Raw genomic sequence first — 56025 nt, forward strand, 5'->3', positions numbered from 1 at the left:
GGCCGGGGGGCGGCGCGGACCCCCGCCCGGGCCGGTGCGTGTCCCCGGGGGGCCCCCCCCCCCCCCACGCCGCTTTCAGGGGGCGAGGGTGACGCGGGGGAGCGGGGCGGGCGGTTCCTGGGGCCGGACGGGAAGCGCCCAGGCGGTGAGGGCGAGGAGCAGGGCGAGGGGGAGCAGGGTGAGCGCGGCGGCCTGAAGCGCGCGGTGCTCAGGCCGGGTCGGGGAGGTCGAGTTCGGCCCAGACGGTCTTGCCGTTGGGATGGCGGGGGATGCTGCCCCACCGGTCGGCCAGCGCGCCGACGAGCGTGAGACCGCGTCCGGACTGGGAGTGGTCGGCGCAGGAGGCGGGCACGGCGGGGTGCCGGTCGCCCCGGCAGTCGGACACCTCGACGCGCAGCGTCGTGCCGCCCCGGGGCGTGCTGGCGAGGGTGAGGGCCAGCTCGAACAGGCGGCCCGGCACCCGCCCGTGGGTGCTCGCGTTGGTGGCCAGTTCGGCGACGACCAGCAGCGCGGAGTGGAAGGCGTCGGGGGCGGCGGAGTTGAGCCCCCAGGAAGTGAGCTGCTGTCTCGCGATCCGGCGGCCGATCGAGGCCCCTTTGGGAGAGGCGGTCAGCTGCGCGCAGTGGGTGCGGGTGGTCGCTGTGTCGAGGGGAATTTCGGACTTCATGTGACAAAGCCTGGTGGCTCGGAAGTACCCTGACCATGGATCGGGCGAGTACGGAGCGTGCTTGTCCGGGCGCGGAGTGTCGGGTTGTCGGTGGGCTCGGGATTAACCGATCGAAACGGCGGGGTGGTTGTCGTGGGTAGCGATGAGCGCGTGGTGTTCGAGGACGGCGAACTGCCGGAGGGCTCCGAAGGGGTCGCGGAGTTCTTCAGTGCGGTGGGGAAGCAGATCAAGATCTTTCGCGAACGAGCCGGTCTGACGCAGCGTGAGATGGCCGAAAGGATCGGCTACGGCGAGGACATGGTCGGGGCGGTCGAGCGCGGCCGACGCACCCCTAGAGTGGAGTATCTGACAGCGGCTGATGAACTCCTCGGAGCGGGAGGAGTGTTGAAGGCGGTTGCGGACGACGTCATGAAGGCGAAGATCAGGGTGAGCACAAGGCACCCTGCCTGGTCCAAGGCATTCACGGACGAGGAGGCCAAGGCCGTCGAGATCCACGACTACAGCGTGGTCGCAGTTCCTGGACTCCTGCAGACCGAGGCCCACGCTCATGCGCTGTACGAGATGCGGCGGCCCTGGCTGTCGCGGGAGCAGGTCGACGAGTGGGTTGCGGCGCGCATGGCTCGTCAGGTGATTCTCACCCGGTCGCCACTGCCGGTGATCAGCTGGGTGATCGACGAGGGGGTGCTGAGGCGCCCCCTGGGTGGTTGGGACGTGCACAGGGATCAGCTGCGGCACCTGGTCAAGATTGGGGAGACGTGGGGATTGGAACTCCAGGTGATTCCCCTCGACAGGACTGAGCATGCGGGGATGGGTGGGTCGTTCGCGTTGCTCACGCCGCCGGGGCGCGCACAGATTGCCTACGTCGAGGTGCAGCACATCAATAGGCTGATCACGAATCCGGAGGAAGTCCGTAGGATGGCAGCTCGGTACAGCAGCATCCGGGGACAGGCGCTCGACCCGCGACAGTCCCTGGCCCTGATCGAGCAGATTCTGGGAGAACGGTGATTATGGCCGAGCTGGTGTGGTTCAAGAGCAGCCACAGCACCAATGAGGGCGCCAACTGCGTAGAGGTTGCCTGGCAGAAGAGCAGCTACAGCGGCAATGAAGGCACTGCGTGCATCGAGGTCGCCTCACTCCCCGGCACCGTCCACGTTCGTGACTCCAAGGACAAGAGCGGGCCGCAGCTGGCCTTCGAGCCGGCCGCGTGGCAGGCGTTCGTCGAGTTCGCCGCTGCCTCCTCCCTCTGACACGCGCGCTCCGACATCCCACCCTCTGAATACCCGTCACAGCAGCCCGGCCGTCCGCCAATCGGCGGACGGCCGTCTTCTGTACGGGCGGCCTCCCCCTCTTGTACGGGCCCCGCTGGTAGCAACGGAGCCGACAGCCAGGGGGGAACGCAGAGACGAGGTAGCCCAGCGCCATGTCCCACCACCTCAGTGGTCCGAACCTCCGCTCTCCCCGGGGTGACGCCCGGCTCGACCTCACCGACCTGTTCGCGTTCCCGGCGGCCGACGCCTCGGGGCGGACCGTCCTGATCATGGACGTGAACCCGTACGCGCCGACCCAGGCCAACGCGTTCCACCCGCACGCCGTCTACCGGATCAACATCGACAGCGACGGGGACCACCAGGCGGACGTCGCCTACTCCTTCACCTTCTCCGACCCCGACGCGGGCGGTCAGACCGTCACCGTCCACCGCGCCACCGGCGAGGCCGCCCGCAAGCACGAGGCCACCGGGGACGTCCTCTTCGCCGACGTCCCGGTCGCCTTCGGTGACGCGCCCGACGTCGTCGAGGCGAACGGCTACAAGCTCTCCGTGGGCCTGCGCAGCGACCCCTTCTTCGCCGACCTCGAAGGGATCGTCAACAACTTCACCTGGACCGGCAAGGACGCGATGGCCGAGGCGAACGTCTTCGGCATCGCCCTGGAGGTGCCGGACGCCGAGCTGGGGCCCGATCCGACGATCGGCGTCTGGGCGCGGGTCAGCCTCCACCAGGACGGTCAGCTGATCTCGGTGGACCGGGGCGCCCACCCGTCCCTGACCGCCTACTTCAACGCCGAGGAGGTCAAGGACGCCTACAACACCGGCGAGCCGGCCGACGACTGGGCGAAGTACCGCGAGCCCTGGACGGCCGTCCTCCAGCACACCGGCGACTACACCACCGACGCCGCCACCGAGACGCTGAAGCTCGTGCTGCCGGACATCCTGCGCTACGACCGCTCCCGCCCGGCGATCTACCCCAACGGGCGGACGCTGGTCGACGACGTGACCTCCGCCCGGCTGGCCATGGTCTCCGGCGGCAAGGTCACCAGCGACCACATCCCCGCGCACGTCGACCTGCTCCCCGTCTTCCCCCACCTGGGCCACCCGCACCCGGTCGCCTGATCCTCCGGGGCTGCCCGCGCCCACCGGGCAGCCCCGCCACCCCGGCTCCGGACGCGTGTCACGGGGCCGGGCGGGCAGACGCCCCGGCAGACCGGGCGCGCACGGCGCCCGCGGCTGAAGGGGGCCGACGTGGCCGCAGGGGCGCACGGAAGGACGGCGGGCGGGAGACCGGCCGCCGGCGACACGGCGGACCGCGCACTGAGCGGTGCCGGGCGAGCGGGGTTCACGGCCCGGGGCGTCGTCTACGTCCTGGTCGGCTACCTGGCCCTGCGGATCGCCTTCGGCCGGGGCTCCGACGAGGCCGACCGCGAGGGCGCGCTGCGCACGGTGGCGGACGGGCCGTTGGGCCGGACGGTGCTCTGGCTGCTCGTCGCCGGCTTCGCGGGCATGGCGCTCTGGCGGGCCGGATCGGCGGTGGTCGGGCGCGGCAAGGACGGCAAGCCGGGCAAGCGGGCCCTGAACGCCGGCCGGGCGCTCTTCTACGGCGCGGTCTGCTGGGGAACCGCGGCGTTCGCGACGGGCAGGGGCGGACGGTCGAGCAGCGACGACGCCTCCAAGGACTGGACGGCCTCCGCCCTCGGCCTTCCCGCCGGGCGCTACCTGGTCGGCGCGGCGGGCCTGGTGCTCGCCGGTATCGGCGTCGGTATCGCCGTTCGAGCCCTGCGCCGCCGCTTCCTGGACCGACTGGACACGGCGGCGATGGGGCGCCGCACCCGGACGGCCGTCACCGCCTGCGGCGTCGCCGGCAACACCGCGCGCGGCCTCGTCTTCGGGGTCGCCGGCGCTTTCGTCGTCACCGCCGCCGTCCGCTACGACCCGCAGCAGGCCAAGGGCCTCGACGACACCCTTCGCAGCCTCGCCACCACCCCGGCCGGCCCCTGGTTGCTCGCCCCGACCGCCGCCGGCCTGCTGCTCTTCGGCGCCTTCTCCTTCGCCTCCGCACGCTGGCGGCGCCTCTCCTGACGGTGCGCAACGGTACGCACCACCCGCGCCGCCGGTGGGTGAGGGGGAGCCACCCCCTCACCCACCGTGCCGTTCACCAATGCGGCACCCGGTCGCCGTGGTCGGGCGGTGTGCCGCGATACTCCAGCATGAGCAGAATGGCGCAGGTCATCGTGCTGGCGACGTACGCGGACGAGGTGATGGAGCCGCTGACCCGGCCCGACGAGTCGCGCGCCTGGCGCGGCGAGTTCACCCCGCTGGACCTCTTCGTGGGTGGCTGGGTCATCGAGTTCGAGCGCATGCGGCCGCGCTCCGGACTACTGGAGCACCTCGCGTCGCTCCCGTGGCCCAACCCGGCGCAGGTCCAGGTGCTGATCCACGACGAGGAGGACGACTGCTTCGGTCTCTGGATGATCCACGACGGGACGCTGGTCGAGGTGCCGTTGCCGCGGACCCAGCGGTACCACGGCCCGGCGCCCGCGCCCCACGAGTTCCCGCCCAGCCCGGGATACCTCTGGCGGACGGACGTCGGCGGCGAGGTCCCGGCCGGGTTCTCGACCCGCCCGCAGGACCCGCGACCGGCCTGGTAGCGGGTCCTGCGGGCGGGTGCCGGTGCGGGCAGTGACCGCGGCACGGAACAGACTCGGTGCCGGTGACCCGATGAGGAGGAGGACCCTCTTGGAGATGTTCCGTTTCGACCGCGCGGAGAAGGTCGTCGACCGCTTCGACAGTGTGGGTGCCAGCGCGACCCCGGTCGCGGCCGGGGAAGGGGCCGTCCATCTGACCTGTCTGTCTGTCGAGCCCGGGGGGACCATCGGGGCCCATCCGGCCCCGGTGGCGCAGCTGTTCCTGGTGATCGCGGGCGAGGGCTGGGTGGCGGGCGCCGACGGGCTGCGGGTGTCCGTCTCGGCCGGTGACGGCGTCCGGTGGGAGCCGGGCGAGGTGCACACCTCCGGCTCGGCCACCGGCCTGACGGCCCTGGCCGTGGAGGGTCCGTCCCTGGTGCTCTCCGCACCCGGCCCGCGTGAGCCCGGCGCCGTGGCCTGACCCCGAGACGGACCCGGCGGCCACCGGGACCGGTGGCCGCCATGCGCCTGACCGGCTGCCGACCGGACCCGGTCGGCAGCCGGTCAGGCGCCGTCGTAGTAGCGGCGCTCCTCGACGACCGGGTCGACCGCGCGCGAGCCCACCAGACGGCGGCGTCGCAGCGCGCGGGCGTAGACGACCAGGCCGAGCAGACCGGCGACCATCAGGACGACTCCGACGACGTCGAGGTTGACCCCCGACAGGTGCCAGTCGACGGCGAAGGCGAGGATCGCGCCCAGGGCGAACAGGATGATGCAGCCGCCGATACCCATGGCGGTCTCCTTCCCGTGCTGGGGGGCGGCCGGACGCGGCCGCCCCGGGTGAGGTCGTCAGCCGAGCAGTCGGTCCAGGACGGTGCGGTAGTCGCGCATCGCCAGGCGCAGCTGTTCGGTGCGGACTCCCGGCTCCTGGTCCGGGGTGCGGCACTCCTCGCGCAGGTCCGTCAGTCGGCGGCGGACGGCCTCGGCGACCAGGTCGGCGGTGCGGCCCACCAGCTCGTCGGCGGTGGCGGCGGAGCCGGCGGGGTCGTCGACGAAGGCGATCTGGGCGCGTTCCCACTCCGTCCGGGCCTCCTGGACGGCCCGGGCGTCCAACCAGGGGCCGAGGCCGCCGGACGGTCGGCCGGGACCGGTCGGCGCGACGGCCTGCCCGGTCGGCGCGGTCGCCGTGGCCGGTGCGGCCGGTTCCTGCGGCGCGGGGGGCGTCAGGGGCGGCGCCGCCGGGGCGGCGGGGACGGCGGCCGGGGCGGGCGGTTCCGGCTCGCGGACCGCCGGGAACACCTGGAGCGCGGCACCGTCCGGTCGGTCCTCGGCCCGGCCGGACGCGGGTACGGGGGCGGACTCGTGGCCGGCGGCGTGCTTGGGGCCGCCGGACCGGGCGGGCCGTTGCTCCGGCGCGTCGGCGGCCCGGTCGTCCGGACGCGGACCGCTCGGACGCGGTCCGCCCAGGCGCGGTCCGGCGTGGCGCGGGTCGGCGCGGTGGACCCGGCCGTGACCGGTCCGATCGTCGCCGCTCGGGCCGTTTCCGCTGCGGTGCTGCTCGATTCGGGTCATGTCTCCTCCTCGGACTGACGTCGTGCGGATGCCGTTCGAACACCGGCTTCGGGAACACCGGCTTCGGGAACACCGGTCGGGCCGGTGCCGGCCGGTCAGTGCCGGACGGGTACGCCGGTCTGCTCGTCGTGGAGCAGTGCCACGACCAGGTCGCGGGCGGCGATGACGGATCGGCGCAGTTCCTCGCTGTCGGCCCCCGGGTCGTCCAGGGTCCGGCGGGCGTCGCGGTAGGCGGGCACCCGGGTGGCGTGGTCGACGGAGAGCAGCTCCGGACGGTCCTCGCCCGGGTAGCCCAGGTCGGTGAGCAGCGAGTCGAGCAGTCGGGCCGTGCGGACCGCGGACTGGCGTGGATCCTCGACGAACAGGGCCTGCAAGCCGCGCAGTTCGGCCAGGTACCGGTCCCGGTCGGCGGCCTCGACCGGGACGGTCTTCACCCGGCGGCGCAGCGCCACCCGGTCGGTCAGGTCGTGCTCGGCCGCGCGGACGTCGCCGTCGTGGGCGAGGACGGCGCGGTCGTACTCCGGCCCGAACCGCGCGCGCAGCCTGTGCGAGCGCAGCCGGGGAGCCAGGACGGCGAAGAGTGCGGCCGCCGCGACGACCGCGACGACGACGATCTGGAGAGCCATCTCCGCTCCTTTCGGGGGCGGTCCGCCGGTGCGGCCGCCGGGCCCTCGCCTTGCCCGTCCGGCGTCCGGCAAACCCGCGCGGCACCCGGCAGTTGTCCCGCCGTCGGCCGGTGACCCGGCCGGGCGCCCGGCGTGAGGGGGCTCGGCTACGGTGCCCGTGCAGGTGATCGCCTGTGCCCCGGCGGCGGCCCGAAAGGTCATCAACCCATGCGCGTGCTAGGGCGTGTTTGCAAAGTCGCGCCTGGTCCGACGCGACTTTGCAAACACGTCCTGGCGGAGTCGACCTCGGACGGGGTCGTGGAACGCCGCTTCGCCCTCGGCGAGGTCCCGGGCGTCCTCTGGTCGCCCGCCGCCGGCGGCGGCCGCCCGCTGGTGCTGCTGGGCCACGGGGGTGGCGGGCACAGCCGGGCGCCGGTCCTGGCGGCGCGCGCCCGCCGCCTGGTGACGGCGTACGGCTTCGCGGTCGCGGCCGTGGACGCGCCCGGGCACGGCGACCGGCCGCGCAGCGCGGGGGACGCGTGGTTCGCGGCGGAGATCGGGGCGCTGCTGGCGGCGGGCGAGCCGCTCAGCCAGGGGATCGCCGCGCACACGGCCGCCCTGGCGGCGCGGGCGGTGCCGGAGTGGCGGGCCGTCCTGGACGCGGTCCGCGCACTCGAACCGGTGGTCGCCGGGCACCCGGTGGGCTACTGGGGCCTGTCCCTGGGGACGGCGATCGGCCTGCCGCTCCTCGCGGCGGAACCGCGGATCGCCGCCGCCGTGCTGGGCCTGGCGGGCGACGACTCGCTGACCGCCCCGGCGGCCCGGGTGACAGTCCCGGTCCGGTTCCTGTTGCAGTGGGACGACCGACTGGTCCGCCGCGAGGCCGGTCTCGCGCTGTTCGACGCACTCGGCTCCCGGGAGAAGACGCTGCACGCCAACCCCGGCGGGCACGGGGGTGTGCCAGCGGCGGAGGGGGAGCAGGCGGAGCGGTTCCTCGCGGGCCACCTCCGCGCGCCCGGGCCGGCCTCCTGAGCCGGCCGGCCCCTCGTTCCCCGGGTGCCGGGCAGCGGAGGCGGTACGGGAGAGTGGGGGTGGAGCAGGACCGGACCGGACAGGACCGGAACCCACCGGAGCGGGAGAGGGATGACGATGGAACAGCAGCAGCCCGAGCGCGGGCTCGTCGTGGTGAGCGAGAACGGCGTCGGCCGGTACGGGCAGCGGGTCCGGGCCGGCCGTCACGAGCTGACGGCCGACGAGCCGGGGCCGGTCGGCGAGGACAGCGGGCCGAACCCCTACGACCTGCTGCTGGCCGCGCTCGGCAGCTGCACCTCGATGACGGTGCGGATGTACGCCGAGCGCAAGGGCTGGCCGCTGGAGAAGGTGACGGTCGCGCTGCGCCACGAGCGGGTGCACGCGAAGGACTGCGCGGAGTGCGAGAGCGGGCACGGGCTCGTCGACCGCATCACCCGGGAGATCCGGCTGGACGGCGCCCTCGACGGCGAGCAGCGGCGGCGCCTGCTGGAGATCGCCGAGAAGTGCCCGGTGCACCGGACGCTGACCGCCGGGGTCGTGGTCAGCACCACCGAGGTACCGCCAGAGGCCTGACCGGCCTGACCGGCCTGACCGGGCACCCCACCGGGGCCAGGGCACCCGCCGCCCGTCACGTCCGCCGGACGCCCGCCAGGTCGGCCTCGCCCCGGACCAGGGCCCCGGCCTGGTCCGGGGTCAGCGGCCGGGCGAAGAGGTAGCCCTGGCCGAGCGGGCACCCCATGGCGGCGAGCAGGTCGCGCTGTTCGGTGTTCTCGATGCCCTCGGCGATGACCTGGACGCCGAGCGTGTCCGCGATCCTGGTGATGCCCTCGACCAGCGCGTACTGCTGCTGCGACATCCCGAGCCCGTCGATGAAGGACTTGTCGATCTTCAGGATGGAGATCGGGAACTCCCGCAGGTAGGAGAGCGAGGAGTACCCGGTGCCGAAGTCGTCGATCGCGATGCCCAGGCCCAGCTCGGCCAGCGTGCGCATGTCGGTGTGCACGCGCTCGTCGCGGCGCATCAGGACCGATTCCGTGAGCTCCAGCACCAGCCCGTTGGGGTCGATGCCGGAGGCCCGGATCGCGCCCCGCACGACGTCGACGAAGCCGGCGTCCCGGAACTGCCGGGCCGACACGTTCACGTTGACCCGCAGCGGGGGCCGTCCGGCGGCGCGGCGGGCGTCGGCGCTCAGCCGTTGCCAGGCGGCGGCCTCGTGCGCGGCGCGTTCCAGGACCCAGGCGCCGAGCGGCACGATCTGGCCGCTCTCCTCCGCGAGCGCGATGAACTCGTCCGGGAGGACCATGCCGCGCCGGTCGTGCGGCCAGCGGACCAGTGCTTCGAAGGCGACCAGGTCGCCCGTCGCGAGGTCGACGATCGGCTGGTAGTACAGCTTGAACGCCGACTCGGCGATCGCGGAGTCCAGGTTCTCGTTCAGCTCGTGCCGCTCCACCAGTCCGGCCTGCAGGGCGGGCTGGTAGTGGCACCACTGGCGCTTGCCGGCCGACTTCGCCGAGTACAGCGCCAGGTCGGCGTGGGTGAGCAGCTCCGCCGCGTCCACACTGTCCTCCGTGGTCGCCACGCCGACGCTCGCCGTCACCCGGACGGCGCCCGCGCTCAGTTTGAACGGTTCGACGAACGCGGCCAGCACGCTGTCGGCGATCGCGCCGACGTCCGACGGCCGCACCGCGTCCTCCACCAGCACCGCGAACTCGTCGCCGCCGAGCCGGGCCGCCGTGTCGGAGGTGCGCAGCGCGGTGGAGACCCGCAGCGAGACGGCGACCAGCAGTTCGTCGCCGACCGCGTGGCCCTGGGTGTCGTTGACCACCTTGAAGTCGTCCAGGTCGATGAAGAGGACGCCGGTGACCGCGCCGCTGCGCTCGCCCCGGGAGAGCGCGTGGCCGACCCGGTCCTGGAAGAGCACCCGGTTGGCCAGGCCGGTGAGGGAGTCGTGGAAGGCCCGGTGGGTGAGCTCGCGCTCCATCTGCCGCTGCTCGGTGACGTCGCGCAGGGTGAGCACCAGGCCGCCGACGGTCGGATCCCCGCGCAGGTCGTTGCAGCGGACCTCGGCCTCGATGGGGGTCCGGTCCTGGCGCAGCAGGCGCCAGTGCTCGCGCTGCGGCTCGCGGCCGTCGCCGGAGCGTGTGCCGTCCGGGCCCCGCATCCGGGCCAGCGCGCTGCCGACGGCGCGGCTGTCCTCGGGCGGGACGAGGTCGGTGATCAGGATGCCGTCCAGGTCGGAGTAGCCGAGCACGCGCTCGGCGGAGGAGGACGCGTAGCGGACGCCGTCGTCGGAGTTGAGGATCAGGATGACGTCGCTGGCGCTCTGCACCAGGGTGCGGAAGTAGGCCTCGCTGTTGCGGCGGTTGATCTCCTGGCTCAGCATGACGCGTTCGACGGCCAGGGCGGCCTGGGCGGCCAGGATCTCCAGCGAACTCCAGAGGCTGGTCAGTTCCTGTTCGGTGCCGGTGACGATGAGGGCGCCGATCAGCGGGTCGCCGGAGGGGCGCTCGGCCAGGGTGAGCGGGCAGAGCAGCGCGGAGGGCATGCCGTCGAAGCGCACGGCGAGATCGGTTTCGATGTCCTCGACGGGGATTAACCGGGTCTCCCGGACGGCCGCCAGGGCCAGCACCTCGTCCGAGTCGGAGCCGTCGCGCAGGTGGTGCTGGGCGGGGCCGCGTTCGGCGTGCCGGATGTGCAGGACGCCGGCCTCGCTGACCGCGAGCAGGGCGACGTGCCCGGGCTCGGTGGGCATCAGGGTGGAGGCGGCGCTCTGCACGGCGTCGGCGACCTCCTCGACGCTGACGGCCGCGGTGAGCGAGGCGCCGGCCTCGCGCAGGGCCCGTTCGCGGGTGATGGCCTCCCGCCGGGCGCTCACCACGAGCGCGAGGCGGGCGAGCACCAGCAGGAAGAGCAGCGCGGAGAAGGCGCCGATCACTCCGGCGTTGTGGGTGTTGCCGTTGATCGACTCGACGATCAGGATCGTCGGCGCGACCAGGGAGGCGGCGGCGAGCAGGGCGAGCCGGCCGCGGCCGAGGTCCACCTGTTGACTGGGGACTGGTTTGGTGAGCTCGACCATCGAGGGGTGCAGGGCGGCCGCGCCCCAGGCGGTGTAGAAGGCCGCCCAGCCGAGGTCGACCGGGGTGCCGATGTGCCAGTTGCCGTGCAGCAGGATCAGCCCGTACAGGATGTCGGAGATCAGCAGGCCGATGGTCCCGACGGTCAGCAGTTGGAGGGCCCGGCTGCTGCCGCCGCGTGGCACCAGCAGGCGCAGCAGCAGGGCGAGGACCACCACGTCGCCCAGCGGGTAGGCGATCGACACGGCCTTCTGGAACCAGCTGAGGTCCGGGTTCCGGGCGTAGGGGAGGATCAGGTAGATCCACGCGAGCAGCGCCAGGCCCATGGTGAGGATGAGGGCGTCCAGCAGGCTGGCGCGGTCCTGATGGGCCGTCCGCCAGCGGATGAAGCCCAGGACGCCCGCCGCGTACAGCAGGTACTCGGCGAGGTAGAAGCCGTCGGCCACCGAGGGGAAGGGGCTGCCCAGGTGCAGGAACTGCATCTGGACCACCTGGACGACCTCGCCGGCGGTGAAGCTGAGGTTGGCGAGTGCGAGCAGGTACCAGAACAGCCGGTGTGCGGGGCGGTTGAGGTGCACACCGATCACGATGGCCGCGACGCCGCCGAGGCCGATGCCGGTCCACCAGATGATCCGCTGGGTCGGGTTGCTGTAGTAGATGCAGGTGAACAGCACCATCCACGACAGGTAACAGACCATCAGGCGTTGTCGCCGACGTGTCAAGGAGGCTACCTCCTCCGCGACATCACCGCGCAGGTCCGGCGGTGACTTCGGGTGGGGTGGGTCCTGCGGTGCGCAGGTCCGCTCGATCTGCTCGGGGTTCTGCTCGGAGTCGGCTCGGACCCCTGGGAGTGGGGTTCGGGAATCGGGAGTTGGGCTCGGGTCCGCCGCGGAGGCGTTGTACGGGACCTCCGGACGGGGGTGCCCGCGGCTTCCGGGCAGCGGCCTCGGGCGTCCGGCGGCTTGCGGCCGGACGTTCGAAATAGGCCTTGAGTGCGTATAGTCGGAAATGTCGCACCTCCCAGCATTCTGCCGCCAACGCACGAGGTCAAGCCGGTGGACGATGCAGTCGACAGCGCACAGGGCGCACGTTCGGATGTGAGTTCCGGACGTCACGCCGTGGTGCGGAACGAAGACGGTCAGTACGCGATCTGGCCCGGTGGCACCGTGCCGGGTGGCTGGCACACGGTGTTCGGGCCCGCCTCCCGCGAGGAGTGCCGGGCCCGTGTCGAGCGCGAGTGGCGCTGGGGCGGGCTCGGACTGCCCGGACCGGGCGGAGCCGGGCGCGGCCCGGCCCGGGCCGGGTTCTCGGACACCGTGCACGGGCTGTTCCGGGCCCGGGCCGCGCACGACCCGGACGCGATCGCGCTGCTCACCGAGGACGGCGAGCTCAGTTACCGCGAGCTCGACCGGCGCAGCGACCGGCTGGCCGGCGTGCTGCGGGCCCGGGGCATCGGGCCGGAGCGGGTGGTCCCGGTCTGCCTGGAACGCGGGGCGGACCTGGTGACGGCCTGGCTCGGCGTGCTCAAGGCCGGCGCGGCGTTCCTGCCGCTGGACCCGGCCCACCCGCAGCGGCGGCTCGCCCGGCTCGTGGAGGACTGCCGGGCCGAGGTGGTGGTCGCGGCGCACGGGCTGCGGTTCACCGGGGTCCCGGTGCTCGGGGTCGACGAACGGGCGGATCCGGACCCGACGCCGGAGCCGCCACCCGGCGCGGCTGCGGGTACGGGCGCGGACCCGGACCCGGGCGCGGACCCGGAGCCGGACCCGACGGCCGACGCCGCCGCGCCCGACGACCTCGCCTACCTGATCTACACCTCCGGCACCACCGGGACCCCCAAGGGCGTGCCGGTCACCCACCGTTCGCTGGTGTTCACGCTGGACCGGGTGATCCGCGCCTACGCGCTCACACCGCGTGACCGGGTGCTCCAGCTCGCCGCGCTGGGCTTCGACACCTCGCTGGAGCAGGTCTTCGCCACCCTGCTGAGCGGCGCGACGCTCGTCCTCGGCGGTTCGCGGACCTGGGCGCCGACCGAACTGGTGCACCGGATGCGCGAGCTCAAGCTGACCGTCGCCGACCTCACGCCCGCCTACTGGCACCACGTGCTCGCGCTGCTCCCCGAGGGCGGTCCGGCCCCCGAGGGCCTGCGGCTGATCGTGGTCGGCGGGGACACCGTGCACACCGACGACTGCCGGGACTGCCTGGCGCGGCTGCCCGGGGTCCGGCTGGTCAACGCCTACGGGGTGACCGAGGCGGCCGTCACGTCCACGCTCTGCGAGATCACCCCGGCGGTGCTGGGGCCGACGGGCGGGGTCGGGCTCGGCGCGGCCCCCGTCCCGATCGGCAAGCCGCTGCCGGGGGTGCGCCTGCACCTGCTGGACGCCCGCCTCAGCCCGGTCCGGCCCGGCGAGAAGGGCGAGATCTACCTGGGCGGCCCCGGCCTCGCCCGCGGCTACTGGCGGGCGCCCGGACTCACCGCGGAGGCCTTCCTGCCCGACCCCTACGCGCCCGTCCCCGGCGAGCGGATGTACCGCACCGGTGACGCCGGCCGCTGGCGGGCCGACGGCCAGTTGGAGATCCTCGGCCGCTTCGACGACCAGGTGAAGGTGCGCGGCTACCGGGTCGACCCGGCCGAGGTGGAGGCCGTGCTCGCCGCCCACCCGGACGTGCGGCAGGCCCGGGTCGCCGCCGACGGCAGCTCCGACGGCGCGCACGTGCTGACCGCCTACTACACGCTCGCCGGGCGGGAGGGCTCCGGTGCCCAGGCGCGGCGGGCCCAGATCCGGGAGTACCTCGCCGAGCGGCTGCCGGACTTCATGGTCCCGGCCGACTTCGTGCTCCTCGACAGCATGCCGCTCACCACCGCCGGCAAGATCGACCGGCGCGGGCTGCCGCGGACCGCGCCGCAGCTCCAGCGGCGCGCGCGGGGCGACGGCGACGGCAGCGTCGAGGCCCGGGGCGCCGAGACCCGGGCCGAGGTGGCCGACCGCGCCCGGCGCGGCACGGGCGTCCTGCTCGGCGGCAGCGGCAGCACGATCGAACTCGCCGTCGCCCACCTCTGGTCCGAGCTGCTCGGCGTCGAGGAGGTCGGCCCGACCGACGACTTCTTCGCCCTCGGCGGCAACTCGCTGCTCGCCATGGAGATGCTGGCCCGGGCCCGGATCATGTTCGGCATCGACGTCACCCGGATCCGCTCCCTCACCCGCTCCCTGCTGCGCGACGCCACCCTGCGGGCCTTCGCGACCGCCACCCAGGCCGCGCGCTCCGGCGGCAACGGCTTCGGCGAGGCGGCCGTCGACTGGCGGGCCGAGGCCGAACTCGGCACCCCCGTCCGGCAGTCCTGGCGTCCCGCGCCCTCGCGCGCCGAGCCGGCCGAGATCCTGCTCACCGGCGCCACCGGGTTCTGCGGCGCCCACCTGCTCGACGCCCTGCTGGACACCACCCGGGCGCGCGTCCACTGCCTGGTCCGGGCCCCCGACGAGGAGCACGCCCTGGAGCGGATCCGCGGCGCCCAGCAGCGGTACCTGGGGCAGGACGTACTGGACAGCCGGGTGGTCCCGCTGGTCGGGGACCTCGCCGAACCGCTGCTCGGGCTGTCCCAGCACCGCTTCCAGTCGCTCGCCGAGAGCCTGGACGCGATCCACCACCTCGGCGGACAGGTCAACTTCATCTACCCCTACCACCAGCTGCGCGGCCCCAACGTCGGCGGCACCCGGGAGATCGTCCGGCTGGCCGGGCACTCGCGGGGCATCCCGGTGCACTACCTCTCCACGCTCGCCGTGCTCGCCGGCTTCGGCCCGGCCGGCGTCGGCGAGGTGACCGAACGGACGCCGCTGGCCCACCCGGAGCGGCTCGCGGTCGGCTACGTGGAGAGCAAGTGGGTCGCCGAGCAACTGCTGCACAACGCGGCGGCGGCCGGCCTGCCGGTCACCGTGCTGCGGACGAACGACGTCACCGGGGACCTCGCCACCGGGGTGATGAACACCGGGACGGAGATCTGCGCGCTGATCAAGTACATGGCGGACAGCGGGAGTTGCCCGGACGTCCGGCTGCTGCTCGACTTCGTCCCGGCCGACCGGTTCAGCCGGGCCGTGGCGCACATCGCCCGCCACGCGCCCGCGATCGGCGAGGTCTACCACGTGACCTCGCCGCGCCCGGCCGTCCTCGCCGACCTCGCCGACCGGCTGCGGGCGCGCGGCCACCGGGTGGACCGGGTCCCGTACAAGGCCTGGGTGGAGGACCTGGTCCGGTTCGCCGCCGGGCACCCCACCCACCCGATGACCCCGTTCGTGCCGCTCTTCGTGGACCGCAGTCCGGGCACCGACCTGTCCATCAGCGAGATGTACTTCCGTCCGACGTTCCCGCTGTTCGACCGGGCCAACACCGAGCAGGCGCTGGTGGGCAGCGGGATCGACCTGCCGGCGGTGGACGACGCGTTACTCGACCGCTACCTGGAGCAGTTGACGGCGGAGGGCTTCCTGTCGGCCCCGGTCGGGGTGGTCCGCCGGTGAGCGGGCCGGGCACGGCCGGCGGAGGCGGCTCGGCGGGCGCGGTGTTCGAGCGGCTGGACGTGCGCCGGGCGCCGGGGGACGGCCCGGTGGCGTTCGGCGCGGAGCTCGGGGCGGACGTGCTGCTGGCGGCCTACCACCGCGGACTCTTCCCGATGCCCGCCGCCGACGACTACGCCAGCGCCTTCAACGAGGCCCGGTTCGAGGAGGCGGTGGCGGCGGGGGAGGTGGTGTTGCTGCCCGGCGCCGACGACGACCCGTACGCGCTCGCCTGGTGGTCGCCCGACCCCCGCGCGGTGATCGCCCCGGGCGGGGTGCGCGTCGGGAGCCGGCTCGCCCGCCGGCTGCGGAACGGCGCGCGGTGGCACACCAGTGCCGACCGGGCCTTCCCACAGGTCCTCGCGGCCTGCGCGGAGGGGCGCCGACCGGCCTGGCTCACCCCGGAGTTGCACGCCTCGCTGCTCGAACTGCGGGAGCGCGGGGCGGCCCACAGCGCCGAGGTCTGGGAGGGCGAGGAGCTGATCGGCGGGGTCTTCGGGGTCGGGGCCGGGCCGGTGCTCAGCCTCGACTCGATGTTCCACCGCCGCTCCGACGCCGGCCGGGTCGCCGTCGCCGACCTCGCCGCCCGCTTCGCCGCGGCCGGCGGACGCCTGCTGGACGCCCAGTGGGACACGCCCCACGTCCGCGCCCTCGGAGCCGGCCTCGTCCCGCGCGAACGCTACCTCGCCGAACTCGCGGCGCCGGCGGACATCGGCCCGCTCGCCACCGAGACGCTCCCGGCGGCCCGGCTGGGCTGAGCCGTGCCCCGCCGGCCGGCCCGTCCGCCGGTCATCGGGCCGGTCGTCAGGTCGGTCGTCAGGTCGGTCGTCCGGTGGTACCGCTCACGCGGTCGGACCGGCGTCGCCGGGCTGTTCCTGGTGTCGGGTCAGGAGCTCGGTCAACCGGGCCACCTCGCGGTCCACCACCACGTGCTTGTCGTCCACGAACGGCAGCAGGACCTTCCGGCCGCCCGCGAGGTGCGCGTAGGTGAGGAACCGCGGTGCGCCCCGGCCCAGGTGGGCGTTCGGGTTGGGCTGCTTGCGGATCGCCTCGATGTCGGCCCAGGCCAGCCGCCGGCGCCGGACCATCCCGCGGACCTTGATGCCCTCCGCGGTGACCACGGTCGCGGCCTGCGCGGCCGACAGGACCAGGAGCAGGCAGAGCCCCAGGATCACCAGGGTGCCGGCGCCCTTCGTCCCGGAGGAGAACTCCTTGTCGGCCCAGAGCGGGAGCAGGGCCCCGCCCGACAGCAGCAGGATGGTGAACGCGAAGCCCCCGATCCGCGTGCTCGCCACCCGGTACTCGTGCGGAAGTCCCAGACTCTCGGTACTCATGCAGCCCACCCCTGACGAAGGTCATCCCCGGTAATCGACCGGTTTCGCAGTGTAGGGGCGCGGGGCGTCCGCCGACAGGGGATCGGCCCGATCGGGCCGTCCGGCCCGGTCCGGCCCGGCGTTCGAACAGCGCGGCCCCGCACGGGAGTTCCGTGCGGGGCCGGTCGGGCTCGGTGGCCGGGCGTCAGTACGGCTGGACGAGGACGTGGGCGGCGCCGGGGATGCCCACCTTCAGCAGCTCGTCCTCCTCGGGGGTGGTCGGCGTGCCGGTCTCCTGCTTCAGGACCGCCCGCGAGAGGGCCTGCACCCACATCGCGCGCGGCCGGCGGCGCTCCTCCCAGGCGGCGAGCGCGGCGGCGACGTCGGTGGCCGGGTCCTCGACGGCGTCCAGGCTCTGGGCCAGCACCAGCGCGTCCTCGACCGCCATCGCCGCGCCCTGCGCCAGGTGCGGGGTGCTCGCGTGCGCGGCGTCGCCGGCCAGCACCACCCGGCCGACGTGCCACGGCTCCTCCACGCCGACCTGCGAGATCCGCGAGTAGACCACCGCGGCCGGGTCGGTGACCAGCGCCAGCGCCTCGGCGACCGGACCGCCGAAGCCGGCCAGCCGCTCGGCCAGCTGCTCGTGGGCGCGCTCCGGGTCCGGGCGGAAGTCCTCCGGCTCGGCGAACACCGAGCCCAGGTACATCAGCTCGTCGGTGATCGGGGTCAGCAGGGCCTTCGCCCGGAGGTTCCCGGTGGACATCACCACGCCCCGCACCTCGGGAGAGCGCGGCAGCGTCACCCGCCAGTTGGCGAAGCCGGTGTACTCCGGCGCGTACGCCTCGCCGTACAGGCGGCGGCGCAGCGGCGAGCCGATGCCGTCGAAGCCGACCACCAGGTCGTACCGGTCCTGGTGACCGTCGCTCAGCGTGACGTCCACGCCCGCGCCGTCGTCGCTCAGGTCGGCGATCGTGGTGCCGAAGCGGAGCGTGGCACCGGCCGCGGTGGCGGCGCCGCTCAGCACCTCGGCCAGGGCGGGGCGCGGTATGCCGTTGTTGGACGGGGCGTCGCCCATCCGCGGCTGCGGGATCTTGGCGAGAACGGCGCCGGACGGGTCGCAGATGGTCAGCACCTCCCACTCGAAGCCGGCGGCCAGGCAGGCGTCCAGCACGCCGATCTCGCGCATCACGTGCAGCGCGTTGGAGGGCTGGATGATGCCGACGCCGAGCGCCTCCAGGCCGTCGCGCAACTCGGCCACGTCGACCCGGTGGCCGCGCCGGGTGAGCGCGGTGGCCAGGGTCAGGCCGCCGATGCCGCCGCCGTGGATCAGTACGCGCAGGGGTGAGGTCATGACGGTGGTTCTCCCAAAGGGGTCGGAACGGTCGGGGCGGGGCGGGCCGGGTCAGCCGACGGGCGAGGCCCGGACGGCGGAGAGGTCCATCAGGTGGTCGACCAGGGCCAGCAGCAGGTCACGTCCGAAACCGCGCTCGCGGACGTCGCCGAGCAGCATCGGCACCTGCGGGTCGAGGTCGAGGGCGGCCCGGATCTCGTCCGGTGACCGGGTGTTGTGCCCGTGGAAGCAGTTGATCGCGACCACGAACGGGATGCCCCGGCTCTCGAAGAAGTCGATCGAGGCGAAGCTGGTGTCCAGCCGGCGGGTGTCGGCGATGACGATGCCGCCGAGCGCGCCGTTCACCAGGTCGTTCCACATGAACCAGAAGCGCTCCTGCCCGGGCGTGCCGAACAGGTAGACCACCAGGTCGGGGCTGACGGTGATCCGCCCGAAGTCCAGCGCGACGGTGGTGGTGTCCTTGCTGTCCACGCCGGACAGGTCGTCCACGCCCACGCTGGCGCGGGTCAGGTACTCCTCGGTGCGCAGCGGCGCGACCTCGCTGACCGAGCCGACCAGGGTGGTCTTGCCGACGCCGAAACCGCCCGCGATGAGGATCTTCACGGCGGAGGGCGCGGCGGTGCTGCCGGAGGCGGAGGAGGGGGGAAGGGGTGCGGTCGGTGCCATGGTTCAGAGTCTCCGGAGTCCTTCGCGAACGGCCGTGAGCAGGCCGAGGTCCACGCCCCCGCCGGCCCGGGCCACCGACAGCGGGGCCCGGGCCAGCAGCAGGCCCTGGGAGATCAGGTCGCCCAGGAGGATCTTGGTGACCGAGATCGGCAGGTTCAGGGCGGCCGCCACCTCGGCGACGGCGGCCGGCTGCCGACAGCGGTCCAGGATCATCCGGTGCTCGGGCTGGAGCCCGCGCGGGCCCGACCGGGAGGAGCCCCGGGCCAGGACGGCGCGGGCCTCGTCCGTGACGGTGGTCAGCACCGTGATCATGGTGAGGTCGTCGCGCTCGGGCGCGGTGCGGCCGCGGGTGATGGTGTACGGGCGCACCATCGTGCCGGAACCGTCGACCTCGTCCTCGTCGGGCACCTCGCTCCAGTGCGGCGTCACCGGGGCATCAACCCCGGTTCCTGGCCGCGAAGGCGTCGAAGTCGCTGCGCACCGGCGTGCTCAGCTTCTGGCCGACCTGCTGGACCAGCGTGTGCATGGCCACCGACATCACCTCGGCGTCCACCTCCTGGGAGGCGACGACGGCCAGGTGGGTGCCCTGCGCGGCGGCGATGATGAACAGCCAGACCTCGGAGAGCTCGACGATCACCTGGTGCACCGGCCCGCCGTCGAACAGCTGGCCGACGCCCCGGGCGAGGCTCTGCTGACCGGTGGCGACGGCGGCCAGCCGCTCGGCGTCGGCCCGCTCGATGGTGCGGGAGTGGCTGACGACCAGGCCGTCGTCGGAGAGCAGCACGGCGTTTCTGGTCCCGGCCACCGAGTCGACGAGTCCGTCCAGCAGCCAGTCCAGGTCCTGGTGGGTGGCGATCGTACGGTTCATGACTGGTCATCCGTCCTAGTGGTTCGGGGGTCCGCGGCGGGGAGGGCCCAGGGGGACGGGCCGGGCGCGGGAGTCGGGGAGCCGGGGGCGCCGGTGGGGGGCGCCGGGTGGGGGCCGGGGTCGGTGAAGACGCTCTGCCGGGGGAGGTGGACCTCGCCGGAGTCCTGACCGCGGGCCACCCGGGACTGCCGCTGGAAGGCGCCGATCGCCGCGCCCGAGCGGCGCGGGGGGCGCTGGAACACGCTCGCCGACCCGATCGGCGTGCCGAAGGATCCCGGCATGCCCGGCGCACCGGTGACGCGCTCGGCGACGGCCTCCGGCGGCGGTGGCGGCACCCGCAGCTCGGCGGCCAGGCTGGCCTGACGGACCCGCTGCGGCAGCGGCGCCTGCCCGCCGGCCGGCTCGCTGAGCGGCACCGTGGAGGCGTACTCGCGCCGTTCGGCGAGGCGGTAGTGGTCGGCCGGGCGGTACTGCTCGTCGGCGTACGGGGCCTCGGCCGGCGAGACCGTGGCGTACGCGATGTCCGGGTAGGCGGGCGTGGGCGCCTCCTGGGCCTGGGTGCCCTGCGTGCCCTGCGTGCCCTGGGTGCCCTGGGCGTCCGGGGAGTCGTGGGCCGGTCCGGTCGGTGCGTCGTACCCGGCGGTGCCGGCGGCCGACGGGTCGTAGGAGCCGGTGCGGGCGTCCCCGCCGTACCCGTCCGTCCCGTACCCGGTGGTCCCGTACCCGTCCGCCCCGCGGGCGTCCGGGGCGTACTCCGTGGTCGGGTACCCGGCCGTCGGGTACCCGTCCGTGCGGTACCCGGTGGTGCCGTACTCGGCCCCGCCGTGGCTGTCCGCGGCGTGGCCGTCCGCGCCGTACCCGCCGGTGCCGTACCCCTCGCCGGGGTAGCCGGCCGAGCCGTCGGCCGGGGAGCTGTGCTCGACCGGCTGCTCGGCCGACGGCGGCTGGATGTACTCGACGTGCGCGAACGCCTCGGCCGGGCTCGGCACGGCGGCCGAGGAGACCAGCACGGTCTCCGGCGGCTCGATCGCCGGCGGCGCCGTCGCGACCGCCGTCGCCACGGTGGCCTCCGGGTCCGTCGGCGCGCCGTGCTCCTGGCCCGCGGTGAGGGCGGTCAGCCCCGTCTTGCGGGTGCGCCGGGCGAGCGGGATCGGCTCGACCGGGGTGGCGTCCGGCAGCCCGGCGTCGCCGTCGATGACCAGCTCGTCGGGCACGAGCACGACCACCCGCGTCCCGCCGAAGGCCGACGGCCGGAACTCGATCTTCAGATTGGAGTTGGCGGCGAGCCGGGAGACCACGTAGAAGCCGAGACGGACGTCGTCCGCCCGGGCCAGCACGTCCATCCGGGGCGGACGGCTCATCAGCTCGTTGGCCGCGTCGTACTGCTCCGGGTCCATGCCGAGGCCGCGGTCCTCGATCTCCACCGCGAGCCCGCGGCCGACCATCGCGGCCCGGACCTCGACCGGCGTCGGCGGCTTGGAGAAGCTCGCCGCGTTCTCCATCAGCTCGGCGATCACGTGGGCGACCGGGCCGACCGCGCGCTCGTTGAGCCACGGGTGGCCCTCGACGTCGAGCATGATGCGCCGGTAGTCCTGCACCTCGCCCTGCGCGGCCCGGAGCACGTCCAGCAGCGGGACGGGCTTGCGCCAGCGCCGCTGGGGCTGGCCGCCGGCCAGGATGACCAGGTTCTCCTCGTAGCGGCGCAGGCGGGCGGTCAGGTGGTCGAGGTCGAACAGGCCCTCCAGCACCTCCGGGTCCTCGTGCTTGCGCTCCAGCTCGTCCAGCTTGCGCAGCTGCTGACCGATCAGCAGCTGGGTCCGGCGGGCGATGCGCTGCAACAGCCGCTCGAAGCCGCGGTGCTGGTCGGCCTGGCGGACGGAGGTCTCCAGCGCGGAGGTGCGGGCCAGGTTGAGCGCCTGGCCGAGGCGGGACAGCTCGTCGCTGCCGTTGCCGTGCGGGTCCGCGGTGATCGCCCGGCTCTCGGCCTCGACGTCGACCTGCTCGCCCCGCGAGAGCCGCTCCACCACCTCGGGCAGTGTCCGCTCCAGCTCCTGGGCCTGGGTGTGCAGTTCCTTGATCCGGCGGCGCAGCGAGCGGGTCAGCCGCCAGCTGGTGAGGATCACCGCGACGACCGCGATCAGGCCGATGACGGTGGTCAGCACGAAGGCGGTGAGCAGGGAGAGGAACGAGCCCTTGCCGACCTCGACGATGCCGTCGGTGCGGGTCTCGATCGCCTTCACCAGCTGCGGGTTGAGCTGGTCGAGCGCCTGGCGCCACTGGTCCTGGGAGGCCGGGAGCTTGACGGCCCCGCTGGGATCCGCCGGGGTGGCCCGGAGCAGGGACTGCTCCACGGCGGTCTTGGCCTGCCACGCCTGGCCGGCCATGACGTCCTGCCAGGCGCCCGCCTCGGCGGCCGGGACGTACGGCACGACCTGTACGGCGAAGAGGTGCTCCTGGGCGCCGATCGACTGCTGGACCAGCTGGTAGTCGGCGGCGGTGAGCTTGCCGGACGGCCAGCCGCGGGCCAGCACCGCGTCCTCGCGGGCCAGCATCTCCTTGGCCCAGAAGGCGTTCACCAGGGTCTTGGAGATCCAGGTGACCTCGCCGTTGTCGACGTGGCTCAGCGCGGTGAACAGCCGCAGGTCGACGGCGATCAGGTCGGTGTAGTAGGCGAAGGCGGCCTGCTGGTCGACGGCGGCGCGGTCGATCGCGGCCCGCTGCTCCGTCAGCTTGCCCATCGCCTGCCGCGCCTCGGCGACCGCGTCGCGCACCTCGGTGGGCGCGCTGTCGGCGGTCTCGCCGGAGAGAGCCTGGAACTGCCGCACCGCGTCGTCGGTCAGCTGGCGCTGGCGGCGCAGCGCGTCGGTGACGCTGCCGGGCCGGGCGAGCGCCTCGGCGCTGAGCCGGCGCTCCTCCTGGAGGTTGTAGTAGACGTGGTTGGACGGCTGCCCGGCCTTCTGGGCCAGCAGGCCCTGAGCCGCCTGGCGCTGGAAGTCGAGGAAGGTCTGGCCGCTGGTGACCGCCCAGAGGGCGGCGAGGGCGAGACTGGGGACGACGGCCAGGACGAGCAGCGCCGTCCGCAGGGACAGGCGCGGACGCCTGCGGGGGGACTTCGGCGTCGGGGGCCGCCGATTCGCACGCGCGCGCAGAGCTGACTCCTTGGGACTGGCGGCCGGCCTGGTGGGGTCGAACCGTCCGGGGGCACGAGCTTTTGACGAAGCGATACTAGTCATACGGTGTGATAGGAGTGAAAAGCCGTTCGCTGCCTGGACGGTGTGCGCACACAGCCTTAACACACCGTCATCGAGCAGTTAATGATCGGTGAACGAAGGAGCCTTGCGGGGCAAGGCCGGTGCCGGTTTCCGTGGCGGGTCGTCAAAGGACCGTGATCGTGTGCGGAGCGTGCTCCCCGGCTGCCCTTCCGGTTGCCCTCCCGGTCGCGGGCCACGACCGGGAGGGCGGGCTCCGGGGGCCGGTCGGCCCCAGGTCCCCACCGGCGGGAGGTCGTCGCCGGCGCCGGACTTCGTGGTGTAGACCACCAGGTCGCTGCCGGCGGCCGCGCCGAAGAACGTCCGGTCGTCCGGACGGTGGGCACCGATCGTGTCGGCGCCCACCGTCGCCCCCGTCAGGGGGCCGTCGGTGGCCCCGATTTCGTCTTTCGATCATCCGTTGGTAGTTTCTTACCTGTCGGCGGGACGAGATCGCGGAAGTGATCGAAGACCAGGCCGGTCAGGCGTCGGTGGTGCAGTGGTAGCACGCCCGCTTTCAGCGGGAAGGGTTCGTTCGATTCGGGCCCGGCGCTCGGTTGGGCAGGGGCGGGAGTCGTCATCGACTCCCGCCCCTGTCGTCGTCCCCCGGGCCCGAGGCCCGCGCCACGGCGACGAGGAACAGTCCGCAGGCGGTGACCAGCAGCCAGCCCGGCCGTGACGCACCGGCCAGACCGTCCGGCGCCACCCCCGTCACCAGACCTCCCGCCACCGCGATGCCGATCGCCGCGCCGACCTGACGCGCGGTGGAGGTGATCGCCCCGGCCACACCGGCCCGGTCCGCCGGCAGACCGCCGACCGCGGTGTTGGTGATCGGCGCGTTGGCGAATCCGAAGCCGACCCCGATGAGCAGGTAGGCCGCCAGGAACAGGGCGACGCCGGTGTCCCGCCCGAGACCCACCAGGCAGAGACCGCCGGCGGCGATGAACCCGCCGGCCAGCAGCAGCGGCCGGCGCGGCCCGAGCCGTGCCACCAGGGCGCCGGACCACGGCGCGCAGACGGTCGCCCCGAGTGCCATCGGCAGGGTCGCCGCCCCCGTCTCCAGCGCCGTCCAGCCGCGGGCGTGCTGGAGGTAGAGCGTGTTGAGCAGCAGGCTCACGTTCAGCGCGACGAACAGCGCCACGGCGCCCAGGGCCGCCAGCGCGAACGGCGCCCGGCGGAAGAGGCCGAGGTCCATCAGCGGTTCGGGCCGGCGCCGCTCGACCCGGACGAAGCCCGCCGAGGCCAGCACCGCCGCGGCGCAGCCGGCGAGCGCCGCGGGCGAGGTCCACCCGATCCGGGGCGCCTCGATCAGGACGGCGACGGCGCTGCCCAGGGCCAGCACGAGCAGCGACTGGCCGGGCAGGTCGAGCCGTCGGGCGCGCCGTCCGTACGACTCCGGCACGAACACCGCGACCAGGACGAGGGCGGCGAGGACGACCGGCGCGTTGATCCAGAACACCGAACGCCAGCCGAACGCCGCGATCAGGGCCCCGCCGGTGACCGGCCCCGCCGCCATGCTGAGCCCGAAGACGGACGCCCAGACGCCGATCGCCCGGGCCCGCTCCCGGGGATCGGGCATCGCGCTCACCACGATCGCCAGGGCGACGGGACTGAGCATCGAGGCCCCGACACCCTGGGCGGCCCGGGCCGCGACGAGCAAGCCGGGCGACGGGGCCAGCGCGCAGGCGAGCGAGGCGAGGCCGAACACGGTCAGCCCGCACCGGAAGACGCGCCGCCGTCCGAAGCGGTCCGCGAGGGCGCCGGCGGAGATCAGCAGGCCGGCCAGGACCACCGTGTAGGCGTCCACCACCCATTCCAGGCCCCCGGTGCCGACGCCCAGCCCGCGTCCGATCGCGGGCAGGCCGACGTTGACGATGGTGGTGTCCAGGCCGACCAGGAACATGCTCAGCGCGCAGACGGCCAGCACCGTCCATCGTCGGCGGGTGCTCAACGCGGGGCGATCAGCCAGGATTGTCGTGGTCACGGGCCCACCTTCGGTTCGGTATCGTCTGCGGCCCCATGCTCGGACCGGGTGGCAGCACCGGCCCAGGAACTTTGCGAAGACTGCAAAACCGACCCGGCCCACCCGAGGGGCCGGATGGACCGGAGGCACCCCATGCACCGCACCGACCCGGTGGACCCCGGCGACCCGGTGGACCTCGTCGCAGCCGCGGACACCGATGTCGAGGGGATCCTGGCCGGCATCGGCCCGCGGCTGCGGGCCCTGCGGCGCGCCCGCGGGCTCACCCTGGAGGCGCTGGCCGGGGCGACCGGGATCTCGGTGAGCACCCTGTCGCGCCTGGAGTCGGGCAAGCGGCGCCCGACCCTCGAACTGCTGATCCCGCTCGCGCGCACGCACCGCGTCGCCCTGGACCAGCTGGTCGCGGCACCGGCCACCGGTGACCCGCGACTCCACCTGACGCCACGTCACAAGGAGCGGGGCAACGTCCTGGTCCCCCTGACGCAGTACCCGGGCCGGGTCCAGGTCTTCAAGCAGGTGCTCGCCCACCGGGAGCCCAAGCTGGTGACCCACGGCGGCTACGAGTGGCTCTACGTGCTCGCCGGCGAGCTGCGCCTCATCCTCGGCGCGCGCGAATTCACCCTCCGGCCGGGCGAGGTGGCCGAGTTCGACACCGTCGAGCCGCACTGGTTCGGCCCGGCCGGTGCGCACGCGGTGGAGATCCTGCACCTGTTCGGCCCGCACGGCGACCAGGCCGTGGTCCGCACCGGCCCGTCCGTACCGGGTGCGTCGGAGCTCGGTTCGTCCGTACCGGGTTCGTCCGTGCCTGAGCCGTTCGTGCCCGGTACGTCCGTGCCTGACCCGTCCGTGCCTGACCCGTTCGCGCCCGGCACGGACGCGCCCGGCGGTTCCGGGTGTGCCCCGGCCCGGTTCGGACCGGGTCCGGCTAGATGCCGAAGGCCGCGGCCCAGCGGACCGTCCCCGCCGGCAGCGGGTACCGCTCGTCCAGGCTCAGTGCCATCCACGCCTCGTCGGGCGCGTCGACGCCGAGGACCACCCCGTGCGCCGAGGCGCGGACGAAGCCGAACCGCGGGTAGTAGGACGGGTGCCCGAGCAGCACGACGAAGCGCTCGCCGCCGCGCCGGGCCGCGTCGAGCACGGCCAGGATCGCGGCGGAGCCGGCGCCGGAGCGCTGGTGGTCCGGGTGCACCGAGACCGGGCCCATGGCGAGCGCCGGAACGTCGCCGATGAACGCGCGGCTCAGCACCACATGGCCGACCGGGGTGCCGGCCGGGTCGGTGGAGACGAAGGAGAGGCCGTCGATCCAGCCCTCGTCGGTGCGGAGCACGGCGAGCAGGTCGGCCTCCGCCGGCCGGCCGAACGCCGCGCGGGTGAGGGCCTGGACGGCCGGGACGTCGGAGTCGGTCTCGGGGCGGGTGAGCCAGGAGGAAGGGGAGGAGGACATGGGAAACCCTTGGATGAGGGGCCCGGCGCACCGCCGCGGCGCCCCGCGGGGCGGGGAGCGGAGACGGTCAGGCCAGGGCCCGGGGGAGGAGAACGGTCGTCCGGGCGCCGCGCAGCACAGGCGCGGCCGTCGTCACCGTGGCCACCGTTCCACCTCCTTCGTCCCGTTCGTCGTCCTGGGTCCGGTACGGACCGGTCGAACGTAGCACGGGCGGCCGGGCGGCCGCCCCCGGTTTCCCGGCGGAGCCGGCCGGGGTGAGCCCCGTCCGTCGGCCCGCGTCAATGGCGACCGACCGGCAAATAATTTCCGGTCGACCCGTCGAATGGCGGTCTGTCCAGTTTTGCGAGGCGGCAAAAATCTTCCGGTTGACAGTCGTCGCAGCATATTGAATTCTTTCAATCACCGGGGCGGCGCGCAGCTCCCCGGTCCTCTTGCCAGTGACTCCGGGGGCTTACGGGGCAAGTGGTGCAGGGAACACTGGATCAAGCCGGCGGTCGGCCGACCGAGTCCGACCCGTTCGGACGGACTACCGTACGCGGTTTCCACGAGTACGCCTGATCACCCGGAATTGACGATGCCGATAAAGGTCCGCGCTTGGGCCTGGTATTACCGTACCGAAATTCAACAAGGAATCTGGCGTGCACTCATACATGAACATCAAGAAGTCCGCGCGCATCAGCCACGACTTCTGGGAGGTCACCGCCGAGGCCGGGATGTTCGACATCGTGGTGTCCGGCCTCGGTGACGGACGGCACCGGACGCTGGCGGACGGCCACGAGTTCGTGAACATGTCCTCGTACTCCTACCTCGGCCTGGACACCCACCCGCGGATCGTGCGGGCGGCCGCCGACGCGGTGCTCGCCGAAGGGGCGCTCAACAGCTCGACCTCGCGGATGCGGATCCGGTTCGGCTCGCTGCGGGACGCGGAGACGGCGCTCTCCGAGCTCTTCGACGTCGAGGCGGTGACGGTGGCCTCCTGCGCCGCCGCGGCCTGGGCGAGCCTGCCGCTGCTGGCCTCCGGGCTGCTGACGGACGGCGTGCCGCCGCTGATGGTCTTCGACAAGAACGCGCACTTCTGTCTCAACGCGATGAAGCCGGCGGTGGCCGACGAGGCCGAGATCGCCACCATCGCCCACAACGACGTGGACGCGCTGGAGGACCTCTGCCGCAAGCACCCGCAGGTCGCCTACGTCGCCGACGGCGTCTACAGCACCGGCGGGGCGGCGCCGATCCCCGAACTGCTGCGCCTCCAGGAGAAGTACGGGCTCTTCCTGTTCTTCGACGAGGCGCACGGGGTCTCCACCGTCGGTGAGCGCGGCCGGGGCGCGGTGCTGGAGGCGATGGCGGCGAACGGCGGCATGAACGACCGCACGCTGATCATCACCTCGCTCAACAAGGGCTTCGGCGCCTCCGGCGGGGCGATCTTCCTGGGCCGCAACGGCTCGCCGCAGCGCCGCGACACCGCGCTGCGCAACGGCGGCCCGCTGATGTGGTCGCAGCGCATCAACACCGCCGGCCTGGGCGCGATCATGGCCTCCGCGGAACTGCACGACTCCCCGGAGCTCAAGGAGCTCCAGCAGAAGCTCCAGGACAACATCACGCTCTTCGACTCCCTGGTGGAGACCTCCTTCAACGGCGACGGACTGCCGATCCGCTTCGTGGACATCGGTTCCGAGGACGCGACCATCCGGCTCGCCGGGTCGCTGCTGCGGCGCGGCTACTACACCTCGCCGATCTTCTTCCCGGTGATCGGCCGGGGCAAGGCCGGGCTGCGCCTGATGCTGCGCGCCAACATGGCCGAGGCCGAGATCCGCGACTTCTGCGGTGCGCTGAACGACGGCCTGAGCGCCGAGGCGGCGCGCGAGCCGGGGCAGGAGCAGCCCCGATGACGGCCCTGCGTTCGCACATCGACTCCTCCGCCGAGGTGTTCCGGCGCAATGCCGCGGCCTTCGACGAGAAGCGGCAGGTCATCGCCCGGGCCCGGGCCGCCGCGATCGCCGGCGGGGACGAGCGCTCGCGCCGGCGCCACACCGACCGCGGGAAGCTGACCGCCCGCCAGCGGGTCTACCAACTCCTGGACCCGGGGACGCCGTTCATGGAACTCGGCCAGCTGGCCGGGCACGAGGTCTACGACGAGCACGTGCCCTCGGCCGCGCTGGTCACCGGCATCGGCATGGTGAGCGGCCGCCCGGTGGTGGTCTTCGCCAACGACGCCACGGTCAAGGGCGGCAGCTACTTCCCGCTGACCGTGGAGAAGCAGCTCCGGGCCCAGCTGGTGGCCCGGGAGAACGGTCTGCCCTGCATCTACCTGGTGGACTCCGGCGGCGTCTACCTGCCGCTCCAGGAGCAGCTGTTCCCCGGCGAGTACCACCTCGGTCGGATGTTCCGGAACATCGCCGAGATGTCGGCCCTCGGCCTGCCGCAGATCGCCGCCGTGATGGGCAGCTGCACGGCCGGTGGCGCGTACATCCCCTCGATGTGCGACGAGACGGTGATCGTGCGCGGTACCGGCACGGTCTTCCTGGGCGGCCCGCAGCTGGTGCGCGCCGCCACCGGAGAGGTCGTGGACGCCGAGACGCTGGGCGGCGCCGACCTGCACACCCGGGTCAGCGGGGTGGCCGACCACCTCGCCGAGAGCGACGAGCACGCGCTGGCGATCATCCGGGAGATCATGGCGCGGGACGGCCGCCCGGCCCTCGCCCCGCCGCCGGAGACCCCGCGCCCGCCGCTGTACGACCCGGCGGAGCTGCCCGGCATCGTCAGTGCCAGCCTGCGCGAGCACATCCCGGCCCGGGAGATCCTGGCCCGGCTGCTGGACGGCAGCGAACTCGCCGAGTACCGGGCGCGGTTCGGCCCGACCATCGTGTGCGGCACCGGGCACATCGGCGGCTACCCGGTGGGCGTGGTGATCAACGACGGGGTGCTGTTCCCGGAGAGCGCCCAGAAGGCCGCCAACTTCATCGAGCTCTGCACCCAGCGCGACATCCCGCTGCTGTTCCTGCACAACATCAACGGGTTCATGGTCGGCGCCGAGTACGAGGCCGACGGCATCGCCAAGCACGGCGCCAAGCTGGTCAACGCGGTGTCCACGGCCAAGGTCCCCAAGTTCAGCCTGGTGATCGGCGGCAGTTACGGCGCCGGCAACCTCGCCATGTGCGGGCGCTCGATGGGGCCGCGGCTGATGGCCATGTGGCCGAGCGCCAAGTCCACCGTGGTCGGCGCCGAGCAGACCGCGACGGTGATGGCGCTGATCCGCAGCGACCAGCTCGCCAAGGAGGGCAAGGTCCTCTCCCCCGAGGAGGAGGAGTCGATCCGGCGCCCCATCATCGAGACGTACGAGCGCCAGTCCCACCCGCTGTACTACGCCGCCCGGATGTGGGTGGACGCCGTGGTGGACCCGACCGAGACCCGTGAGTGGCTGGCGCTCTGCCTGGCCATGTCGGCCGACGCCCCCAAGCAGGAGACGCGCTTCGGCGTGTTCAGGATGTGATGACGGAAATGATCAAGCGTGTCCTGATCGCCAACCGCGGCGAGATCGCCCGGCGGATCGCCCGCACCTGCCGCCGGCTCGGCGTCGAGTACGTGGCCGTCCACTCGGACGCCGACCGCGCCTCGGCCCACCTGGCGGGCGCCGTCGAACGGGTCCGGATCGGTCCCGCCCCGGCCGCCGAGAGCTACCTCGACGTCGCCGCGCTGGTCGACGCCGCCGTCCGGACCGGCTGCGACGCCGTCCACCCCGGCTACGGGTTCCTCTCCGAGCACCCGGGCTTCGCGGCGGCGGTCGCCGAGGCCGGGCTGGTCTGGGTCGGCCCGGACGCCGCGACGATCACCGCGATGGGCGACAAGTCGACCGCCCGCGCGCTGATGGCCGCCGCCGGCGTCCCCGTCCTGCCCGGCTCCGGGACGGCCACCGAGTCGGAGCGGGAGATCCTGGCCGACGCCGAGCGGATCGGCTACCCGGTCATCCTGAAGCCCGTCGCCGGCGGTGGCGGCAAGGGCATGCAGGTGGTCCGCGCCGCCGCCGAGCTGCCCGCGGCGGTGGCCGAGGCGGTCCGCCTGGGCCGCAGCAACTTCGGCGACGGCCGACTGCTCGTCGAGCGGTACGTGGAGCGGCCCCGCCACATCGAGGTGCAGGTCTTCGGGGACGGGCACGGGAACGTGGTGCACCTCTTCGAGCGCGAGTGCTCGCTGCAGCGCCGCCACCAGAAGATCGTCGAGGAGGCCCCGGCCGCCAACCTTCCCGAGGCCGTCCGGGCGGAGCTGCTGGAGGCGGCCGTCCGGGGCGCCCGGTCGCTCGACTACGTCAACGCCGGCACCTTCGAGTTCATCCTGGACGCGACGGACCGCTGCTACTTCCTGGAGGTCAACACCCGGCTCCAGGTGGAGCACCCGGTCACCGAGGAGATCACCGGCGTCGACCTGGTGGAGTGGCAGCTGAGAGTCGCCGACGGCCAGCGGCTGCCGCTCGAACAGCACGAGATCACCGCCACCGGCCACGCCGTCGAGGTACGCGTCTACGCCGAGGACCCGGCCGACGGATTCCGGCCCGCGCCGGGCCGGGCGGCCGCGGTCCGCTGGCCGGCCGGGGTCCGGGTGGAGGCGGCGTTCGACGACACCGGGTCGGGGTACGGCGGGGCCGTGCCCGACGCCGCGGGTCCGGTCCTCGACGGCGGTGCCGTCGGCGGTGGCTTCGAGAGCGGTGGCTTCGACGGCGGTGGCTTCGGTGCCGCCGTCTTCGGTGGCGGCGCCGAGGTGCCGGCCTTCTACGACCCGATGTTCGCCAAGCTGATCGCCCACGGCCCGGACCGCCCGAGCGCGCTGCGCCGGCTGCTCCCCGCCGTCCGCGACACCGCCCTGCCCGGGCTGACCACCAACCTCGGCTTCCTCACCGAACTCCTCCAGGCGCCCGCCGTGGTCGCCGGGCGGATGGACACCCACCTGGTGGACACCCTGGTGGCCACCCCGGCCGGGCGGCCGGGGCCGGGCGAGCCGTCCGGGCCCGCCGACCGCGACGACCGCGTCCTGGCCGCCGCGGCCTGCGCGGCGGCGATGCAGCTCCCGCCCGTCGGCGAGGCCCCCGCCTCGCCGTGGTTCGGCGCCGTCGGACCGTTCGACCGCCACCGGCTGGACCCGGTCGCGCCGTTCGGCCGGGTCGTCCTGCGCCACGGACGGCGGACGGTGCGGGCCGGACTGGCCGGGCGCCGCGGCGGCGCCGTCGACGTCCAGGTGGAGTCCACGCCGTTCACCGTCACCGCGGCCGCCGTGCCGGGGCACCCGGGACTGTTCCGGGGCACCGTCGGCGACCGGCGGTGGACCGGCCTGCGCAGCCCCGCCGGCTGGGAGCTCTCCGTCGACGGGCACCGGGTGGCGCTGGCCGCCCAGAGCTTCGCCGAGGGCGGCTCAGGGGCCGCCGACAACGCCGTGAAGTCGCTGATGCCGGGCACGGTGGTCGGACTGCTCTGCGAGGTCGGCGACCGGGTCGAGGAGGGGGACGCCCTCGTCATCGTCGAGGCGATGAAGATGGAGAACCGCATCCTCGCGCCCTTCTCGGGCGTCGTCACCGGGATCCGGTGCGCCGTGCGCGACCTGGTCGCGACCGAGCAGGTGCTGGTCGAGCTGGAGGCCGACCCCGAAGCCGCCTGAGCCCGGCCCCGCCGGTTCCCCCGGCCCCGGCGCCGCCCACCCGGCGCGACCCCGCCCACCCCTTCGTCCGATCGTCCGATCCACCCCCGCACCACGCACGCAAGGAGCCCTCGTATGCCCGCAGGACCCACCCCCCCGAAGCTGCTGCTGGTCGGCGGGGTACGGGCGGTTCCGCTCGGCCTCGACATGGCGAAGCTCGCCCTGGACCAGGCCCACGCGCGCGGGCTGCGGACCCACCTGACCAATCAGGAGGCCGTCCTCGCCGCCACCCCCGGGGTGGTCGAACAGGCCGACGCCGTCTCGGCGGTGGACTTCGCCACCCCCGGCGAGGCCGCCGCCTGGGCCCGCGACCGGGCCGCCGGGGGCGAGCGCTTCGACGCCGTCCTCGCCCTCCAGGAGATGGCCCAGGTGGCCGCCGCCGAGACCGCCGAGGCCCTGGGCCTGCCGGGCAACCCGGCCGACGCCGTCCGGCGGGTGCGCACCAAGGACGACTGCCGGACGGCACTGGCCGCCGCCGGCTTCCGGCAGCCCGCCGTCCGGCTCTGCGCCGACGCCTCGGAGGCGGCGGGCTTCCTGGCCGGCTCCACCGGGCCGTGGATCGTCAAGCCCCGTGACGCGATGGGCAGTACGGGCGTGAGTCGGATCACCGGACCGGACGGGCTGCCGGCGGCGATCGCCCTGCTCCCCGGACAGGCCCCCTTCCTGGTCGAGGAGTTCGTCCAGGGCGCGGAGTACAGCGTGGAGGGCCTCTTCCTCGGTGGCGAGCCGGTCGTCCTCGCGGTGACCGAGAAGGAGAAGGTGGAGCCGCCGTTCTTCGTCGAGGTCGGCCACATCCTCCCGGCCGAACTCCCGGACGCGCGGCGCGAGGAGATCGAGCGTCAGGTCAAGGCGGCGCTCGCCGTCCTGGGTCTGCGCACCGGCGCCTTCCACGTCGAGCTCTGGCTGAGCCCGGACGGCATCGTCCTCGGTGAGGTGCACGGCAGGTTCGGCGGCGACTGGATCCACCGGATGCTCGCCCACGTCGTCCCCGGCCTGGAGCTGTTCGGCCTCATCTACGACGACCTGCTCGGGCTCCCGCGCGCCGAGGCCGCGCCGGTGCCGGTCCGGGCCGCCGCCGCCCGCTACCTCACCCCGCCGCCCGGCCTGGTCACCGCCGTCGAGGGGTGGGCGGAGGCCGCCGGCCACCCGGACGTGCTCCTCGCCGACCTCGCGGTCGCGCCCGGCGGCACCGTCCGCCCGCTGCGCACCTCCGCGGACCGGGCGGGCGTGATCGTGGTCGGCGCCGACACCCCCGACCAGGCCCGCAAGCTCGCCCGCGAGCTCGCCGACTCCGTCCGCTTCACCGTGGAGCCCGTCCGCACGGGGGACTCCGCATGACGCGCACGGACACCCCGACCCGGGCCGCCGGACTGCTGGGCCGGCTGACCGCCACCCTGCTGCCCTCCTCCCGGCAGGGCCGGATCATGGCCGCCGGCACCACCGTGGACGCGGTCGCCAACGGCCTCTACCTGGCCACCGCCACGCTCTACTTCGTCCACTACCTGGACATCTCGGCGGTCGCGGTCGGCACCGCGATCGCCGCGGCCAACATCGCCGGGCTGCTCAGCCCGCTGGTGTTCGGGCCGGTCGCGGACCGGTTCGGCGCGCGGCCGGTCTACGTCGCGCTGACCCTCGTCCGGGGGCTCGGCTTCATCGGGTACGCGCTGGTCGGCAGCTATGCCGGCTATCTCGTCGTCACCTGTCTGACCATCGCCGCCGCCCGGGCCTGCTCGCCGCTGCTCCAGGTGATCGTCGGCGAGTTCGAGGGCGCCGCCGAGCGGACGAAGACGATGGCCTCGCTGCGCGCCATCACCAACATCGGCCTCACCGCCGGCTTCCTGCTGGCCGCCCTGGTGCAGGCCGCGCAGTCCCGGGCGGCCTTCGTCGCGCTCTTCCTGTTCAACGCGGCCGCCTTCGCCGCCGTCGCCCTCGCCGTGGTGCGGGCCGGCCGGGTGGCGGGGTCGGTGGCGCCGGCTCCGGCCGCCGCGACCGCCGAGGCCGGGGCGCCGAGCGGCTCGCCGTACCGGGACCGGCGGTTCCTGCTGGTCACGGCCGCCAACGCGGTGCTGATGCTGCACGACTGCGTGCTGTTCATCCTGCTGCCGCTCTGGGTGGTGGAGCGGGCCGGGCTGCCGGCCAGTGCCAGTTCGGCCCTGCTGGCGATCAACACGGTGCTCACCGTGGTGCTCCAACTCTCGGTGGCCCGCTTCGCCCAGGGGCTGACCAAGGCGCTGCGGATGCTCCGGATCGCCTGCCTCTTCCTGGTGCTGGCCTGCGCGTTCTTCGCCTTCGCCGACGGCCGCGGCAAGGTCCTGGCGCTGGCGGCCGCGGTGGTGGCCGTCGCCCTGCTGACCGTCGGGGAGAACCTGCACGCCGTCTCGCGCTGGGAGATCTCCTACGAGCTGTCGCCGCCGGCGGGCCGCTCCCGCTATCTCTCGCTCTTCAGCACGGGCATGAGCGCGCAGCTGATCGTCGGCCCGTTCCTGGCCACCGGCCTGCTGTTGCCGTCCGGCGCGGTCGGCTGGGTGCTGCTCGCCGCGCTGTTCGCGGGCGCGACCACCGTCACGGTGCTCGCCGGCCGCACCGCGCCGCAGTCGTCGCCGGCCCTCTCCCAGGAGCCGCTGACCGGCTGATGTCACTCTGCGTTGCTTGAACGAGCACAGCCAAGGAAGTACAGTCCCCCTAGAGCGTGTCAAGGGCCACGCGGGCACACCGGGGGGTGGACTCCATGCTGCAGTGCTCAGGCACGATGTTCCCCGGTCTGCTGCGCCGATGTCGGTCGTCCCACTGAACCCAAGCTTCAGCAAAGGGACTTGTCATCGCCGAGCGGGCCGACGGACAACCGGCTCCTCCGGCTCTTCGGGCTGCCCCGAACTTCGACACGTCCCCCCGGGACCGTCATCGTCGAATGCAGGAACAGACCGGAGTGAGTCATGGTGCTGCGCGAGGCACTGAGCATCCCCATCCCTCTCGACCACGAAGAGTCGACCACCGCCGAACTCCCCGGCCTCGCCAGTCTGTTGCGTGACTGGCGGGGTCGGGCCGGGCTGCGCACGGGGCTCGCCAAGCCGCTCCCGCAGATGGTGGTGGCGAGTCGGCTCGGCATGAGCGAGCGCTGGTACCGCGACCTGGAGCGCGGCGGCACGGCCCGGTTCGACCCCAGACTCCTCGCGCTGCTCGCCGACGTGCTGCTGCTCGACGCGGACGAGCGCGCGACCCTCTACCTCTACGCCATGGGCGGCACCCCGTCCGCCGGTCCGGCGCGCCCGGAGGACCTGAAGTCCCTCCAGGCGCTGGTCGACCGCCAGTCGCCGCGACCGGCCTTCCTCGCCGACCGTGCCTGGACCATCGTCGGCCACAACCGCGCCGCCGCCGAGTGGTTCCCCTGGATGCGCCACCCCGGGGCCAACTTCGCCCACTGGGTGCTGACCGCCCCGGAGGCCCGCGAGCAGGTCACCGACTGGACGTGGCAGGCCCGGATGACCCTGGCCATGATCCGCTTCGCGCTGGCCCGCTATCCGGGTGACGAGGCGGTGGTCGGCCTGCTCACCGACGTCCTGCGCGACCCGCTCTGCCGCCGGCTCTGGGCGGGCCGGGCCTGCGTGGTCGCCAACCGGGACGGGGACCGCTTCGGGCTGCGGCTGCCGCACCTCTCGCCCGAACCGATCGAGACCGTCGCCCAGGTCCTGACCCCCGGTGGCCGGCCGGACCTCAGCTTCGTGGTGCTGGGCCCGCCGCCCGGGGTCTGACGCCTGGGGTCTGACGGCCGGGGTTCGCATGTCCGGGGTTCGCGCGGCCGGGGTTCGTCCGAGCGGGGCCTGCCGGCGTGGGCGGGCCGGGTGTCGGACCGGCCGGGTTTCAGTGGAAGCGCGCCACGAACCGGCGCTGCCAGGGCGTCTCGACGGCGTGCCGGTGGTAGTGCTCCCGCACGTAGGCCACCGCCTCGGTGGCGGGCACTCCGTCGAGCACGGCCAGGCAGGCCAGCGCGGTGCCCGTCCGGCCGCGCCCGCCGGCGCAGGCCAGTTCGACCCGCTCGGACGCCGACCGCTCCCAGACCTCCCGGAAGGCCGCCGCCGCCTCGGCCCGGTCGACGGGCAGCCGGAAGTCCGGCCAGCGGAGCCAGCGGCTCGCCCAGGGCACGGCCGGCGGCCGGTGGCCCAACAGGTACAGGCCGAAGCCCGGCGGCGGTCCGGGCGGCAGCGGTCGCAGCAGACCGCGCCCCCGGACCAGTCGGCCGGACGGCAGGCGCAGTACCCCGGCGGCGGTGGGGTCCCAGGTGACGGAGGCGGTCATGGGGCGAGCCTACGGTGCGCCCGGCAGGGTCGCGGGCGGGGACGGCCGGGCCCGGCCCGGCGGCCCGCGCCGGTGGGGCGGTGGGCCCGCGCGGTCAGGAGGCCGCGTGCAGCGCGGCCGGGGCGGACAGGCCGGCGCGGTGCGCCAGCGCGGCCGCCTCGCCGCGCGAGGTCACGCCCAACTTGGCCAGGATGTTGGCGACATGGAACTTCACCGTGGACTCGCTGATCAGCAGCGCGGCGGCGATCTCCCGGTTGCGGCGGCCCCGGGTGAGCTGGTCGAGGACGTCCAGCTCCCGGGGGTGCAGGCCCGCCAGCGGGTCCGGACCGTCGGCGCCGGCCGGGGCGGTCAGCGGCAGGTCGACGGTGACGGTGGTGCCCCAGCCGGGGACGGCGTCCACGGTGAGCCGGCCCGCCAGGGCGGTGATCCGGTCCTCGGTCCGGTGCACGGCCAGGGCGTCGGCGCCGAGCAGGCCCGGGCCGTCGTCGCGCACCACGGCCCGCACGCCGTCCGCGACGATCTGCCAGCTGACGTGCATCCGGGTCAGGCCGTCCTGCTCCAGCATGGCGAGCACGGCGGCCCGGACGGCCGCCCGCGCGGTGTGCGCGGTGTCCGTCGGAACGGAGCGTTCGCCCGCCGCCGGGGGCAGCAGGTCGAGCCGGACGGGGCTGTGCCGCAGCAGCGGGCGGAGTTCGTCCGCGAGCCGGGCGAAGGCGGTGGCGGCCGGTTCCTCGCTCAACTCCCGGTCCAGGTCGGCGCCCGCGCGCAGGTTCAGCAGCGCCGTGACGGCCAGCTCGGTGGCGCTGCGGCGGGCGGTGGCGTCGTCCAGGGCGGTGGAGCGCAGCGGCGCCAGGATCGCGGAGAGCGCGGAGGCGTGCGAGCCGCTCAACTCGGCGATCGCGCGGGCCCGGGCGCCGGCGGAGGCCCGCGAGGCGGCGGCGTGCACGGGGGCGGCGTCGACGGCCCGGTGGTGCGCGTGGGTGGTCACCAGCTCCCACACCTGCTGGAGGACGGCGAGCGGTCGGGCGGGCAGCCGGTCGTCGCCCGGCCGCACGAGGACGAGCAGCGCGCCGTTGCTGCCGGCCGGGGCGGCGGAGACCGCGACGGCCGGCCTCGTCCGGCCCGCCAGGACGGCCTCGCCCTGCCACGGCCGGCCGGGCGCCACCGCCTCGGCCAGCCGGGCCAGTTCCAGGCCGGTGATCCGCCCGGCCAGCTCGGTCGGGCCGACGGAGTTGGTCGGTGAGTGCGTGCAGACGCCGCTGAGCTGGGCGATCGCGGTGTGCGGGACGAGATCGGCGAGCAGCCGGGAGAAGCGCGGCAGGAGGTTCGGCCGGGGTGCCCGGAGGATCTCCACGGCCTGGGCGAGTACGTCCTCGGGGCGTTCCCAGCCGCGTCGGCGGTGCTCGGCGTCGCCGTCCGCGGCCCCGGTGGTCCGGTCGTCCGGCGTGCCGTCCACCGTCTCGCTCACCACGCCGGCCACCACGCTGCCCCGCCCGCCGACCGGCCAGTCGTCCGTCCCGTCGGCCACCGTGCCGCCCACCGTGCCGCCCACCCCGTCGTCCGCCATGCGCTCCAGCCTAGCCGGGCGGTTCGTGCCCGCGCCCGGCCGTTCGGCCAGGTGGAACCGGCCGGACGGCGGGGCGGTGAGCACGCCGTCCGGCACCAGGCTGGAACCGTCAGACCGACGAACTCCCCGACCAGTGAAGGACAGTGGGACTCCCATGACGAAGGCCATCGGCTTCTCCGCATTCGGCGGCACCGACGTGCTGCACCCGATCGAGATCGACCTGCCCGCCCCGGGCCCCGGCCGGGTGCGGATCGCCGTCCGGGCGGTGGGCGTGAACCCGGTGGACCACAAGCTGCGCAGCGGCACGCTGACGGACCTGTTCCCGGTGACCTTCCCGCACGTCACCGGCTTCGAGGTGGCGGGCGTGGTGGAGGCCGTCGGCGAGGGGGTGACCCGCTGGACGCCCGGGGACGAGGTGTTCGGCCCGACCGGCGGCGGCGGGTACGCCGAACACGTCCTGGCCGAGGCGGCAGACCTGGCCCGCAAGCCGGCCGCGCTCGGCTGGGAGCAGGCGGCGGCGATCCCGGTGGCGGCGGAGACGTCCTGGCGCGCGCTCGACCTGCTCGGCGTGGAGAGCGGTCACACGCTCCTGGTGCACGGCGCGGCGGGCGGGGTCGGCACGGTCCTGCTGCAGTTCGCCCGCTCGCGCGGAATCCGGGTGATCGGCACCGCGAGCGAGGCCAACCACGCCCGCCTGCGGGAGCTGGGCGCGATCGCGGTGACGTACGGCGACGGACTGGCCGAGCGGGTGCGGGCCGTGGCGCCGGACGGGGTCGACCGGGTGCTGGACGCGGCCGGTCAGGGCGACGTGCTGCCGCTCTCGATCGAGCTGACCGGCGGGGCGCAGCGGGTGCTGACCATCGCCGACTGGGAGGGCGCGGCCACGTACGGCGTGCGCTTCAGCGCCGGCGCGGAGACCGTTCACCAGCACGGCCCCGCGCTGGCCGCCGCGCTCGCGCTGCACGAGGAGGGCACCCTGCGCCTGCCGCTGCACCAGGTGTTCCCGCTGGAGGAGGCGGCGCAGGCACACCGGGTGAGCGAGGGCGGGCACGTCCGGGGGAAGATCGTCCTCACCGTCGGCCGGGGTCGTGGCTGACGCGGGCCCGAGTGCCGAGGGCGAGGCGGAGTCGGCCAGTTCAGTGATCAACTGTGCTGTGGGCAGCCGGATCTGACGACAGGTCGGTAGAGTCCGGTGCCATGACTGATGCGATCGACGTCCCGGGGTCCCCGGGTGTCCCGGAGTCCCCGGGCCTGCCGGGCGCCGGGCGGTTGGCGGGCAAGGTGTGCGTGGTGACGGGCGCGGCGAGCGGGATCGGTCGCGCGGTGGCCGAACGCTTCGCCGGGGAGGGTGCCTCGGTGGTCGCGACCGACCTCGACGCCGACGGCCTGCGGCGGCTGGCGGCCGCGCTGCCGGCGGCCGTCACCACGGTGGTCGGGGACGTCTCCCGCGACGGCGACGCCCGTCGGATGATCGGCGCCGCCGTGGAGCGGCACGGCCGGATCGACGTCCTGGTGGCCAACGCGGGGGTGCTCCCGCTGATGGAGATCACCGAGGCCGACGCCGAGGCCTGGGACCACGTGATGGCCGTCGACGGCCGGGGGATGTTCCTGACCTGCAAGTACGCGATCGAGGCGATGGCCGGGCCCGGCGGCGCCGGTGGCGCGATCGTCTGTGTCTCCTCGATCTCCGGCGAGGCCGGCCAGCGCGGCCAGGCCGTCTACGGGCCCGCCAAGTTCGTCGCCTCCGGCCTGACCAAGCACCTCGCGGTCGAGTGGGCGGACCGCGGCATCCGGGTCAACGCCGTCGCCCCCGGCACCATCACCACCGAGCGCGTCCGGCGCCTGCGGGACGAGCCGGGCGGTCCCGAGTACCTCGCGGCGGTCGAGCGGCGGCACCCGATGGGCCGCCTCGGCGCCCCTGCGGAGGTGGCCGCGGCGGTGCTCTTCCTGGCCTCCGACGACGCCTCCTTCATCACCGGCGCGGTCCTCCCGGTGGACGGCGGCTACCTGGCGCAGTAGGCCGAAGCCCGTCGGACGCCCCGTCACCGCCGCGGCGCCGGGCGGGCCGGTCAGTGCGGCCGGGCCGGGTGCCGCCCCAGTTCGGAGGGCTCCCCGGAGAAGGCGACCTCGCCCCGGTGCAGCACATGGACGACGGCCGCGCCGGCCAGGCCGCGGGGGAGCGACCGCGCGGTGAGGACGACGGCCCGGCCCTCGTCGGCGGCCGTACCGAGCAGGTGCGCGTGCAGTCCGGCGGCGACGGCCGGTGCCAGCCCCCGGTCCGGTTCGTCGAGCAGGAGCAGGCCCGGCCGGGCCGTCAACGCCCGTGCCACGGCGACCAGTTGCTGCTGGCCGCCGGACAGCGTCCCGGCCGGGCGGGGCAGCAGGGCGGTCAGTTCCGGAAAGAGCGCGAGCACCTCGTCGGCGGAGGCCCCGCCGAGGTCGAGGTGCTCGGCCACGGTGAGCGAGGCGAACACCGCCCGCTCGGCCGGCACCAGCGTCAGACCCAGGCGGACCCGCCGGTGGACGCCGAGCGCGGTGACGTCCCGCCCCCGCCAGACCACCCGGCCGGCGGAGAGCCGGACCACCCCGGCCAGGGCGTGCAGCACGCTGGTCCGTCCGGAGCCGTTGCGGCCGAGCAGTACGGTGACGGCGCCGGCCGGGAAGGCGAGGTCCACCCCGTGCAGCGCCTCCAGCGGCCCGTACCGGACGCGGGCGGCGGACAGCGCGGCCTCGACGGTCATCCGGCGCCCACCCCCTCCGCCGCGCCCGGCCCTGTGCCCGCTGCCGTCCCGGCCCCCGTCCCCGGTGCCGTCCCGCCCCAGGCCCGGGCCACCCGGGGGTCGGCGAGCACCGTCGCCGCCGGGCCGTGGGCCACCACCCGGCCGCCGGCCATCGCGTACACGGTGTCGGCCAGCTCACCGACCAGGTCGGGGTCGTGCTCGACCAGCAGCAGCGCCATCCCCCGGTCGGCCAGGCCGCGCAGCACGGAGACCAGCCGGGCGGTCTGGGCCGTGTCGAGGCCGGCCGCCGGTTCGTCCAGCAGCAGGACCCGGGGGTCGCCCGCCAGCGCGCGGGCCAGTTCCACCAGGCGCAGCACCCCGGTGGGCTGGTCGCCGGCCGGCTGCGCCGCGAGGTCCCGGAGGCCGAACAGGGCGAGCGCCCGCGCCGTCGCGTCGTCGACGGCGCGGGCGTCCGGGCGGCGGCCCTGCCGCTGCTCGGCACCGATCCGGACGTTGTCCGCCACCGGGAGGGTCGGGAAGACGGCGATCTGCTGGAAGGTGCGGGCCAGGCCGAGCCGGACCCGGGCGTACGCGGGCAGCCGGGTGACGTCGCGGCCGCCGAGCAGCACCCGCCCGGCGTCCGGGCGGACGGTGCCGGCCAGACAGTCGAACAGGGTGCTCTTGCCGGCGCCGTTCGGGCCGATCAGCGCGGTGATCCGCCCCGGCGGCGCGGTGAGGTCCACCCCGGCGACCGCCTCGATGCCGCCGTAGCGGCGGACCACCCCCCGGGCCGTGAGCCGGGCCCGGTCGGCACCCGCCCGGCTCACCGCCGGGCCTCCCGGGAGTCGGCGGTGCGCCGGGCGGCGATCAGGGCGCGGGCCCGGAGCCCGGCCGGGGTGAGGCGGCCGGGCGGCAGCGGGGCGGCCGGTCCCACCGGGCGGCGCCGGGCCGACCGGGCCGCGACACCGGCGAGCCCGCCCGGCAGCCGGCCGATCGCCGCGGCCAGCAGGCCGACCGCGACCGCCGACACCCCGGCCACCGTCCCCGCGTCCAGGCCGATCAGCAGCGCGGCGGCCAGCACCGCGCCGAGCGCGCTGTCCGCGCCGGCCACCACCACCGCGGCGAACCAGAGCAGCCCGCGCACCGGGTCGAAGGCGGCCGGGTCGAAGGCCCGCCCGGCCAGCCCCATCAGCCCGCCGCCGAGCGCGGCCAGCGCGGCCCCGGCCACGAAGGCGAACAGCTTCAGCCCGGGCACGTTCACGCCCGCCGCGACCGCGCCCGGCTCGTGGTCGCGCATCGCCGTCAGGGCCCGGCCCAGCCGCCCCCGGTGCAGTGCGCGCACCACCAGCAGGCCCAGCCCGAGCAGCAGCAGCTCGGCGAGGTAGAAGGCGCGGTCGCCGGCCAGGAAGGCGGGCCGGTCGAGGGTGAGCCCGGTGGTCGCGTACGGCTGTTGGAAGACGAAGCGGCTCATCGCCGTCCCGACCGCGAAGGTGACCAGCGCCAGCGCCAGCCCCCTGCGCCGGATCGCCGGCCAGCCGGTGAGCAGCCCGAGCGGGGCGGTCGCCAGCACCGCGAACAGCAGCGCGGGCACCGCGGGCAGCGGCGGGACCAGCGGGATCCGCCCGGACATCAGCAGCGCCGTGCCCAGCGCGCCCAGTCCCGCGTACCCGGCCTGGCCGAGCGAGATCTGCCCGCCGTAGCCGGTCACCACCACGATCGAGAGCAGGACCAGGGCCAGCGCGGGGACCAGCAGCGCGCTGCGCAGGTCGTTGTCGCGAAAGCCCATCGGCAGCAGGAGCAGCACCAGGCAGACCGCTCCGGCCGCCCGGCCGCCGCCGGCCCGGCCGTTGGCGCCGAGCGGGGCGCGGTCACCGGACCGCCCGCCGAGCCGCGGCCCGGCCAGCAGGGCGGCGACCAGCAGCGCCACCACGAACAGGTTGGCCTGCACGGCCTGGACCAGCGGCAACAGCTGGCCGGCCGGGCGCAGCCTGGTCAGCTCGGCCTGCGCGATGCCGAGGCCGAGACCGGTCGCCACCGCCACCGGGATGCTGCGCAACCGCGCCGCCACCGCGACCGCCATCGTCTCCATCACCAGCAGCGGCAGCCCGTACGGGTCGAGCAGCAGGTACGGCGCGAGCGCGACGCCGACCAGCCCGGCGGTGAACGAGCCGAACGCCCAGCCCGCCGCCGAGACCCGGTCCGCGTCCACCCCGGCCAGCCGGGCCAGCCGGCGGTCGTCGACGACCGCCCGCAGCTGGAGGCCGAACCGGGTGAAGCGGGTGGTGGCGGCCACCGTCAGGGCGAGCACCAGGATGGCGGCGAGCTGCGCCACCGTGTCGGGGCGCAGGGTGTGCCCGCCGGGCAGCGTGATCGGGGTACCGCCGAACGGGGACGGCGCGCCGTTCAGCGGCGTGGAGCCCCAGAGCAGCACCACCACCCCGATCAGCAGCACGAACACCCCGAGACCGGCCACCATCGTGTCGGCGGTGCCGGCGTCGCGTCGCTGCAGGGGCCGGTACACCAGGAGGTCCAGCAGGACGCCGAGCGCGGGCGCGACCAGCAGCAGGCAGCAGGCCAGGGCCGGCCAGACCGGCCAGTGCCGGACCACCACGAGGTCGCGCAGCAGATAGGCGATGAGCATCGCCTGGGCGCCCTGGGCGAGGTTGAGCACACCGGTGGCGCGGTGGCAGACGACCAGGCCGATGCCGCTGAGGGCCGCCGCGCTGCCGACGGTGAGGCCGGCCAGGGCGAGGTCGACGGTGAGGCCGACGGAGTCGAGGGGGGCGGCGACGGGCACGGGTGGCGCTCCCCTCAGCCGACCGGGTGAGCGGGGCCGGCGGGTTCGCTCGGATCACCCGGATCACCCGGATTACGCGGATCACCCGTAGTACTCGGATCACCGGGACCACCGGGACCACTGGGACCACCGGCCGCACCCGGCTCCCCGGGTGCGGCCGGTTCGCAGATCCGGCAGGGAGTGAGCCCCCGGGCCCGGACGGCGGTGGCGTCCACCGGCTCCGCACCGTGCTCGCCGGTCACCAGCGGGCAGCCGGGCCGGTGGTAGAGCGTGCCCTCGGCGACGGCGAGCAGACCGGTACCGGTCGGGCCGGGCCCGTCGGATCCGTCCGGTCCGCCGGTTCCGGCCGGCCCCTCCGGCCCGTCGGGCTCGACCAGCAGGGCGTAGAGCCGTTCGATCCGCCGGTCCGTCAGGTTCCCCGGGGCGGGCGGGTGCGGCGGCGCCGGGGGCCGACCGGGTGCACGCAGGGCGACCAGCACCAGGCCCGCCACGATGAGCGCCGCACCCGGGACGGTGGCGGAGGCCAGGTAGGGGACCTGCTGCTCGACGAAGTCCTCGCCGGAGACCCCGTACCAGCCCAGGACGCACAGGGCCGCCCCGGCGGCCGTGAGGACCCAGCCGGGCCACTCGCGGGCCCCGCGGGCCGTCCGCACCGCGCGGGCGGCCGCGCGCAGCGGCCCCGGTACGGGCCTGGCGCCCGCCCGGTTCGGGGCGGTATGCGGCTCTTCGCCCCCGGATTGCGATTCGTCCATGGATCCGCCTTGATGGTGTCACGTGCGACATTTCCAGGATCGGCCTGGAACAGCATCCGGAGATCGGCGGACCGCCCCGCGCGGTGCGGCCGAGCGGTCGGCACCGCACCCGGGCGGCGCGGCGGAGTTCGTCGAGAGGAACACCATGCGGGTAAGGCAGAGCGGTACCGGTCGGGGCGGTGGCCCGGTCCTGCGGTCGGCGGGCGCGCTGCTCGCGCTGCTGCTGGTGGGCGCGGTCGCCGGGTGCAGCAGCAGCTCGTCCGGCTCCTCGGCCTCGGGGTCGGCCTCGGTGTCGGTCTCCCTGCCGGGGACGGCCTCGGCCTCGGTGACCGTGAGCACCGGTGCGAGCGCCACCGCGAGCGTGAGTGCCGGTGCCACCGGGCCCGCCGATCCGGCGACCGCGACGAACGAGGTCACCGCGAACTGGGAGAAGTTCTTCGACCCCACCACGCCCATTCCCGAGAAGGCCTCACTGCTCCAGAACGGTGACGTGCTGCTCCCGGTGCTCCAAGGCTTCTCGCAGGACCCACGGGTCGGCCAGGTGAAGGCCAAGGTCACCAACGTGACGTTCACCTCGCCGACCGATGCCACCGTCACCTACGAGCTCTCCCTCCAGGGCACCGTGGTCGAGCCGAGCGCCACCGGCCAGGCCGTCCTCGACAACGGTGTCTGGAAGGTCTCCCGCTCCTCGCTCTGCGGCCTGCTCACCCAGGCCGGCGGCGCGAGCGGCACCCCGATCCCCGGATGCAGCTGACGGCCCCGCCGTCCCGCCGGGCCACCGACGCGCTCGTCCGTCGGCGGCCCGGCCGTCGCGTCCGGCGCCGGCCCCCGGCCCGCCGCGCCGCCGCCCTCGCCGCGCTCCTGGCCCTGCTGCCCGCCGCCGTCACGGCCTGCGGCACCCGACTGCCGGACAGCGCGTTCACCCACCGCCCTGCGGCGGCCGGTACGGGCACGGGCGCCGGGGCCAATCCCGCCTCCGACACCGGCGTCACGGCGACGGAGATCCGGATCGGGATCGTCACCTCGCTCACCAGCCCGGTCGGCAGCGAGGTGTTCAGCGGCCCGCGCTACGGCGCCCAGGCCTTCGTCCAGGCCCTCAACGACCGGGGCGGTCTGCACGGGCGCACCGTCAAGCTGGTCACCTGCGACGACGGCGGCAGCGGCATCGGCAACCAGGACTGCGTGCACCGTCTGATCGACCAGCAGCACGTCTTCGCCTTCGTCTCCGGCAGCGTGCTCGACTACGCCGGAGCGCCGTACGTGAGCGGCAAGGGCGTACCGGACATCGGCGGCCAGCCGATCGGCACGGCCTACGACCGCTGGCCGCACCTGTACGGCATCTACGGCAGCGCGGCGCCGCGCGACGGGCAGGCCGTCGGCTGGAACGGGACGCTCTACCAGACCCCCGAGGTGTTCCGCTTCTTCACCGAGCGGCTGGGCACCACCAGCGCCGCCGTGGTCGCCTACAACCAGGCCGACTCGGCCCGCTACGCCGCCCAGCTGAAGGCCGGGCTGGAGGCGGAGGGCTACCGCGTCCTGACCCAGACGGTCGACTTCGCGCTCCCGAACTTCCAGGCGGTGGCCGCCGCCGTCCGCGCCGACGGCTCCCAGCTGCTCCTCGACGCCATGGACACCCGGGGCAACGCGGCGCTCTGCCGGGCCCTGGACGAGGCCGGGGTGCGGGTCGCGGCCAAGGCGACCAACGTCCAGAACTGGTCGCAGACCGTCGGGACCGACTACCGCGCCTCGCCCGCCTGCCGCGACGCGCTCTGGGCGACCTCCGCCAGCCTCAACTACGAGGACGTGAGCCAGCCGGCGGTCCGGGACTTCCGCGCCGCGATGGCCCGCTACTTCCCCGACCGCGAGCCGCTGCTCTCGGCCTGGGAGCTGGAGGGCTGGGCGGGCGCCCAGTGGCTCACCGACGCGATGGACTCCTGCGCGGCCGAGCTGACCCGGGCCTGTGTCGAGCGGTTCATGAACCGTGCCGAGCCCTACGACGCGCACGGGCTGATCCTGCCCGCCTCGTTCGTCCCGCAGCCCCCGCCGACCGGGCCGACCCGGGCCTGTCTGAACGCCGCCCGCTGGCAGGACACCGCCTACGGGGGCCGGGGCGGCTGGGTCACCCAGGTGGCCTCGATGACGACCACCTGCTTCGAGGTGCCGCAACTGCCCTACCGGCCCTGACGGCCGGCCGTGAGCCCGTGAGCCCGTGAGCCGGGTGGCCGTCACGGCCGGCCTCAGCCGAGCCGCTCCACCGCGACGATCGCCGCGTCGTCGTCCAGCCGCCCGCCCGCGTGGGCCAGCAGGTCCCGGCGCACGTGCCGCACCAGGGCGTCCGGGCGGTCGGCGGTCCAGGCCGTGACGCGTTCGGTGAGCGGGTAGAACCGCCGCTTGGGGTCGCGGGCCTCGATCACCCCGTCGGTGTAGATCAGCAGCCGGTCGCCGGGCAGGAAGGGGAACTCGTCCACCTCGTAGCCGCCGGGGGCCAGCTCGCCGAGTCCGAGCGGCGGCGCGGGACGGTGCGCGTTCAGCGCGGTGACACCGTCGGCGCGCAGCAGCAGCGGCGGCGGGTGGCCGCAGTCGATCAGACGGATCACCGAGCCGTCGTCCGGGATGTCCAGGATGACGGCGGTGATGAACGACTCGCCGCTGTCGTTGACGTCCGCCCGGCCGGCGCGGCCCGGCTCGCCGTCCAGCCGCTCGCCGCGGGCCTGCTCGTCGAGCTGGGCGAGGCCCCAGCGGACGCTTCCGTCCAGATAGCCGGCGAGTTCGGGGAGGTCGGCGTGCAGATGGGCGGCCGCGCGGAAGGCACCCAGCAGCAGGGCGGCGTCGCCGAGCGAGGCGAGGCCCTTGCCGCGGACGTCGCCGACCAGCAGCCGGGTGCCGCCGGCGGTGCGGGCCGCCGCGTAGAGGTCGCCGCCGACCTGCGCCTCGGCCTCGGCGGCGAGGTAGACGGAGGCGAGGCTCAGCTGCCCGATCCGGTCCGGCAGCGGACGCAGCAGGACGCGCTGGGCCGCCTCGGAGACGGAGCGGACCTGGGCCAGCTCGCGCTCGTGGCGGTCGCGCAGCACCCGCAGGCCGACGATCAGCGCCGAGACGACGACCTGCGCGCCGAGCTGCGTCTCGTGGTTGGGCGTGGTGAGGCCGTCGCGCAGGGCGCCGATGACGGTGAGGGCGGCGAGTGCGAGCACGGCGACCAGGGCGGTGGTCCGCGCGCCCGCGAAGGAGGCGGTGATCGCGGGGGCGACGATCAGCAGCGGTCCGAGGTGGATCGTCGGCGGCGACAGGATGTCGACCACGGTGATCACCACGATCAGCGCGAGCGGGAGCACCGTCAGCGTGTGGCGGCCGGGCCGCCACGACGGGCGGCGGTCACGGGGACGCGGCCGAAGTGGCACCTCTCCTCTGTACACCGTCCGGGTGGTGCCCCGCACCCCGGGCGGGCCCGCGCGGGGCGGTCGGAGGCCGGGCGAGAGGGCGGTCGGGCCGGGTGCCGGGCGGCTCAGTCCTCGGCGCCGTAGCGGGCGAGGTAGCCGGCGAAGCGCGCGACGTCCTCGTCGGACCAGTCGGTGAAGCGGGCGGTGAAGGCGACCCGACGCTGCTCGCTGGCCTCGCGCAGCACGGCCAGCCCGGCCTCGGTGGCGCGCAGGATCTGGCCGCGCTGGTCGTCCGGATCGGTCTCGCGGCGCAGCAGGCCGAGCTTCTCCAGCGCGGTGACCTGGCGGCTGACCGTGGACTTGTCGAGCATGAAGTACGAGGCGACGTCGGCGGCCCGGCAGCCGCCGCGCTCGTTGATCAGGTCGAGGATGCTGTAGGTGACCAGGGAGAGGTCCGGGTGCAGCTGGGAGGCCTTGTGCCGGGCGCGCCGGGCGAAGGCGGTCAGCTCGCGCTGGATGGTGTCGATCGATGTCTCGCGGCCGGGCACGGCGGTCCTACCTCCTCGGTAATTTGTTGCACTATACAACGATATCGGCCACGATCGCGCCCCGCCGCGCCCGGAGGGGCGTCCCGGCACCGGTGGCGCGCCGGGCCCGGGCGGCGGGCCGGGCTCAGTCGGCCCGCGGGCCGTCGGCCGGAACCCCGCCGTGCGCGGCCCCGTCGGCCGCCGCGGCCTGCCAGGCGCGGGCGGCCGCGATCCGGCGGGTCGCACTCGGATGAGTGGCGAACAGTAGCTCAAGCAGTCGCGGCGGGTCGACATCGGAGACGTTGGCCAGTGCCAGTCTGCGCTGCATGGCGATGAACTGCTCGGTGTCCGAGGTCAGTTCGAGGGCGTGCCGATCCGCCCGGGCCTCGATCCGGCGGCTCACCGCGCACTGGACCGGCCCCGACAGGGCGCCCAGCAGGGCCGCGCAGGCCGCCAGCAGCGGCAGTGCGCGCGGATCCGCCGCGTCCGCCGCCCCCGCCGCCGACAGCAGCGGGCCCCAGCCGGTCAGCAGCCCGAGCAGGCAGACCACCGCCGCCGCCCCCACCGCGCCCAGCAGCGTGCCGGTCAGCACGTCCCGGTGCTTCACGTGCCCCAACTCGTGTGCCACCACCAGCTCCACCTCGCGCGGCTCGGCGGTCGACAGCAGTGTGTCGTAGGCGACGATCCGGCGGGTCGCGCCCAGGCCGGACACGTACGCGTTGAGGGCAGAGGTCCGCCGGGAGGCGTCCGCCACCAGGACGTCCCGCACCCGGACGCCGTCCCGGTCGGCGAGCGCCAGCAGGGCCGTGCGCAGCGGACCGGGCGGCATCGGGGTGAAGCGGTTGAAGACCGGCTCCACCACCAGCGGGTAGAGGAAGGAGAGCGCCGCCGTGAGCAGTGCCGCCGCGCCGGCCGCCGGGACCCACCAGTACTCCGGAGAGCGGTCGGTGAGCGCGAACAGTCCGAACGCCACCGGCAGGGCCAGGGCCAGGCCCAGGGCCAGACCGCGCAGCACGTCCACCGCCCAGCCGCCCCAGCCCTGGGTCACCAGCCCGTACCGGGTCCGTACCGTCCGGGCGCCGGCGGCGAACGGCAGCTGCGCCGCCCGGCCGAGGAGGACCAGCACGGCCGCCCCCGCCAGCACCTCGGCCGTCCGCGAGCCGCCGAACAGGCCGCCCGCCGCCGTCACCAGCCCGGCCCCGGCCGCGGTCAGGCCGAGCAGCAGGGTCAGGGCCAGGCCGGCCAGCCGCCCGCCCAGCGCCCACGGCAGCTGGGCACGGCGCAGCGAGCGGCCCCGGGCGCGTTGCTCCGGGGTGAAGTCGGGGGCGGCGGTGCCGGCCCCCGGAGCGGGGATCGCTGATCCCGGGGAGGGGCTGACCGGGTCTGTCATCTGTCGGCTGTCATCCGTCCGTGAGCTGTCGGCCACCGGCTGCCGGCCGCCATCGGTCGGCCGCCACCCACCGTCCGCCCGCCCGGGCGTGGCCGGCGGCTGCCGGGATCAGCATGTCACTCCCGCGCCGGGCCGGTGGCGCCCCGGGTGCCCGCGCTGAGCAGTTGGTGGCCCAGGTCGATCAGGGCCCTCCCGACGGCGAACGCGTCGCCGACGGGCGGGGCCGGCGCGTCGTGCGGGTCGCGGCGGGCGCGGGTGTCGCTGTGCAGCGCGGTGCCGTCGGCGTCGAGCACGGCGTGCACCCGGGTGAGGTCGCCACTCTCGACGATGTGCAGGCTCAGCGGCCACTCCTTGGTGCGGGCGGCCGGCGCCGCTTCGGGCGCCCCCGTGGTGGCGGTCGTCGTCCGCAGGTCGGCGGGGTGCGGCCGGACGGCGGTGCCGTCCGCGCGGACGATCACCACCGGGCAGCTGCCGTGCACCGCGCAGCGGGCGCTCACCGAGCCGAGCAGCGTCCGGGCGAAGGTGCCGCGCCCCCTGCTGCCGAGCACCAGGAGGTCCGCGTCCTCGGCGAGCTCCAGCAGCACCTCGGCCGCGTGTCCCAGGACCAGGCTCTCCTCGATCTCCACCGGCCGGTCCCGGCCGGCCACCTCGTCGACCTCGGCGGTCAGGGTGCGGCGGGCCGCCCGCTCGAACCCGTCGTCCACCATCGGCACCAGCCACCCGTAGAGCGACGGGTACTCCCAGGCCGCCACCGCCTGCACCGCGGCCCCGGTCAGCACCGCCTGGCCGACCGCCCAGCGAAGCGCCGCCTTCGAGGGCGCGGAGCCGTCGATCCCGACCAGGATCCGCCGTCGGCCGCCGCCGTTCGCCACGTCGTCCATGACCCGTCCACCTCGTCACCTCGACCTCGGGAGCGTCCGCCTCGGGGGGCGTCCACCCTCCACGCTGCGCGTCCGCACGCCCGCCGCGCCAGGGACGCGACGGCCCGGTGCGGCGGGCGATTGGGCCGGTCCGTCCCGGCCGCCGGGACGGACGGTAATCCCGCCGGGGCCCCCGGCCCCGCGGCTACGATCGGTCGGGGCCGCCCGGTCCGGTGGGGCGGGCGGTGGACGTGGTGAGCTGTGGCGCGGCTTCCGCGGGCGCCACCTGGGGAGAGGGGAACCGGTATGACAGTCGAACCGTCCACGGCGCAGGAGGCCCGGCGCGTCGAGGGCCTGGTGTCGGCACAGGAGAAGGCGATCACCCTGTTCGCCGAGATCGAGGCGCGCGGCCTGGTGGTGCCCGGGGTGGGCGAGCGCGAGGCGAGCGACCGGATCCGGGACCTCGCCAACGAGCTGTTCGGCACCACCCGGCACTGGCACAAGCGGATCGTCCGTTCCGGCCCGAACACCCTGCTGCCGTACCGGGACAACCCGCCGGACCGGGTCATCGGCGCCGACGACGTGGCCTTCGCCGACTTCGGCCCCGTCTTCGAGGAGTACGAGGCGGACTTCGGCCGCACCTACGTCTTCGGCGACGACCCGCGCAAGCGGCGGCTCCTGGACGACCTCCCGCGCGTCTTCGCCGCCGGCCGGGACTTCTTCGCGGCCCACCCGGAGATCACCGGGCGGCAGCTGTACGCCGAGGTCGAGCGGCTGGCCGCCGAAGCGGGCTGGGAGATCGGCATCTGGCACGCCGGCCACCTCGTCGGCGAGTTCCCGCACGAGACCAACGACGGGGCCAAGGCCGAGTCCTACATCACCCCCGACAACGACAATCCGCTGCGCCGCACCGACCGGTCGGGCCGGGCGTGCCACTGGATCCTGGAGCTCCACTTCGTCGACCGGGAGGGCGGCTTCGGCGGCTTCTACGAACAGCTGCTCGACCTGGCGTGACGGCGGGCGCCGCCGGGCGGCACGGATGTCGCCGGGCGGCGCGCGCGGGCCCGACGTTGTGCGGACGGGGCGAAGGCGATGCGGGGGAGTGGCGTAGGCTGACCGCTCTCGCATCGACCCCGGGGGGACTTCACATGCGCCGAGTCGCGGCCGCCGTCGCACTGTCGCTCGGGCTGATATCCGTGGCCGGGTGCGGGCCGGACGACCCGCCGCCGGGCCGGGCGGCGTCGGCCGGCGACGCGGCCAAGGCGTCGTCCGCCGGCAGCGCGGGCGGTTCCGCCGCGGCCACGCCCTCCGCCGGCCCCTCGACACCCCGCCCCGACGGCAGCATCACGGTGGCGTTCGCCGGGGACGTCCACTTCGAGGGCCGTACCGAGGCCCGGCTCGCGGTGAAGCCCCCCGAGCAGGCGCTCGGCCCGATCTCCGCGACCCTCTCCGACGCCGACCTCGCCGTCCTCAACCTGGAGACCGCGATCACCGACCGGGGCGCCCCCGAGTCGAAGACGTACACCTTCCGCACCTCGCCCAAGGCGCTCACCGCGCTCAAGGACTCCGGCGTCGACGTCGTCTCGATGGCCAACAACCACGCGGTGGACTTCGGCGCGGACGGGCTCGCGGACACCCTCGCCGCCAAGGACTCCTCGCCGATCCCGATCGTCGGCGTCGGCCGCAACGCCAAGGAGGCCTACGCCCCGTACGTCACCACGGTGCGCGGGGTGAAGGTCGCGGTGGTCGCGGCCAGCCAGGTCGAGGACCTGACCAACCAGAAGTGGCGGGCCGGCGCCACCAAGCCGGGCATCGCCTCGGCGCTGGACGCCGCCGCGCTGGTCAAGGCGGTCGGGGAGGCGAAGAAGCAGGCGCCCGTGGTGCTCGTCTACCTGCACTGGGGCGACGAGGGCAAGGCCTGCCCGACCGGCGCGCAGACCGCGATCGCCAAGAAGCTCGCCACCGCCGGGGCCACCGCGGTGGTCGGCACCCACGCCCACACCATGCTCGGCTCGGGCATGCTCGGCTCCACCTACGTCGGGTACGGCTTCGGCAACTTCCTCTGGTACGGCACGTCCAACTACGCCTTCTCGGACGAGACCGGGGTGACGACGCTGACCCTGACCGCCGCCGGCAAGGTCACCGGGGAGACGTTCACGCCCGCCACCGTCGACGGCCAGGGCGTGCCCGTCCCGCAGACCGGGGCCGCCGCCGAGGCCGCCCTCAAGCGCCGCGACGGCCTCCGGGGCTGTACCGGGCTGGCCCCCGTGCCCGGCTCCTCGCGCTGAGGTCCTCCGGATCCCGGGTGGTGAGCGCCTCGGCCACCGGCCGCCCGCTGCCGGCCGACCGGGCGAGCCGCTCGCGGACCTCCCGGGGGGTGCGCGGCCGCCACCCGGGCCCGTAGCAGCACCGGGAATGGAACGTCACCCCCGCGGCGAGCAGGGCGGTCAGCGCCCGCCACCCCGCCCTGTCCCGCCCGCGCGGCACGGCCAGGTCCTGGCCCGCGTCGACCAGGGCGCCACCGCACCGGGCGCACACGTCCCGGCCCGGCGCGCCGTGCCGCTTCACCGACCGCCGGCAGGGCAGGCAGACGAAATGACGCCGTGAAGTCCGGGAGCGCGTACACATGCCGCCCACGGTAGGAGCCCGGCACCCCGTCGGCACCGGGTTTTCCGGACCGCCGCCGGGGGCGGCCCGGAGCCCCGGCGAGGCGTGAGAGGGTCGGGACGGACAGCGAGGTGGTCGCGGGTGCGGAGGAGAACCGGCCGATGACGGAGTGGAAGACGTACGGCCGGCGGCCGGTCTACGAGTCGCCCTGGGTGGAACTCTGGCTCGACGACGTGGAGATCCCCGGGGTCGGGCGGGTCGACCACCACGTGGTGCGGATGCCGAAGGCCTGCACGACGGCGGTGGTCACCGATGACGCGGGACGGTTCCTGCTGCTGTACCGGCACCGGTTCATCACCGGGCGGTGGGGGTGGGAGGTGCCGGCCGGGTGGGCGGAGCCGGGCGAGGAGCCGGCGGCGGCCGCCGCCCGGGAGGTGGAGGAGGAGACCGGGTGGCGGCCCGGCCGGGTGGAGCCGCTGACCGCGTACAACGCGATGTCCGGCATCTCGACGATGCGGTTCCACGCCTTCCACATGACCGGCTGCACCCGGATCGGGGAGCCGGTCGACCGGAGCGAGGCGAGCCGGGTCGCGTGGGTGGCGGAGGAGGACGTGGTCGAGCTGCTGGCCGCCGGGGAGGTGCCCGAGGGGGCGTCGCTGGCGGCGCTCTCGTACTACCTCGGGCCCTACCGCTCGGCGCGGCGGCGGTCGGCCGGCTGATCGCCGGGGTGTCGGCCCCGGCCCGGCTGATCGCGGACGCGCCGAGCGGTCCGGGGCCGGTTCGCCCCTTGTGGTCGGTCTCGTCGTGCTTCCTGTGGCGCTTGGTGCGGGCGTGGCCCCGGGGGTCGGTGGGTGGCTGGTTGGCTGGTTGGCTGGTTGGTCGCCGGGGCGTCGGTCGCGGTGAGCGGTGCTGGGCGGTGCGGTTCGGGGAGTGGTTCGGGGGCTGGGGTTCAGTCCTTGTGGTCGGCCTCGCCGTGCTTCCAGTAGCCCTTCGCGTGGACGCGGTCCCGGGGGAGGGCCCGGTCGGTGAGCAGGTGGCGGCGGACGGTGGCGACGGCGGTCGCCTCGCCGGCGATCCAGGCTGCCGCGCCGGCCGGGACGTCGGCGGCCAGGAGGGTGTCCGCCAGGAGCCGGCCCTTGGGGCGGGGGTCGTCGCGACGGCTGCCGCGCGGGTCGTCGCGTGGCTCGTCGCGGGGGAGCCAGGCGGTGGTGAGTCCGGCGCGGGAGGCGAGCGGGAGCGCGTCGGCGGCGGTGGCGACCTCGAAGTACGCGAAGACCCGTACGGTGGCCGGCAGTCCGTCGAGCACGGTGAGCGCGGCGGGCAGGGCGCTCTCGTCGGCGGCGAGGAGCAGGTCGGCGGCGTCGCCGAAGTCCGGCCGGCGCCCGCGCGGGCCGGCGAGGCGGGCCCGGTCGCCGGGGCGGGCGACGGAGGCCCAGCGGGCGGCGGGGCCGTTGCCGTGCAGCACGACGTCGATGTCCACCTCCCGCTCGGCGGGCCGGTGGTGGCGGATGGTGTAGGCCCGGGAGGCGCCCTCGGGGATCGTCAACTTGACCCACTGGGTGGGGTGTTCGATCCCGAGCTCGGACAGGGTCGGGCCGGCGAGGGTGATCCGGGTGAGGGTGGAGGTCAGCGGGGTGGTCGCGATGACCTCGACGTCGTGGGTGGGCCGGGGGCGTCGGAACATGAGGACTCCTGGGTGGGCCCGGAGGTGGACACGGGCCGGAGGAAGGGGAGTTCGGGACGGTGGGGCCGCGGCGCGGACGCCGGGCCGGATGGGCGGGGGCTTCGCTCAGTGCGCGGGCCCGGCGAGCTGCCGGTCCAGCAGGGCGTCGACGAAGGCCGGGTCGAGCGGACGGCGCAGCACCAGCGCGCGGTGGTAGAGCGGGGCGAGCAGGGCGTCCAGGAGTGCGGCGGCCTCGTCCCCGGAGGTGCCGAGGCAGGCCCGGGTGTGCGCCACATCGCGGGCGCGGAGCGGGTCGAGGAAGCCGGTGTGCAACAACTCGGCTGTACGGGCGTCCAGTTGGGCATGGCCGAGGAGGGCTTGCAGGACCCGGCCGGCCGGCTCCTCGCCGAGGAAGACGGCGAAGCGGTGGATGTAGGCCCGCAGATCGGCCGGGGTGGCGGGAGCGTCGGGCCAGGTGAGGGCGGGGCCGGAGTCCAGGGCCAGGTTGTCGAAGAGGATGTCGACCTTGGACTTCCACCAGCGGTAGATCGTCTGCTTGGCGACCCCGGCCGCGGCGGCGATGCCCTCGATGGTGAGGCCCTCGAAGCCGTGCTCCACCAGGAGGTCGTCCGCCGCGTTCAGCACGGCCAGGCGCGCGGCCTCGCTGCGGCGGCTGCTGCTCTGCGCGCTGCTGCTGCCGGTGGCGGGTCGGGGCTGGGCGGCGATGGTGCTGCGGTCCTCACGGGCGGGCCGGTGCGGGAGCCGGACGAGGTGCTCGGTCGGGCTCATCCTCTCATGCCCGCTCCGTCGGGACGGTTGTGGGGACGCTCGTCGGGACGGTTGTGGGGATGGCTGTGGGGACGGTCGTCGGCCGCGGGCGACGACCGGTCAGCCCGGCCGCGACACCGACGGCCAGGGCGGCGACCAGAGCGCTGAAGACGACGCCCGCCGTCCGCAGGTCGGTGGCCCGGATCAGCAGGCCGACACCGACCACCGGCACCGAGAGCATCGTGTAGAGGACGGCGAAGAAGGCCGACACCGCCCCGCCCCGCTCGGTCGGCCCGACGCCCGCGTTGATGGCCCCGAGGCCGGTGGCGACGGCGGTGCCGGTGGCGAGGCCGTTGACCACGGCGCCGAGCACCAGCGCCGACAGCGAGGCGGTGAGCAGCGCCGCGGCGATCAGCGCGGCCGCCAGGACCAGGCCGGCGCAGGCGGCGGGCAGGGCGCGCGGCCCGGCCAGGACGCGGGCGGCCAACTGGCCGACGGCGGTGGCGGCGAACGCGAGGCAGACGACCAGGCCGGTGAGCGCGTGGTGGTGCAGGCCGAGGACGGTGGCGAGGAACAGCCCGCTCACGGAGGTGAGGACACCGAGCACGGCGAAGCCGGATCCGGCGGCCAGTGCGGCGCGCAGGAGGGCGGGCCGGACGTCGGCCGGGACGCGCAGCGGCTCGAAGCCGGGCCGGCGTCGGGCGGTGCGGCCGCCGCTGTCGGTGACGCTTTCGGTGGCAGGAGCGCCGCCCGTGGCGGCGGT

Annotated in this window: 49 protein-coding genes, 1 tRNA gene and 1 pseudogene (1 of these 51 cut by a window edge); 25 read left to right on the plus strand and 26 right to left on the minus strand. The window is 74.9% G+C overall.

All coding sequences use genetic code 11. The features are described from left to right. Nucleotides 1-208: 208 nt before the first annotated feature. Nucleotides 209-667: an ATP-binding protein gene (locus ACFXHB_RS05265; protein ID WP_380572244.1), complete on the minus strand. Its 459-nt coding sequence runs from the start codon at nt 665-667 to the stop codon at nt 209-211. A gap of 132 nt (nt 668-799) precedes the next feature. Here ACFXHB_RS05265 and ACFXHB_RS05270 point away from each other — a divergent pair, with 132 nt between their 5' ends. The 6 genes from ACFXHB_RS05270 to ACFXHB_RS05295 all read left to right on the plus strand — a co-directional run bounded on the left by ACFXHB_RS05270 (nt 800) and on the right by ACFXHB_RS05295 (nt 5042). Then, a complete protein-coding gene (locus ACFXHB_RS05270) occupies nt 800-1672 on the plus strand; it encodes a Scr1 family TA system antitoxin-like transcriptional regulator (protein WP_380572247.1) in 873 nt (290 codons plus the stop codon). Nucleotides 1673-1674: 2 nt separating this feature from the next. After that, complete coding sequence (locus tag ACFXHB_RS05275) at nt 1675-1914, plus strand: DUF397 domain-containing protein (protein WP_380572249.1); 240 nt, start codon at nt 1675-1677, stop codon at nt 1912-1914. 173 nt (nt 1915-2087) lie between these two features. Beyond that, nucleotides 2088-3053 carry a DUF4331 family protein gene (locus tag ACFXHB_RS05280; protein ID WP_380572252.1) on the plus strand — a complete coding sequence of 322 codons (966 nt, stop codon included), beginning with the start codon at nt 2088-2090 and terminating at the stop codon, nt 3051-3053. Nucleotides 3054-3182: 129 nt separating this feature from the next. After that, complete coding sequence (locus tag ACFXHB_RS05285; protein WP_380572254.1) at nt 3183-4016, plus strand: DUF1206 domain-containing protein; 834 nt, start codon at nt 3183-3185, stop codon at nt 4014-4016. Nucleotides 4017-4153: 137 nt separating this feature from the next. Beyond that, the gene (locus ACFXHB_RS05290) at nt 4154-4585 is read left to right on the plus strand and encodes a hypothetical protein (protein ID WP_380572257.1); all 432 of its coding nucleotides are present in this window, start codon (nt 4154-4156) and stop codon (nt 4583-4585) included. A gap of 94 nt (nt 4586-4679) precedes the next feature. Further along, nucleotides 4680-5042, plus strand: coding sequence for a cupin domain-containing protein (locus ACFXHB_RS05295; RefSeq protein ID WP_380572378.1), 363 nt, complete (start codon nt 4680-4682; stop codon nt 5040-5042). 83 nt (nt 5043-5125) lie between these two features. On the opposite strand, the gene ACFXHB_RS05300 is transcribed toward ACFXHB_RS05295, so the two are convergent. The 3 genes from ACFXHB_RS05300 to ACFXHB_RS05310 form a co-directional block, all read right to left on the minus strand. Next, the gene (locus tag ACFXHB_RS05300; RefSeq protein WP_380572260.1) at nt 5126-5353 is read right to left on the minus strand and encodes a DUF6458 family protein; all 228 of its coding nucleotides are present in this window, start codon (nt 5351-5353) and stop codon (nt 5126-5128) included. Nucleotides 5354-5410: 57 nt separating this feature from the next. Then, nucleotides 5411-6133, minus strand: a complete 723-nt coding sequence (locus ACFXHB_RS05305) for a hypothetical protein (protein WP_380572262.1) — start codon at nt 6131-6133, stop codon at nt 5411-5413. Nucleotides 6134-6228: 95 nt separating this feature from the next. After that, nucleotides 6229-6759 carry a hypothetical protein gene (locus ACFXHB_RS05310; protein WP_380572264.1) on the minus strand — a complete coding sequence of 177 codons (531 nt, stop codon included), beginning with the start codon at nt 6757-6759 and terminating at the stop codon, nt 6229-6231. Between the two features lie 297 nt (nt 6760-7056). Between ACFXHB_RS05310 and ACFXHB_RS05315 the strand changes: the two genes are divergently transcribed. Both ACFXHB_RS05315 and ACFXHB_RS05320 read left to right on the plus strand, forming a co-directional pair. After that, nucleotides 7057-7770 carry an alpha/beta hydrolase gene (locus ACFXHB_RS05315; RefSeq protein ID WP_380572267.1) on the plus strand — a complete coding sequence of 238 codons (714 nt, stop codon included), beginning with the start codon at nt 7057-7059 and terminating at the stop codon, nt 7768-7770. Between the two features lie 117 nt (nt 7771-7887). Beyond that, nucleotides 7888-8343 carry an OsmC family protein gene (locus ACFXHB_RS05320; protein WP_380572269.1) on the plus strand — a complete coding sequence of 152 codons (456 nt, stop codon included), beginning with the start codon at nt 7888-7890 and terminating at the stop codon, nt 8341-8343. Between the two features lie 55 nt (nt 8344-8398). Here ACFXHB_RS05320 and ACFXHB_RS05325 read toward each other — a convergent pair whose 3' ends face one another. Continuing rightward, complete coding sequence (locus ACFXHB_RS05325; RefSeq protein WP_380572271.1) at nt 8399-11566, minus strand: putative bifunctional diguanylate cyclase/phosphodiesterase; 3168 nt, start codon at nt 11564-11566, stop codon at nt 8399-8401. A gap of 375 nt (nt 11567-11941) precedes the next feature. Between ACFXHB_RS05325 and ACFXHB_RS05330 the strand changes: the two genes are divergently transcribed. Both ACFXHB_RS05330 and ACFXHB_RS05335 read left to right on the plus strand, forming a co-directional pair. After that, on the plus strand, nt 11942-15352 hold the full coding sequence (locus tag ACFXHB_RS05330) for an amino acid adenylation domain-containing protein (protein WP_380572273.1): 3411 nt from the start codon (nt 11942-11944) through the stop codon (nt 15350-15352). After that, nucleotides 15349-16146, plus strand: coding sequence for a leucyl/phenylalanyl-tRNA--protein transferase (locus ACFXHB_RS05335; RefSeq protein ID WP_380572275.1), 798 nt, complete (start codon nt 15349-15351; stop codon nt 16144-16146). The genes ACFXHB_RS05330 and ACFXHB_RS05335 overlap by 4 nt, the downstream gene beginning before the upstream one ends. Nucleotides 16147-16230: 84 nt before the next feature. Here ACFXHB_RS05335 and ACFXHB_RS05340 read toward each other — a convergent pair whose 3' ends face one another. From ACFXHB_RS05340 to ACFXHB_RS05365, 6 genes are all read right to left on the minus strand, one after another. Next, nucleotides 16231-16722 (minus strand): PH domain-containing protein, encoded by a 492-nt coding sequence (locus ACFXHB_RS05340; protein WP_380572278.1) that lies wholly within the window; start codon nt 16720-16722, stop codon nt 16231-16233. A 184-nt stretch (nt 16723-16906) separates the two neighbouring features. Continuing rightward, a complete protein-coding gene (locus ACFXHB_RS05345) occupies nt 16907-18052 on the minus strand; it encodes an FAD-dependent monooxygenase (protein WP_380572281.1) in 1146 nt (381 codons plus the stop codon). 51 nt (nt 18053-18103) lie between these two features. Beyond that, nucleotides 18104-18718 (minus strand): ATP/GTP-binding protein, encoded by a 615-nt coding sequence (locus tag ACFXHB_RS05350; protein WP_380572283.1) that lies wholly within the window; start codon nt 18716-18718, stop codon nt 18104-18106. A gap of 3 nt (nt 18719-18721) precedes the next feature. Next, nucleotides 18722-19147, minus strand: a complete 426-nt coding sequence (locus ACFXHB_RS05355; protein ID WP_380572285.1) for a DUF742 domain-containing protein — start codon at nt 19145-19147, stop codon at nt 18722-18724. Between the two features lie 7 nt (nt 19148-19154). After that, nucleotides 19155-19586, minus strand: a complete 432-nt coding sequence (locus tag ACFXHB_RS05360) for a roadblock/LC7 domain-containing protein (protein WP_329490371.1) — start codon at nt 19584-19586, stop codon at nt 19155-19157. Next, nucleotides 19583-22819: a nitrate- and nitrite sensing domain-containing protein gene (locus tag ACFXHB_RS05365; RefSeq protein WP_380572288.1), complete on the minus strand. Its 3237-nt coding sequence runs from the start codon at nt 22817-22819 to the stop codon at nt 19583-19585. Before ACFXHB_RS05365 ends, ACFXHB_RS05360 begins: the two co-directional genes overlap by 4 nt. A gap of 500 nt (nt 22820-23319) precedes the next feature. Here ACFXHB_RS05365 and ACFXHB_RS05370 point away from each other — a divergent pair. Further along, nucleotides 23320-23388, plus strand: a tRNA-Glu gene (locus ACFXHB_RS05370). 23 nt (nt 23389-23411) lie between these two features. On the opposite strand, the gene ACFXHB_RS05375 is transcribed toward ACFXHB_RS05370, so the two are convergent. Next, nucleotides 23412-24818 (minus strand): MFS transporter, encoded by a 1407-nt coding sequence (locus tag ACFXHB_RS05375; protein WP_380572290.1) that lies wholly within the window; start codon nt 24816-24818, stop codon nt 23412-23414. Between the two features lie 132 nt (nt 24819-24950). Between ACFXHB_RS05375 and ACFXHB_RS05380 the strand changes: the two are divergent. Continuing rightward, nucleotides 24951-25577 (plus strand): annotated as a pseudogene (locus ACFXHB_RS05380) (helix-turn-helix domain-containing protein); the annotation flags it as partial. A 163-nt stretch (nt 25578-25740) separates the two neighbouring features. Here ACFXHB_RS05380 and ACFXHB_RS05385 read toward each other — a convergent pair. After that, the gene (locus ACFXHB_RS05385; protein WP_380572293.1) at nt 25741-26259 is read right to left on the minus strand and encodes a GNAT family N-acetyltransferase; all 519 of its coding nucleotides are present in this window, start codon (nt 26257-26259) and stop codon (nt 25741-25743) included. A gap of 638 nt (nt 26260-26897) precedes the next feature. On the opposite strand from ACFXHB_RS05385, the gene ACFXHB_RS05390 reads away from it, so the two are divergent. The 6 genes from ACFXHB_RS05390 to ACFXHB_RS05415 all read left to right on the plus strand — a co-directional run bounded on the left by ACFXHB_RS05390 (nt 26898) and on the right by ACFXHB_RS05415 (nt 35690). Further along, entirely contained in the window at nt 26898-28148 is a 1251-nt protein-coding gene (locus ACFXHB_RS05390; RefSeq protein ID WP_380572294.1) for an aminotransferase class I/II-fold pyridoxal phosphate-dependent enzyme, read from the plus strand. Further along, nucleotides 28145-29749, plus strand: a complete 1605-nt coding sequence (locus ACFXHB_RS05395; RefSeq protein ID WP_380572295.1) for a carboxyl transferase domain-containing protein — start codon at nt 28145-28147, stop codon at nt 29747-29749. The genes ACFXHB_RS05390 and ACFXHB_RS05395 overlap by 4 nt, the downstream gene beginning before the upstream one ends. A gap of 8 nt (nt 29750-29757) precedes the next feature. Further along, on the plus strand, nt 29758-31902 hold the full coding sequence (locus tag ACFXHB_RS05400; protein ID WP_380572297.1) for an acetyl/propionyl/methylcrotonyl-CoA carboxylase subunit alpha: 2145 nt from the start codon (nt 29758-29760) through the stop codon (nt 31900-31902). A 114-nt stretch (nt 31903-32016) separates the two neighbouring features. Then, complete coding sequence (locus ACFXHB_RS05405) at nt 32017-33279, plus strand: ATP-grasp domain-containing protein (protein ID WP_380572298.1); 1263 nt, start codon at nt 32017-32019, stop codon at nt 33277-33279. Then, complete coding sequence (locus ACFXHB_RS05410) at nt 33276-34574, plus strand: MFS transporter (protein ID WP_380572300.1); 1299 nt, start codon at nt 33276-33278, stop codon at nt 34572-34574. Before ACFXHB_RS05405 ends, ACFXHB_RS05410 begins: the two co-directional genes overlap by 4 nt. 300 nt (nt 34575-34874) lie before the next feature. Then, nucleotides 34875-35690, plus strand: coding sequence for a helix-turn-helix transcriptional regulator (locus ACFXHB_RS05415; RefSeq protein ID WP_380572302.1), 816 nt, complete (start codon nt 34875-34877; stop codon nt 35688-35690). Between the two features lie 109 nt (nt 35691-35799). Here ACFXHB_RS05415 and ACFXHB_RS05420 read toward each other — a convergent pair whose 3' ends face one another. Then, nucleotides 35800-36234 carry a protein phosphatase gene (locus tag ACFXHB_RS05420; protein WP_380572303.1) on the minus strand — a complete coding sequence of 145 codons (435 nt, stop codon included), beginning with the start codon at nt 36232-36234 and terminating at the stop codon, nt 35800-35802. A 94-nt stretch (nt 36235-36328) separates the two neighbouring features. Continuing rightward, nucleotides 36329-37801: a LuxR C-terminal-related transcriptional regulator gene (locus ACFXHB_RS05425; RefSeq protein ID WP_380572305.1), complete on the minus strand. Its 1473-nt coding sequence runs from the start codon at nt 37799-37801 to the stop codon at nt 36329-36331. A 154-nt stretch (nt 37802-37955) separates the two neighbouring features. Between ACFXHB_RS05425 and ACFXHB_RS05430 the strand changes: the two genes are divergently transcribed. Together ACFXHB_RS05430 and ACFXHB_RS05435 are read left to right on the plus strand one after the other, a co-directional pair. Further along, nucleotides 37956-38897: an NADP-dependent oxidoreductase gene (locus tag ACFXHB_RS05430; protein ID WP_380572306.1), complete on the plus strand. Its 942-nt coding sequence runs from the start codon at nt 37956-37958 to the stop codon at nt 38895-38897. A 101-nt stretch (nt 38898-38998) separates the two neighbouring features. Next, entirely contained in the window at nt 38999-39820 is an 822-nt protein-coding gene (locus ACFXHB_RS05435; protein ID WP_380572308.1) for an SDR family NAD(P)-dependent oxidoreductase, read from the plus strand. Between the two features lie 50 nt (nt 39821-39870). Here the strand turns inward: ACFXHB_RS05435 and ACFXHB_RS05440 are convergent, their stop codons facing one another. The 4 genes from ACFXHB_RS05440 to ACFXHB_RS05455 are packed head-to-tail and all read right to left on the minus strand — an operon-like array spanning nt 39871 to nt 44070. Continuing rightward, nucleotides 39871-40542, minus strand: a complete 672-nt coding sequence (locus ACFXHB_RS05440; RefSeq protein ID WP_380572310.1) for an ABC transporter ATP-binding protein — start codon at nt 40540-40542, stop codon at nt 39871-39873. Further along, entirely contained in the window at nt 40539-41348 is an 810-nt protein-coding gene (locus ACFXHB_RS05445; protein ID WP_380572312.1) for an ABC transporter ATP-binding protein, read from the minus strand. The genes ACFXHB_RS05440 and ACFXHB_RS05445 overlap by 4 nt, the downstream gene beginning before the upstream one ends. Beyond that, on the minus strand, nt 41345-43318 hold the full coding sequence (locus tag ACFXHB_RS05450) for an ABC transporter permease (RefSeq protein WP_380572314.1): 1974 nt from the start codon (nt 43316-43318) through the stop codon (nt 41345-41347). The genes ACFXHB_RS05445 and ACFXHB_RS05450 overlap by 4 nt, the downstream gene beginning before the upstream one ends. A 14-nt stretch (nt 43319-43332) precedes the next feature. After that, a complete protein-coding gene (locus ACFXHB_RS05455) occupies nt 43333-44070 on the minus strand; it encodes a hypothetical protein (RefSeq protein WP_380572315.1) in 738 nt (245 codons plus the stop codon). Nucleotides 44071-44215: 145 nt separating this feature from the next. Between ACFXHB_RS05455 and ACFXHB_RS05460 the strand changes: the two genes are divergently transcribed. After that, nucleotides 44216-44824: a hypothetical protein gene (locus ACFXHB_RS05460; protein ID WP_380572317.1), complete on the plus strand. Its 609-nt coding sequence runs from the start codon at nt 44216-44218 to the stop codon at nt 44822-44824. Further along, nucleotides 44815-46254, plus strand: a complete 1440-nt coding sequence (locus tag ACFXHB_RS05465) for an ABC transporter substrate-binding protein (protein WP_380572318.1) — start codon at nt 44815-44817, stop codon at nt 46252-46254. The genes ACFXHB_RS05460 and ACFXHB_RS05465 overlap by 10 nt, the downstream gene beginning before the upstream one ends. A 53-nt stretch (nt 46255-46307) precedes the next feature. On the opposite strand, the gene ACFXHB_RS05470 is transcribed toward ACFXHB_RS05465, so the two are convergent. The 4 genes from ACFXHB_RS05470 to ACFXHB_RS05485 form a co-directional block, all read right to left on the minus strand. Next, on the minus strand, nt 46308-47468 hold the full coding sequence (locus ACFXHB_RS05470; protein ID WP_380572320.1) for a PP2C family protein-serine/threonine phosphatase: 1161 nt from the start codon (nt 47466-47468) through the stop codon (nt 46308-46310). A gap of 104 nt (nt 47469-47572) precedes the next feature. Further along, the gene (locus tag ACFXHB_RS05475; RefSeq protein ID WP_380572322.1) at nt 47573-47995 is read right to left on the minus strand and encodes a MarR family winged helix-turn-helix transcriptional regulator; all 423 of its coding nucleotides are present in this window, start codon (nt 47993-47995) and stop codon (nt 47573-47575) included. A gap of 124 nt (nt 47996-48119) precedes the next feature. Next, nucleotides 48120-49364 carry a M48 family metalloprotease gene (locus tag ACFXHB_RS05480; protein ID WP_380572323.1) on the minus strand — a complete coding sequence of 415 codons (1245 nt, stop codon included), beginning with the start codon at nt 49362-49364 and terminating at the stop codon, nt 48120-48122. 116 nt (nt 49365-49480) lie between these two features. Further along, the gene (locus ACFXHB_RS05485) at nt 49481-50245 is read right to left on the minus strand and encodes a universal stress protein (RefSeq protein ID WP_380572325.1); all 765 of its coding nucleotides are present in this window, start codon (nt 50243-50245) and stop codon (nt 49481-49483) included. A gap of 285 nt (nt 50246-50530) precedes the next feature. On the opposite strand from ACFXHB_RS05485, the gene ACFXHB_RS05490 reads away from it, so the two are divergent. The 3 genes from ACFXHB_RS05490 (at nt 50531) to ACFXHB_RS05500 (ending at nt 53550) form a co-directional block, all read left to right on the plus strand. Then, the gene (locus tag ACFXHB_RS05490; RefSeq protein ID WP_380572327.1) at nt 50531-51238 is read left to right on the plus strand and encodes a M24 family metallopeptidase; all 708 of its coding nucleotides are present in this window, start codon (nt 50531-50533) and stop codon (nt 51236-51238) included. A gap of 134 nt (nt 51239-51372) precedes the next feature. Then, complete coding sequence (locus ACFXHB_RS05495) at nt 51373-52512, plus strand: CapA family protein (protein WP_380572329.1); 1140 nt, start codon at nt 51373-51375, stop codon at nt 52510-52512. Between the two features lie 480 nt (nt 52513-52992). Beyond that, entirely contained in the window at nt 52993-53550 is a 558-nt protein-coding gene (locus ACFXHB_RS05500; RefSeq protein WP_380572330.1) for an NUDIX domain-containing protein, read from the plus strand. A gap of 230 nt (nt 53551-53780) precedes the next feature. Here the strand turns inward: ACFXHB_RS05500 and ACFXHB_RS05505 are convergent, their stop codons facing one another. The 3 genes from ACFXHB_RS05505 to ACFXHB_RS05515 form a co-directional block, all read right to left on the minus strand. After that, the gene (locus tag ACFXHB_RS05505) at nt 53781-54515 is read right to left on the minus strand and encodes a siderophore-interacting protein (protein ID WP_380572331.1); all 735 of its coding nucleotides are present in this window, start codon (nt 54513-54515) and stop codon (nt 53781-53783) included. 105 nt (nt 54516-54620) lie between these two features. Next, complete coding sequence (locus tag ACFXHB_RS05510) at nt 54621-55283, minus strand: TetR/AcrR family transcriptional regulator (protein ID WP_380572333.1); 663 nt, start codon at nt 55281-55283, stop codon at nt 54621-54623. A gap of 4 nt (nt 55284-55287) precedes the next feature. Continuing rightward, nucleotides 55288-56025: the 3' portion of an MFS transporter gene (locus ACFXHB_RS05515; protein ID WP_380572335.1), read on the minus strand. It continues 615 nt past the right edge of the window; the window shows 738 of its 1353 coding nt (coding positions 616-1353); the start codon falls outside the window, past its right edge; it ends in the stop codon at nt 55288-55290.

It is taken from the genome of Kitasatospora sp. NPDC059327 (assembly GCF_042752535.1).
GTDB lineage: Bacteria > Actinomycetota > Actinomycetes > Streptomycetales > Streptomycetaceae > Kitasatospora.

Bases quoted from the DNA above. Each gene is read 5' to 3' on its own strand.
- ACFXHB_RS05490 (WP_380572327.1), top strand. From the start codon at position 50,531: ATGACAGTCGAACCGTCCACGGCGCAGGAGGCCCGGCGCGTCGAGGGC.
- ACFXHB_RS05505 (WP_380572331.1), bottom strand. From the start codon at position 54,515: ATGTTCCGACGCCCCCGGCCCACCCACGACGTCGAGGTCATCGCGACC.
- ACFXHB_RS05290 (WP_380572257.1), top strand. From the start codon at position 4,154: ATGGCGCAGGTCATCGTGCTGGCGACGTACGCGGACGAGGTGATGGAG.
- ACFXHB_RS05360 (WP_329490371.1), bottom strand. From the start codon at position 19,586: ATGAACCGTACGATCGCCACCCACCAGGACCTGGACTGGCTGCTGGAC.
- ACFXHB_RS05340 (WP_380572278.1), bottom strand. From the start codon at position 16,722: ATGAGTACCGAGAGTCTGGGACTTCCGCACGAGTACCGGGTGGCGAGC.
- ACFXHB_RS05460 (WP_380572317.1), top strand. From the start codon at position 44,216: ATGCGGGTAAGGCAGAGCGGTACCGGTCGGGGCGGTGGCCCGGTCCTG.
- ACFXHB_RS05410 (WP_380572300.1), top strand. From the start codon at position 33,276: ATGACGCGCACGGACACCCCGACCCGGGCCGCCGGACTGCTGGGCCGG.
- ACFXHB_RS05345 (WP_380572281.1), bottom strand. From the start codon at position 18,052: ATGACCTCACCCCTGCGCGTACTGATCCACGGCGGCGGCATCGGCGGC.
- ACFXHB_RS05385 (WP_380572293.1), bottom strand. From the start codon at position 26,259: ATGTCCTCCTCCCCTTCCTCCTGGCTCACCCGCCCCGAGACCGACTCC.
- ACFXHB_RS05305 (WP_380572262.1), bottom strand. From the start codon at position 6,133: ATGACCCGAATCGAGCAGCACCGCAGCGGAAACGGCCCGAGCGGCGAC.
- ACFXHB_RS05405 (WP_380572298.1), top strand. From the start codon at position 32,017: ATGCCCGCAGGACCCACCCCCCCGAAGCTGCTGCTGGTCGGCGGGGTA.
- ACFXHB_RS05265 (WP_380572244.1), bottom strand. From the start codon at position 667: ATGAAGTCCGAAATTCCCCTCGACACAGCGACCACCCGCACCCACTGC.
- ACFXHB_RS05395 (WP_380572295.1), top strand. From the start codon at position 28,145: ATGACGGCCCTGCGTTCGCACATCGACTCCTCCGCCGAGGTGTTCCGG.
- ACFXHB_RS05480 (WP_380572323.1), bottom strand. From the start codon at position 49,364: ATGACAGACCCGGTCAGCCCCTCCCCGGGATCAGCGATCCCCGCTCCG.
- ACFXHB_RS05465 (WP_380572318.1), top strand. From the start codon at position 44,815: ATGCAGCTGACGGCCCCGCCGTCCCGCCGGGCCACCGACGCGCTCGTC.
- ACFXHB_RS05295 (WP_380572378.1), top strand. From the start codon at position 4,680: ATGTTCCGTTTCGACCGCGCGGAGAAGGTCGTCGACCGCTTCGACAGT.
- ACFXHB_RS05415 (WP_380572302.1), top strand. From the start codon at position 34,875: ATGGTGCTGCGCGAGGCACTGAGCATCCCCATCCCTCTCGACCACGAA.
- ACFXHB_RS05420 (WP_380572303.1), bottom strand. From the start codon at position 36,234: ATGACCGCCTCCGTCACCTGGGACCCCACCGCCGCCGGGGTACTGCGC.
- ACFXHB_RS05310 (WP_380572264.1), bottom strand. From the start codon at position 6,759: ATGGCTCTCCAGATCGTCGTCGTCGCGGTCGTCGCGGCGGCCGCACTC.
- ACFXHB_RS05275 (WP_380572249.1), top strand. From the start codon at position 1,675: ATGGCCGAGCTGGTGTGGTTCAAGAGCAGCCACAGCACCAATGAGGGC.
- ACFXHB_RS05430 (WP_380572306.1), top strand. From the start codon at position 37,956: ATGACGAAGGCCATCGGCTTCTCCGCATTCGGCGGCACCGACGTGCTG.
- ACFXHB_RS05485 (WP_380572325.1), bottom strand. From the start codon at position 50,245: ATGGACGACGTGGCGAACGGCGGCGGCCGACGGCGGATCCTGGTCGGG.
- ACFXHB_RS05440 (WP_380572310.1), bottom strand. From the start codon at position 40,542: ATGACCGTCGAGGCCGCGCTGTCCGCCGCCCGCGTCCGGTACGGGCCG.
- ACFXHB_RS05500 (WP_380572330.1), top strand. From the start codon at position 52,993: ATGACGGAGTGGAAGACGTACGGCCGGCGGCCGGTCTACGAGTCGCCC.
- ACFXHB_RS05435 (WP_380572308.1), top strand. From the start codon at position 38,999: ATGACTGATGCGATCGACGTCCCGGGGTCCCCGGGTGTCCCGGAGTCC.
- ACFXHB_RS05425 (WP_380572305.1), bottom strand. From the start codon at position 37,801: ATGGCGGACGACGGGGTGGGCGGCACGGTGGGCGGCACGGTGGCCGAC.
- ACFXHB_RS05300 (WP_380572260.1), bottom strand. From the start codon at position 5,353: ATGGGTATCGGCGGCTGCATCATCCTGTTCGCCCTGGGCGCGATCCTC.
- ACFXHB_RS05455 (WP_380572315.1), bottom strand. From the start codon at position 44,070: ATGGACGAATCGCAATCCGGGGGCGAAGAGCCGCATACCGCCCCGAAC.
- ACFXHB_RS05280 (WP_380572252.1), top strand. From the start codon at position 2,088: ATGTCCCACCACCTCAGTGGTCCGAACCTCCGCTCTCCCCGGGGTGAC.
- ACFXHB_RS05510 (WP_380572333.1), bottom strand. From the start codon at position 55,283: ATGAGCCCGACCGAGCACCTCGTCCGGCTCCCGCACCGGCCCGCCCGT.
- ACFXHB_RS05350 (WP_380572283.1), bottom strand. From the start codon at position 18,718: ATGGCACCGACCGCACCCCTTCCCCCCTCCTCCGCCTCCGGCAGCACC.
- ACFXHB_RS05320 (WP_380572269.1), top strand. From the start codon at position 7,888: ATGGAACAGCAGCAGCCCGAGCGCGGGCTCGTCGTGGTGAGCGAGAAC.
- ACFXHB_RS05495 (WP_380572329.1), top strand. From the start codon at position 51,373: ATGCGCCGAGTCGCGGCCGCCGTCGCACTGTCGCTCGGGCTGATATCC.
- ACFXHB_RS05400 (WP_380572297.1), top strand. From the start codon at position 29,758: ATGATCAAGCGTGTCCTGATCGCCAACCGCGGCGAGATCGCCCGGCGG.
- ACFXHB_RS05365 (WP_380572288.1), bottom strand. From the start codon at position 22,819: ATGACTAGTATCGCTTCGTCAAAAGCTCGTGCCCCCGGACGGTTCGAC.